Origin of the sequence: Desertihabitans aurantiacus (genome assembly GCF_003344635.1) — a bacterium.
GTDB classification, from domain to species: Bacteria; Actinomycetota; Actinomycetes; order Propionibacteriales; family Propionibacteriaceae; genus Desertihabitans; species Desertihabitans aurantiacus.
In genome coordinates this window covers 1-41260 of the sequence record NZ_QPKK01000006.1, presented here as the reverse complement: position 1 = coordinate 41260, position 41260 = coordinate 1, and the positions used below count along the sequence as shown (strand labels likewise).

Sequence of the window (41260 nt, the reverse complement as noted above, 5' to 3'; positions counted from 1 at the left end):
CGGTGGCGGGCTGCCCTGCGCGACCTCGCCGACGAGCCCTCCGACGGCGGGGCCGCGCCTCAGTAGTAGCGGACGGTCGCCCGGCCCTGGGCCCAGGTGATGGCGCCGTGCTCGAAGGCGCTGACCCGCGAGCCGTTCGGTCCGGCCTTCTCCGTCGACAGCGGCAGCCCCAGCCGGGACGCCTCGGCGCCCAGCTCGCGGTAGGTGTCGTTGATCCGGCCGTAGACCTCGCGGGTGCGCCCGTCCACCCAGTAGAAGGTGGACTTGGTCAGCCGCTGGACCGGGACGCGCTTCGTGCGGCTGGTCTGCTCCGGTCCGGTGGGTACACCGCGGCCGTACTGGGCCTCCTGGTCGAGTCGGCGGTAGTGGTTGGCGAAGCCGCCGGTGATGGCGGTGGTGCGCCCGGTCCAGAAGGTGCGGCCCTTCTCGAAGTCCTGCACCGGGATGCCCAGGCGGCGGTGCGGTGCCTCGTCGGTGGTGGGCGCACCGAGGGAGGCCCGCAGCCGGCTGTCGGTGCGGTAGGCGTCCCAGAACCCGCCGCGGACCACCCGGGCGCCGTGCTGCTTGGTCCACACGATCGCGCCGTCCTCGAACTCGCTCATCCGCGACCCGTTCGGACCGGCCTGCTCCGTCGACAGCGGCAGCCCGAGCACCGAGGCCTCGGCCCCCAGCTGGCGGTACTTGGTGTTGATGGCGCCGTAGACCTCGCGGGTGCGGCCGTCCACCCAGAACAGGGTGGCCTTGCTCAGCCGCTGGGTGGGCACCCGCTTGGTGCGGCTGGTCTGCTCCGGGCCCAGGGGGATGCCGCGCTCGGCCTGCTGGGCGGCGGACAGCCGGCGGTAGTGGTTGGCGAAGCCGCCGCCGAGAGCGGTCGTCCTGCCGTCCCAGAAGGCGATCCCGGTCTCGAAGTCCTGCACCGCGACGCCGAGCTGCGGGTGCCGACGTTCCGCCGCGCGCGGCGCCCCCAGCAGCTGGCGCATCGTGCTGTCCGCGCGGTAGCTGTTCCAGAAGGCGCCACGGATCTCGTGCGACCCACGGGGCTTGCTCCACACGATCGCACCGTGCTCGAAGGTGTTGGAGCGGGTGGCCGAGGTCGGCCAGGCGCGCTCGTCGGTGGTCGGGAACCCGAGCGCCGAGTGCGCGGTGCCCAGCGCCCGGTAGCGGGTGCGGATGCTGCCGCTGGTCCAGTGCACACCGGTGCGGGGAGAGGCGAAGAGGTCGTGGTTGCGGAACTCCCGCCAGGTGCCGCCGGCGATGGCCTGCTCGGGGGCGACCGGCCAGCCCAGCACGCCGTCCGGGCCGCCCATCGCCTGCCAGCGCTCACCGATCGGGGTGGTCGGTGCGGGCGTGGGGGTCGGCGTCGGGGTGGGCTCGTGCTCGACCGGCCCGTCGATGATGTCCTCGACCCGGTTGCGCAGCCAGCCCATCTTGGAGCGGACGTAGCGGCCCGGGCAGGCGGTCGACATCACGTCGCCGTGCCCGGCGATCCGGTTGATGTACTTGCCGACCAGGGTGACCTTGCCCTGGGGGTCGCGGCCGTGCAGGGAGAGCTTCCAGGCCAGTACCTGCGCGCCCGCCTCCAGCATCACGGCCGGCGCGGCGGCGGTCTCGTAGTTGCCCATGAAGGAGATGCCGACGGTGTCGGTGTTCCAGGAGGTGGCGTGGGCGCCCATGATCGGACGGTCGACGCCGCCGGCCCGGCCCTCGAAGACCTGGCCGTACTTGTCGATGAGGAAGTTGTAGCCGATGTCGCACCAGCCCAGCGTCCGCGTGTGGTAGGCGTAGATGCCGCGCACGACGCCTGCCGACTGCGCCCGGGTGTAGGAGTTCGAGCCCGCGGTGTGGTGCACGATCGCGGCCTGGATGGTGGAGTTCACCCGGTTCGCGCCGCAGCGCCAGCTCTCGTTCGCGCCCCAGCCGGCCCGGCTGATGTAGGCCGGACGCGGGACGGCGCTGCCGGCGGCGCGGGCGGTGCCCGGAGCGGCCTGGCGGGCGAGGACGGACGGGGCCTCGAAGCTGCCGGGGTCGATCAGGGCCACCTCCGGGTCCTCGACCTCGGCACCGCTGACCCGCACCTGGACGCCGTCGGACTCCCCGACGTAGACGGGGTCGGTGCCCGTGCGCTCCTGCCCCGAGACGGCGTCGGAGAGCGGCGCGGTCTGCCAGCTGGACCAGCTGCCGTCGCTGCGGGTGCGGAACTCGACCTCGGGCTCGCCCTCGACGTCCGAGCCGTCCCAGGTGACCCCGAGGGTGGAGAAGGACGGGGTGCTCTCGTCGGTGAGCTCGGCGACCACGGTGTCCTCGTCCACCTCCACGGACCGCTCGCGGGCCTGCCGCGACCGGGCCTGGGCGCTGGCGGTGGGGCTGGGCTCCGGCGACGCGCTGGCCTCGGGGGAGGCGCTGGCGTCGGGGGAGGCACCGGCGTCGGGGGAGGCACCGGCGTCGGGAGAGGCGCTGGCGTCGGGGGAGGCGCTGGGCTCGGGCGAGGCGCTGGCGTCGGGGGAGGCGCTGGGCTCGGGCGAGGCGCTGGCGTCCGGCTCGGTCACCTCCAGGGCCAGCTCGGTGATCTCGACCTCGGCCGCCTCCGGTTCGGCGACGGCGGGGGTGGCGGGCAGCACCGCGACGCAGAGCGCGGCGGCGGTGACCAGGCTCGCCAGCGCGGGCATCAGACGGACGGACAGGGTGCGACGGGGGAAGAGCACGACAGGCCTTTCGGGACGGGCGCGGCGGTGCGAGACGACAGCGACCACGGTGCCGGTCCGGGCGGACCGCGACGACATCCCCCGAGCGCGTGCCCGTCCACCGTGTCGCGGGCACCTGTCGGGCGGGACGGTAGTACGGTTCGCGCCGCACGTCTGCACCGGCGGCCCAGACCCTCAAGGACGGGTTGACCCGCGCGAGGGCGCGCGGTGCCGGCTCAGCCCTTGACGGCGCCGGTGGCCAGACCGGAGACGTAGAACCGCTGCAGCGCGATGTAGAGCACCACGCAGGGGATCATCGCCACCACCGCGCCGGCCACCAGGAAGCCGAAGTTGACCTCTCCGTAGGCGCCCTGCTGCACGTTCACCAGCGCCACCGGCAGGGTGTAGAGCTCCTGGCGGGTGAGGAAGGTGAGCGCACCCAGGAACTCCGTCCAGGAGGCCAGGAAGGCGTACAGCGCCGCGGTCGCGGCCCCGGGCACGATCAGCGGCCGCAGCACCGAGACGATGATCCTGACGGTGCCCGCGCCGTCGACGTGGGCGGAGTCCTCCAGCTCCCGGGGCACCGAGGCGAAGGCGTTGCGCATGACGAACACGCCGAAGGGCAGGTTGACCGTGGTGTAGAAGAGCACCAGCCCGAGCAGGCTGTCGGTCAGCCGCATCGCGTTCAGCTGCAGGTACAGCGGGGTGAGGATCGCCTGGAACGGCACCATCATCGTCACCACCACGAGCCCGAAGAGCACCAGCACCCCGCGGAAGCGGAACCGGGCGAACCCGTAGCCGGCCATCGTCGCCACCACCGCGGTCAGCACGGCGCTGGCGAGCGAGACCACCAGGCTGTTGCCGACGGCGCGCACCAGGTCGGCTGAGACCAGGCCGGCGAAGTTCTCCCCGGTGAGCTGCCAGAAGCTCCCCGCCTGCTCGCCGATGATGGCGGCGTTGGGCTGCACGGAGCGGAAGACCGACCACAGCAGCGGGGTGAGGAAGACCACCAGCGCGAGCAGGCCGCCCACCAGGTAGAGGGTCCGCTTCACCGCGCTCTCGGAGGAGGCGGTCGACAGCGGTGCGGTCAGTGCGGTCATGTCAGTCCCTCTCGCGCAGCAGCCAGAACTGGGCGGCGGTGACCAGTCCGACCACCACCACCAGGACGATGGACAGGGCGGTCGCCGAGCCGAGCTGCAGCTGGACGAAGGCGCGGTTGTAGATGTAGTGGACGACGGTGGTGGTCTCGCTGCCCGGCCCGCCCTTGGTCAGCACGTAGAACTGGGTGAAGGCGAGGAACGAGCCGATCACCGAGATGATCAGGCTCATCGCGATGGTGCGGCGCAGCATCGGCACGGTGATCAGCAGCTCCTGCGACCACCAGCCCGCCCCGTCGAGGGCGGCCGACTCGTAGACCTCCGAGGGGATCGACTGCATCCCCGACATCAGCAGCATCATGGTCAGCCCGGGCACGGCCCAGACCACCAGCACGCTGATCAGCACGGTCGCCAGGGTGCCGTCGACCAGCCAGGCCGTCTGCCCGTCGGTGATCCCGAGCGCCCCGAGCACGAGGTTGATCGCACCGCTGCCCGGCTGGGCCTCCAGCACCACCATGAAGCTGAGGGTGGACAGCCCGACCACGTAGGGCAGGAAGAGCACCGTGCGCAGCAGGGTGGTGCCGCGGCGGCGGCTGCGCACCAGCACCGCCATCAGGTAGCCCAGCACCAGGATCGGGCCGGTGACCAGGGCGGTGTAGAGCAGGGTGTAGCCGATGGCCCGGCCGTAGCCGGCGTCGCTGAGGAGGCGGACGTAGTTCTCCGCGCCGATCCAGCGCACCTCACCGATCAGCGGCCAGCTGGTGAACGAGATGACCAGGGCGAAGGCGAGCGGCACCAGCACGAACACGGTGACGAAGGCGACCGCGGGGGCGACGAGCACCAGACCCGTCCGCGGCGGGTGGGTGAGGGAGTCCGCCTCGCGCACCGCGCGCCGGCCGCGCCGGACGGCGGGCTCGGCGGTGGCGGCGGAGACGGCGCTGGCTCCGGCACTGCTCATCGGGGGTCCTCTCTCACACCTGGGCCTGGCTGAGGATGGCGTCCCAGCCCTGCTGGCCCTCGGCCAGCGCCCCCTCGAGGTCGCCGTCGAAGACGGCACGGCGGAACATCTTCAGCCAGGGCCCGTCGGGCTGGTTGTAGATCAGGTTGTAGGCGAGCGTGGTGGGGGCGTAGCCCGCGTCGAGGTTGTCCAGCGGGACGGTGGCCAGCGGGTAGGTCTCGCGGAAGCGGTCGTCGGCGACGTCGGAGCGCACCGGGGTGTAGCCACCGGCCGGCAGGTCGAACTGCTGGGGCAGGTCCAGCGCGTAGCGGATGAACTCCCAGGCACCGGACGGGTTGGCCGCCCCACGCGGGATGCACATGTTGTCGCCGCCGTCGAAGAAGGCGCCGCCGCCGTCCGGGCCGGGCAGCAGCCGGGAGGTGATCCGCTCGGGAAAGGCCGGGTCCTCCGCGGAGGTGACGCAGACGGAGTAGTTGGAGGGGAACATGCCCACCGTGCCGCCGCGGAAGTCGCTGCCCCAGCGGCTGGCGTCGTCGGAGAAGCAGGCTGACGGCGCCAGCTCCTCGGTCCAGATCGTGCGGTACAGCTCGAGCATCGCCCGCACCGCGGGATTGTCGGCGATGTCACCGCGCTGGGCGCCCACCTCGCCGGCGATGAAGTCGCGGTCGGCGGCCCACACCATCGGCTGGACGACGAAGCCCAGCGCCCCGGAGCTGTTGCCGGGGAAGCTCCAGGCCCAGGTGTCGGGGCCGAGCGCGCGCAGCGCCCGGGCGGCCTCGAGCAGCTGGTCGAAGCCGGAGACGGCGGTGTCGGGGTCGACGCCGGCGGCCTCGCACAGGTCGAGGTTGAACCACAGCAGGGAGTTGTCGGCCAGGTAGGGCACGCCGTAGGTGCGTCCCTCCCGGGTCGCCAGCGCCAGGTGGCCGGGGCTGAGCGCCTCGGCGAAGGGCAGTGCGGCGATGAGGTCGGTGAGGTCGACGAAGGCGTCGCGGTAGATGAACAGCATCGAGTTGATGTCGTCGATGTCGACCACGTCGGGCACCTGGCGACCGCGGATGGCGGTGGCCAGCTTGGTGACGTACTGGCCGTCCAGCACCGGGGTCAGCTCCACCGTGAGCCGGTCCTGGCTGGCGTTGAACCCCTCGACCAGGGCGGTCAGGCCCTCCTGCGTGGCGGCCCGGCACCACACCCGGACGGTCCCGGTGGCGTTCTCGCCGAAGCCGGGGGCGCTGGTGTCGGGTGCGGGCAGCACCGAGCTGCAGCCGGTCAGCCCGAGCAGCCCGGCGGCCCCGGCGCCCGCACCCGCCCCCAGCAGCCGGCGGCGGGAGAGCCGCTGGCTCACGACGGCGTCCCGCCGGGCGCGCCCAGCGGCACCCACACCCGCATGGCGTCGATCTCGCGGTTGGCCCAGGCGTAGTAGGGGATGGCCACCAGGTCGACCTCGTCGCCGGGCACCGGCGCGCCGCCGTCGACCGGCCACGGCCAGGGCCGGTACTCCTCCGGGGCCCGGGCGGGGCGTCCCCGCAGGGTGAGGGTGGTGACGCCCTCCAGCAGCCCGGGCTGGTGCTCGACCCGGGCGTCGGGGCCGGGGACGAGGGTGATGTCGTCCAGCTCGACGCCGGGCTCCTGGTCGGCCTGCTCGAAGGCGTAGACCAGCGGCCCGCGCTCGAGGGCGACGCAGCCGCGGACGGCGTCCACCCGCGGGTGGGCGGTGACCGTGCGCACCGTCAGCGGCAGGTCGAGCAGGACCACCTGCCCGGTCTGCCAGTCCCGCTCCAGCTCGACGTAGCCGCCCGGCGTCGCCGGCCCGGCCTCGGTGCCGTCGACGGTGACGGTGGCGCCCTCGGCCCAGGCGGGGACGCGGAGCCGAAGCGTGCTGCGCCCGGTCGACCGGGTCACCTCCAGCCGGACCTGGCCCGACCAGGGGTAGTCGGTGGTGAGCTCCAGCCCGAGCTCGTCGCCGTCCAGGGTGGCGGTGGCGTACTGGTGGACGCTCAGCACGCCGGGGGCGGTGCTGGCCAGCAGGCCGGCCAGCCCCGACATCGTCCGCATCACGTTCGGCGGGCAGCAGGCGCAGGCGAACCAGCCGCGCCGCCCGTGCGCGGGGCTGCGGTTCTCGTCGGGACGGGAGCCGCCGCGCAGCTGCAGCGGGTTGACGTAGAAGTACTCGGTGCCGCGCAGCGACACCCCGGCCAGGAAGCCGTTGAACAGCATCCGCTCGACGGCGTCGCCGTAGCGGGCCTCACCGGTGGCCAGCAGCATCCGCCAGGCCCACTGGATCCCGCCGATGGCGGCGCAGGTCTCGGCGTAGGCCCGGTCCGGCGGCAGCTCGTAGGGCTCGCCGAAGGCCTCCCAGTCCCAGCGCGAGCCGAGCCCTCCGGTGAGGTAGGTCTTGGTGGCCCACATGGTCGCGAACTGCGCGTCCAGCGTGGACAGCAGGGCGGTGTCGCCGGTCTCGGTGGCGAGGTCGGTGGCGCCGGCGGTCAGGTAGACGGCGCGGACGGCGTGGCCCTCCACCGTGGTGGCCTCGCGCACCGGCACCCGGTCGGAGAAGTAGGTCGGCTCCTTGCCGTAGGAGGCCATCAGCCCGTGCCCGCGGGCGTCGACGAAGTACCGGGCCAGCTCGAGGTAGGCCTGGGTGCCGGTCTCGCGGTAGAGCTCGACCAGGGCCATCTCGATCACCGGGTGGCCGTCGACGTCGTGGCGGCGGTCCTCACCGAACGTCTCGACCAGGTGGTCGGCCAGCCGCACCGCCACCTCCAGCAGCTCCCGGTCGCCGGTGCAGCGGACCTGGGCGACCGCGGCCTGGATGAGGTGCCCGGCGCAGTAGTGCTCGTGGCTCCAGGGCAGGTCGGCGTAGCGCCCGGCCTCGCCGCTGCGCAGCTGGACGACCGAGTTGAGGTAGCCGTCCGGCTGCTGGGCCGCCGCCACCAGGGCGGTGACCTCGCGCTGGCGCTCCAGCAGGTCCTCGGCGGGATCGCGGGCGTACTCCCAGGCCACCGCCTCCAACCACTTGTAGACGTCGGAGTCGGCGAACACGGGGCCGATCGCCTCGCCGCCGTCGTCCCCGCTGCCGGGGCGGCCGGCGGCCAGGCGGAGGTTGTGCAGGTTGCCGGCCCGCTCCAGCTGCTCGTGCCCCACCCGGACGGCCTCGGCCCCGGCGCGCTGCCGGTCGGCCCAGAAGCCGCCGGTGATCCGGGCCCGGTCCAGGCCGAGGGGGTGGGAGGTGACGGTCGCCGCGTCGGTGGGGCGGGCGGGGCTCTGGCCGGTGCGGACCACCGGGGGAGCGTCGCTGCTCATCTGCATCCTTCGTGAGTGGAGGAAACGTCGGAACACGTTTTCCTTGGTCAGGCTAGGAAGGCGCCCGGGTCGGCGTCAACCCCTCGGACGGGCGTATCTGACGTCGCGGACGGGCTGCGAGCCGACGGGAGGGCCCGTGTAGCATGAAGCACCCCGGAACGCCGGGAACGGTCCGTGCCGGGAGGAGGCCCCGTCATTCCCACCTCAGCCACCGGGGCGCGCGCTCCGCGGATCACCGACGTCGCCGCACTCGCCGGGGTCTCGCCCGGCACCGCGTCGAAGGCGCTGAACGGCACCGGGTCGCTGCGCGCGGAGACCCGGGACCGGGTCCGCGAGGCGGCCCGCCAGCTCGGGTTCACCCCGGACTCGCGGGGTCGATCGCTCTCCTCGGGACGCAGCTACGCCGTCGGGCTGATCACCACCGACAGCTCAGGGCGCTTCAGCATCCCGGTGATGACCGGGGCAGAGGACGCCCTGAGCGCCGGTGAGCTGATGCTGCTGCTCTGCGACACCCGCGACGACCCGCTGCGCGAGCGGCACTACCTGCGCACGCTGGCCGCCCGGCGGGTGGACGGGCTGATCGTCACCGGACGCCGGACCGAGCCGCGCGAGCCGGTGCAGGTGGGCGTCCCGGTGGTCTACGCCTTCAACCCCTCCACCGACCCCGAGGACATGTCGGTGGTGGTCGACGACCGCGACGGCGCGGTGCAGGCGGTGCAGCACCTGCTCGGCCTGGGCCGGCGACGGGTCGTCCACCTGACCGGGCCGCAGCGCCACCGCAGCGCCGGCGACCGCGCCGCCGGTGTGGTGGAGGCGGCCGGGTCGTCGCTGGCCGCGGAGCCCTGGTTCGGTGAGTGGAGCGAGCGGTGGGGGCGGCAGGGTCTGGACCTGGCGCTGCGCCGGGTGCCCGACCTCGACGCCGTCGTCTGCGGCAGCGACCAGATCGCCCGCGGGGTCTGCGACCGGCTGCGCGAGCTCGGACGGTCGGTGCCCGGCGAGGTGGCCGTGACCGGCTTCGACAACTGGCCGGTGATGGCCGAGGCGAGCCGGCCGCCGCTGACCACCGTCGACCTCGAGCTGACCGAGCTCGGCCGGAGGGCCGCGCAGCTGCTCATCGACGCCATCGACGGGCGGCCGCACCGGGGCCTGCTCCGGCTGCCGACCCGGCTGGTCGCCCGCGCCTCGACGCTGGGGGAGTGAACGGGGCCTGGTGGGGGTGCGAGCAGGTCCTACCGCGTGGTTGCTCGAGTCGAGCCGAGCTGCTTGGTGAGGTAGGCGAGGGTCCAGCTCCACTCCGGACGGGTCTCGCGACCCACCTCCCGGTAGCCGAGCGCTTGGTAGAAGGCCATGGCTGCCGGCTGGTGGGTGGACGTGTCGAGGAACGCCTCGGTGAACCCGAGCTCGAGCGCCCGTCGTTCCACCGCTCCCATCAGTCGGGCTCCGACGCGCTGTCGCCTCACGGCCGGGTGCACCCTCACCCGCAGCACCTGAGCCTGGCCACGCTCGTTGGCCCGGAACCCGGCCATCCCGACGAGGTCCCCGGCCAGCTCGGCGACGAGGAAGTCCCCACCAGCGGCGATGAAGGTGGCATGGATGTCGGCGAGGTCGGGGAAGGCGGGTGGAGGGCAGAACAGCGGCTGGAGGCGCAGCGGCACCGAGGGGTCCTCGGTGTCGCCCCGGTGCGGGATGTCGTTGAGGGCCCAGACCGTGGGGGCGTCTGCAGCGCGATACCTGCGGATCGTCAGCACCGGCTCAGCCTCGCAGCCGCCCGGCGCACAGGTCATCGCCTCGTGGGCACAGACGGTGCGCTGTCGCCCGGGTGGTCCTGACCGCTACAGCTGGGCGCCGCTGCCGCGGTCGTCGTGACCGCGGTGCAACCGGGTCATCAGCAGCCCGAAGCCGAGCACGAAGGCGGCCACCGCGGCGTAGCCCACCGGGGTCGGGAAGCGCAGCCCGAGCAGCACCAGCAGCAGCACCACCACGGTGAAGGTCATCAGCGCCGCACCGACCAGGGCCGGCAGCGACAGCGAGCCCCAGGGCACCGGGGTGAGCGGCGGCTTCTCGAAGTGGCCCTCGTCCTCCTCCTCGTCCGGCTCCGGTTCGGCCTCCTCGTGGCGGAACAGCGGGTGGTCCTCGGCCCAGGCCGACGGGTCCCGCCGGGGGAGGGACGGCTCCGGCTCGGGTGGGGTCTCGGGCTCGGGGGCGTCCGGCACCTCGACCGTCCAGCCGGCGGTCATCTCGGCGAAGACGCGGTCGAAGTCGGCCGGCTCGCGCTGGTCGCGCTCGGGCATCACACCGCCTCCTGCCGCTCCGGACGCCGGTGTGCGGCGATGAACTCCTCCGTGCGGGCGAACACCAGCGGGGCGTCGTGGTCGAGGGTGGCGACGTGGTAGCTGTGCTCGAGCACCACCTCCTCGACGTCGCTGGAGGCGACGCCGGCGAGGATGATCCGGGCCGAGCTCGGGTCGACCACCCGGTCGGTGCGGGAGCGGAGCAGCAGCAGCGGCTGGTGGACCCGGCCCAGCTGACCGCGCACGTCGGCCCACAGCTCCAGCACCGAGCCCAGCGCCCGCAGCGGCGTCCGGGGGTAGCCGCACTCGTCCACCCCGGGTTTGCTGATGTCGTTGCCGATCGCGCCGACGGTGCTGGTCACCCGGCGCAGCAGCGGCAGCGCGGCCAGCCGCCGGTCGGTGCTGTTCACCGCCGGGTTGACCAGCACCAGCCCGCTGACGTCGGCGCCGTAGCGGGCCGCGACCCGCAGCGCGAGCGCACCGCCCATGCTCAGCCCGACCAGGAACACCTGGGCGCAGGAGCGGCGCAGCACGTTGAACTCCTGCTCCACCGCGGCGTACCAGTCGGTCCAGGTGGTCTCGGCCAGGTCGCGCCAGTGGGTGCCGTGACCGGGCAGCCGGGGCAGCGCCACCGTGCGTCCCGCCCGGGCCAGGTGCTCGGCGAAGGGGCGCATCGAGGCCGGCGAGCCGGTGAAGCCGTGGCACAGCAGCACCCCGACCCGGTCGCCGTCGGCGTGGAACGGCGCGGCCTCGGGACGGACGGGGTGGGGCTCGACCACCGCCGGGGTGGCTCGGGGGAGCCGGCGCTGCCTGCTCGGACGCACACCGCGATGGTAGTCGTCGCCGCGGCCCGCCCTCGCCCGGCCGCCGACCACTAGGATCGCCGACCGGGAGGTCTCGTGCTCAGCTACACCCTGTTCAGGTCCCTGCTCTTCCGTCCGGTCGCCCGGTTGCTGTGGCGACCCTGGATGGAGGGGGTGGAGCACCTGCCGGCGTCGGGCCCGGTGATCGCGGTCAGCAACCACGTCTCCTGGGGCGACACCATCGTCACCCCGGTGATGCTGCCCCGGCAGATGACCTTCCCGGCGAAGTCGGAGATCTTCGAGACCAAGGGCAAGGGCCCGGTCGCGCGGGTGGTGGCCTGGTTCCTCCGCTTCGTCGGGATCCAGCCGATGGACCGCTCCGGCGGCCGGGCCAGCGTGGACAGCCTGCGCGCCGTCCAGGACCACCTGGCCGAGACCGGGCTGGTGCTGGGCATCTACCCCGAGGGCACCCGCTCCCCGGACGGCCGGCTCTACAAGGGCAAGACCGGCGCGGCCCGGCTGGTGCTCAGCGGCGACGCCGTCGTGCTGCCGATCGGGGTGGTGGGCTCGCAGATGCACCGCGGCCCGTTCGGCATCCCGATGATGCACCGTCCCGGGGTGCGCATCGGCGCCCCGCTCGACTTCTCCGAGCTGCGCTCCACCCCCCCGAGCCGGGAGGTGCTGCGCTGGGTCACCGACGAGATGATGGCCGCCATCCAGGAGCTCACCGGCCAGACCTACGTCGACGTCTACGCCAGCTCGGCCAAGAACGGCTCGCTGAGCGCGGCCGAGCTGGACGCCAAGGTGCTGCCCCGTCCCGGCGCCGGCACCCCGCGGCCCGAGCTGCCGGAGCCCTCCGGTGGCTGAGCCGCCTCCCGACCCCGGCGGGTCGGAGGAGGACCAGCCCTCCCGGGCCACCGGGCGGGGGCTGTACGCGCTGCTGCGTCACGTCCTGCTCGGCCCGGTCGTCACCCGGGTCTTCCGCCCGGTGGTGGAGGGTGAGCACCACGTGCCACGGCACGGGCCGGCGATCCTGGCCGCCAACCACCTGTCCTTCTCCGACTGGGTGTTCCTGCCGATGGCGATCGACCGGCGGATCACCTTCGTGGCCAAGTCGGACTACTTCACCGGCGGCGGCGTCAAGGGCTGGGCGCAGCGGCGGTTCTTCGCCGGCACCGGCCAGGTGCCGATCGACCGGTCCGGTGGAGCGGCCTCCCAGACCGCGCTGCTGGCCGGGCTGAAGGTGCTGCGCCGCGGCGAGCTGTTCGGCATCTTTCCCGAGGGCACCCGCTCCCCGGACGGCCGGCTCTACCGGGGCCGCACCGGTGTGGCCCGGCTGGCGCTGAGGGCCCGGGTGCCGGTGGTCCCGGTCGGCCTGGTCAACACCGACGTCATCGCCCCACCCGGGCGGGTGCTCAGCCGGGTGGTCTCGCCGGTGATCCGCTTCGGCGCCCCGCTGGACTTCAGCCGCTACCAGGGGATGGACGACGACCGGTTCGTGCTCCGCTCGATCACCGACGAGGTGATGTACGCGGTGATGGAGCTGACCGGCCAGGAGTACGTCGACGAGTACGTCACCCGCGGCGGGCAGGGCCCCCATGGCCGCTGAGGTCGTCGAGGTCCGCGAGGTGTTCCGGGGCTACGCCGCGGTCCGGCTGGCGGCGGTGCTCTACGTCGTGGTGGTGGACGCCGCCCGGCTGCCGAGCGCGGCCCACCCGCTGCTGCTGGGCATCGTGATGATGGTCGTCGTGGTGTGGACCGTGCTGGCGCTGTGGTGCTACGCCGTCCCGGCCCGGCGGCGTCCCTGGGTGTTCGCCACCGACCTCGGGCTCACCCTGGTCCTCGTGCTGTCCGGGCCGGCGGTGCTCGGCCCCGCGCACGCCGGCACCCACCTGTCGGTGGTGGCGCTCTGGCTGGCCAGCGCGGCGATGGCGCTGACGCTGTGGGTCAGCTGGGTGTGGGGCACGCTGGCGGCACTGCTGACGGCCGCGGTCGACGTGGTCGCCACGGCCAACACCGACGTCACCACCTGGGACGGCGAGATCGGGTTCGTGCTGCTCACCGGGGCGGTCGGCTTCCTGGTCACCACGCTGCGCCGCTCGGTCCGCGAGCGGGACACCGTGATCGCCGAGGCGGCGGCCGTCCAGGAGCGGGAACGGCTGGCGCGGGTGGTGCACGACGGCGTGCTGCAGGTGCTGGCCCTGGTCGAGCGGCAGGCCCCGGCCTTCGGGGTGCGCGGGGAGCGGCTGGCCGCCGCGGCCCAGGAGCAGGAGATCGCGCTGCGCCGGCTGCTGCTCGACAGCGACCGCCCGCCCGGCGGACAGATCGACACCACCCACACCGACCTCGCCGCGATGCTGGACCGGCACTCCTCGCCGACCGTGACGATCTCCACCCCCGGCGGGCAGGTGGTGGTGGACGCCGAGCGCGCGGCCGAGGTGGACCAGGCGGTCTCGGAGGTGCTGACCAACGTCCGCCGCCACGCCGGCCCCAGCGCCCGGGCCTGGGTGCTGCTGGAGCGCGACGGCGACGAGCTGGTGGTCAGCATCCGCGACAACGGTGTGGGCGGTGAGCGTGATGCCTTCGAGGACGCCGCCGAACGCGGCCGGTTCGGCGTCCGGCACTCGATCCTGGGCCGGCTGCGCGACCTGGGTGGCACGGCGATCCTGCGGACCGCGCCCGGCCGCGGGGTGGAGTGGGAGCTGCGGATCCCCGAGGAGGTGCGACGGTGACCCGGGTGATGCTGGTCGACGACCACCCGATGTGGCTGGAGGCGCTGGGCAGCGACCTGGAGGAGGCCGGGTTCGAGGTGGTCGCGACCGCCGCGAACGGGGCGGAGGTGCTGCGGCGGGCCCGGGCCACCCGGCCCGACGTGGTGGTGATGGACCTGCAGATCCCCGGTCCGGACGGCGCCTCCTGCACCGAGGAGCTGCTGCGGGTGCTGCCCGAGACCCGGGTGCTGGTGATCTCGGCCAGCGGGGAGCGTGAGGACGTCCTGCGCGCGGTCAAGGCCGGGGCCCGCGGCTACCTGGTGAAGTCGGCCTCGCCGGAGGAGCTGCTGGACGGCGTCCGGCGCACCGCCGAGGGCGATGCGGTGTTCACCCCGGGGCTCGCCGGGCTGGTGCTGGGGGAGTTCCGCCGGATGGTCAGCCGGGCGGAGGAGCACGACGACCAGGGCCCGGCGCTGACCGCCCGCGAGGTGGAGGTGCTGCGGCTGGTGGCCAAGGGGATGGCCTACCGCGAGATCGCCGACACGCTCTACGTCTCGCACCGCACGGTGCAGAACCACGTGCAGAACGTGCTGCGCAAGCTGCAGCTGCACAACCGGGTCGAGCTGGCGCTGTACGCCATCGAGCGCGGCATCTCCGCCCGGGACTGAGCGTGGCGGCACGGGTCCATCCCGTGGCCGCGGGTGGGCCGGGCTGGGGTTCGGTCGTATGTTGTGCTGCGTGTCCGATCGCATCCCGTCGCTTGAGGAGCTGCACGCGCTGAACCCGGCGCAGCAGCCGACGTACCCGGACCCGGCAGCGGTCAAGTCGGTGGTGGAGGAGCTGCGGCTGCGTCCGCCGCTGGTCTTCGCCGGTGAGTGCGACGACCTGCGTGGGCACCTGGCCTCGGTGGCGGCCGGGGAGGCCTTCGTGCTGCAGGGCGGGGACTGCGCCGAGACCTTCGACGGCGTCACCGCCGCCAACATCCAGGGCAAGCTGCGCACCCTGCTGAGCATGGCGGTGGTGATGACCTACGCCGCCCAGGTGCCGGTGGTGAAGATCGGCCGGATCGCCGGGCAGTACGCCAAGCCGCGCTCCAAGGACACCGAGACCCGCGGGGACGTCACCCTGCCGGCCTTCCGCGGCGACGCCGTCAACGGCTTCGACTTCACCCCCGAGGCCCGCACCCCCGACCCGCGCCGGCTGCTGGACGTCTACAACGCCTCCGCGGCCACGCTCAACCTGTCCCGGGCGCTGCTCGGCGGCGGGTTCGCCCACCTGCGCAGCGCGCACAGCTGGAACGCCGACTTCGTCCGCACGGCCGGGGTGAACGAGCGCTACGAGCACCTGGTGGCCGAGATCGAGCGGGCGCTGGCGTTCATGGTCGCCTGCGGCATCGACGACGACGTCTTCGGCACCGTCGACTTCTACGCCTCCCACGAGGCGCTGCTGCTGGAGTACGAGCAGGCACTGACCCGGATCGACTCCCGCACCGACCGGCCCTACGACGTGTCGGGCCACATGCTGTGGATCGGCGAGCGCACCCGGCAGCTGGATGGGGCCCACGTCGAGCTGCTGCGCCACGTCCGCAACCCGATCGGGGTGAAGCTCGGGCCGACCACCACCGGGGAGGACGCGCTGGCGCTGGCCGACGCCCTCGACCCGGACCGCGAGCCGGGCCGGCTGACCTTCATCACCCGCTTCGGTGCGCGGAAGATCCGCGAGGGGCTGCCGCCGGTGATCGAGGCCGTGCAGGCGTCTGGTCGCACCGTCACCTGGATCTGCGACCCGATGCACGGCAACACCTTCGAGGCGGCCGGCGGCTACAAGACCCGTGCCTTCTCCGACGTGGTCGAGGAGGTGGACGGCTTCTTCGACGTCCACGACCGGCTCGGCACCTGGCCGGGCGGGCTGCACGTCGAGCTGACCGGCGACGACGTCACCGAGTGCGTCGGTGGTGCCGAGCTGCTGGCCGAGGCCGACCTCGGCACCCGCTACGAGACCGCCTGCGACCCGCGGCTCAACCGCAACCAGTCGCTGGAGCTGGCCTTCAAGGTGTCGGAGCGGCTGACCGACGGCCGGATCAAGCGGGTGAACCCGGTGCAGGACTACACCCCGATCAACTTCTAGCAGGCGGGTCGCCGCGCCGATCGCGGCGGACATCCGCTGTCAGTCAGGCTCGATCCGTCCAACCCGACGACGGCGCCGCTCTCGGATGCGATCCAGATGGTGTCGTCCGACATCACCGGAGCCCCCGCCTCCTCCATTCTCCGACTCGCTGCAGAGCGGCGCGAACGTTGGCGGGTTGCGGACGGATCCTGAGCACCTCGTCGTGCCCGATGGCGCCAGGGACCTGATGTGGTTCGAGGGACGGTTGGTGGTCGCGGGAGCCGACACGCGGGCGGGGAGGGGAACGGCTGCGGCTGGACCTGTCGGCCATCGTTGCAACGAGGGCCGGAGGCTGTCGCTAGGTTGACGAGGTGAACCCTGGTCACAGGCACCCGAAGGAGCTCACGATGCTCCTCACCGAGGCGGGTCTGCCGGAGGCGGTCGCCCTCGATGCGGTCGACGATGACGGCGAGGGGCTGGACAACCAGCTTTGGAGGGTGACGCTGCAGGACGGATCGACGGTGCTCCTGCGACAGAGCAAGGTCCTGTCGCCATCACCCAGGACCCGTGTCGACTTCCTCCGTCACAACGGCGTACCGGTACCTGTTCTGCACGCTGCTGATGACACCGGCCATGCCCTGTGGGAGTACGTGCCAGGTGCCACCCTCGCCTCGTCGGTCGAACAGGGCGTCGCCACCGAGAGCATGTGGGCCCGCACCGGTCAGGCGTTCGCCGCCGTCCACGCCGCCGAGTTCCCAGCTCCGCTCCAAGGAGCGATCACCCTCGACGGAGTGGATCTGCGGCCACTCGACCCGGTCGAACAGCTTCTGACCCGCATCGAGGCCAGCCGATCCTGGGCAGCGGACCACCTCGAGCAGGCAGAAGCCCTCCTCGACCGCGTCACCGCCTTCGTCGACGCGAACAGCCACCGCATCCGTGCCGAGCGACCCGCGGTCACCCACGGCGACACCAATCTGCTCAACATCATCGTCGACGACCACTCGGTGTCGCTGATCGACTGGGACTACCCAGCCGTCCGCTACCCGCTCGACGAGCTGTCCGCCCTTGATGAGCATGCCCATCTCCACGGGCTTGACGGCTTGCCGTCGGCCTTCTTCACCGGCTACGGCAGACCCGTTGCACCCGACCTGCTGTTCGCCTACCGGGCCGTCGGGTGCCTCGGTTGGCTGCGCAGCGACGAGTGGCTGTCCTGGCAGTCCGATCCCGGTCTTCCCGAGCCGGCCCAGCACCGGCTGAGGCACTGGCACTCCCGGCTCCTCACCTGGGTGACCGAGGAGTTCCCTCGTGCGGCGCAGGACCTGCTTGCGTGACAGGCGGTTGGCTCAGCTGGGCGAACAGTCATCGTCTCGATGGACACCTGTCCCCGGTACGGGGTCGGATGGCGATCACGCAGCTGCGCGGCTGCCCACTCAGTGTTGTGGAGGCTGCCGAGGCGACAGCAGCCGTTCGCAGCTGGATCGAAGCACGGTTCCCACACCGCCTCACCGACGATCGTTTCCGAGCCGGGCGTGTGACGAGAGCTCGACGTCCTGAGACGGGGGTCGTGCACACGACGACCGGCCTTCAGGACGGGTGCGACAGCCAGGTGGTGTCGGAGAAGGAGTGACCCCTTCCCGAGCCATGGCAGCCGGACCCGGTGCAGATAGTGATCCTGCTATATAGTGTTGTATGCTCACAATAAGCCGGTGGGCTGGGAGGTGGGTGTGACGTGCGCAGCGAACTGGTGATCGCGCTCGCGGGTCTGGCGTTGCTGGACTCGCTCAACACCTCGACGCTGTTCATCGTCATGGTGGTGCTGCTGAGTGCGCGGGATCCGGTACGGGCCGGTGTCGCGTACGCGGTGGGTGCCGTGCTGGCCTTCCTCGGTCTGGCCGTCGCCCTGTACACCGGTGCCTCGGCGGCTGAGGCGGTGGTGTCGGACATGGCGCGGTGGCTACGCCGGGGCACCTTCGCGCTGCTGGCGCTGTGGCTGCTCTTCCTGGCCTACAAGCGGCTGCGGGACCGACCGCGCAAGCCGTTCCTGCTGCCGGGGTGGTTCAGCCCGCTCACGGCCGCGCCGATCGGGGTGGCGGCCACCGTGGCGGACCTGCCCAACGCCTTCCCGCTGTTCCTGGCCGTCGAGCGCCTGGTGGCGGCCGACCTCGACACCCATGTGGGGGTGCTGGCGCTGTGTGGTTACACCGTCCTCTACGCCCTGCCTGTGGCGGCGCTCCTCCTGCTGGGGGCCCGTCGCGGTGCCCGGGTGCGGGCCGGGATGCAGCGCATCACCGACCGCTTCCTGTCCGGGGTGGCTCGTCGCAGCATCCCCCTGGCGGTCGGCTTCACCCTCGCCGCCACCGCTTCGGCTGCCGTCGCCCTCGTCGTCTAGCCCACCTACCGCCGCAGGAAGGACCGCCCCGTGAGAAACGAGCAGCTGCTCGACACACTGCTGGCGCTCACCGACGCCCTCGCCACCGACATGACCGGCGTCCTCAGCCGACACGGCCTGACCACCCCACGAGCCCACCTCCTGTGGACCCTGCACCACGGCGGCCCGGCCAAGCAACGCGACCTGGCCGCCGCGCTCGGGCACAGCCCGCGCCACATCACCACCCTGGTCGACGAGCTCGTCGCCGCCGGTCACGTGCTGCGCCGGGACCACCCCACCGACCGCCGTGCGGTGCTGGTCGAGCTGACCCCGAAGGCCGTCGACCTGCTCCACGCCATGGCTGACTCCCACGTGCAGCTGGCCGGGCAGCTGTTCGGCCACCTCGACCCCGAGGAGCGCGACCAGCTCGGGAACCAGCTGGCCGAGGTCGTGGAACGGGTGACAGCCCTGATCGCGGCGGAGCAGCCGTGAGCACCACGACGACGACCGGGGTGCGGCCGGTTCCCAGCCCCGGCCCCCGTGGCCGGTACCTGCTCAAGCGCGCCACCGGGATGGAGGCTGCCGGCTGGGCCAGCATCGCCCGAGTCCTGGCCCGGCGGCCCTCGGTGCCGCCCGGCGCCACCGGGATCCGCTACGACGCATCGTTCCGGGGGACGCTGGTGGCGTTCCTGTGCGTGAGCGTGGTCGAGGTGGTCGCGGTCGACCTGATCACCCACGACTGGCCCTGGATCCGGTTCCCCCTGCTGGTCCTCGGGATCTGGGGAGTGCTGTTCATGCTGGGCATGCTGCTGGGCTACGTCACCCGACCGCACGCGGTCGGCCCTGCAGGCATCCGGCTCCGCAACGGCGGCGAGGTCGACCTCGACCTACCCTGGGAGGTGATCCGCTCGGTGACACCACGCCGGCGCCGGGTCCCCGACGCGCCCACCTTCTGCCTCAGCGGCGCACCCGAGCAGCAGACCCTGCACCACGTGGTCGAGGGACGTACCGACATCGAGATCGCCCTCGAGCGCCCCGTCACCCTCCAGCTGCCCCAGGGCCCGGTCACCGTCGTCCGGGTGCACCTGGCCGTGGACGATCCCCGCGTCTTCGCCGACGCCGTCCGCCGCCACATCCCCTGAGCCCCACCACCTAGCCCTGAGCCCCACCACCGAGGCAGCGCAGACAGACACCCGGGTCAAGCCGTCACATGGTCCTGGATCGGGTTGGCATGAACACGACGGCTATCCGGGGTGACCTCCGGACAGGTCGACATGCCATGGCGGTGACAGGGACGTCCGGACGGCTGGCTCATGAACAACCGCCACTGAGCAGACGAGATGCGGCCGCCGGGCGGCCGGAGAACGGCGCTCCCTGGGCGCCGAGCCCCAGAGCAGCAGTCCGGCGGCGGCCACGGCGAGGTCGGGGCGATCACGACGACCCCGATCCCTACGGCGGCGACCGCCGAGCTGGTCCGCATGGTGGGGGCGTCGATGTGGTCGATGAGCCGACCGCTGACAGTCGCCCCGTCCCGAACCTCTCGATCTTTTGATTGACCGATCAGACAAACGATGCCAGGCTCGGGTCGAGGAGGAGTTGGCCGCAGTCGGGGAGGAGTGATCGCTTGCGACCGTCTGGCCGAGCGCGGCTGATGAGCGCTGTCCGCCCGACCACGCTGGTCGAGAGAGCCTTGGGGCCTGATCTCGCCCGCGGTGTGATGCTGCTGTTCATCGCCCTCGGGAACGCGCACTACTTCCTGCGTGGTGGCGCCTACCTGGGGGGCTTTCCGCTGGGTGGGTCCGCGGTGGATCGAGCGGTGGCGTGGTTGGTCGCCACCGTGGTCGACGGCCGGTCGTACCCGATGTTCGCGCTGCTGTTCGGCTACGGGGTGGCGCACATCGTGCGGCGGAACGCCGCCTCGGGCCGCCCTGCGACTCGTCGACTGCTGTGGCGTCGCAGCGGCGTGCTGGTAGCCGTCGGGGTGCTCGACGGCTTCTTGTTCTTCTCGGGAGACATCTTGGCGGCGTACGGGGTGCTGCTGCTCGTCGGAGCGTGGGCGGTGTTCTGGCGGGACGCCTGGCTGCTCGCGATCGCCACCGCGTTCTTCGCCGTGGTGTCGCTCCCGGGCGGGTTCAGCACCGAGGGACCCGGAGGGTCGTTCCTGCCGACTGACGTGCCGTCGATGCTGATCGCCCGTGCCGGGGACGTGATGACGGTCGCCTTGGCGGGGCCCATCGGCTTCGTCTGCCCCTTCCTCGTGGGTGTGTGCGCCGGTCGACCTCGGCTGCTCGAACAGCCGGCGGCGCGCCGGCGCCTGCTGAGGCTGGTCGCGGTCGCAGGCATCGGGCTCGCGATCGTCGGTGCGCAGCCGGTCGCCCTGGCGGTCGCGGGTGTCACGGCTGTTCCCGAGGGGGCCGACCTCGCGATGGCCGGTGCGATGCACACCGCGACCGGTGTCCTGGGCGGGTTCGGGTACGCAGCGCTCCTCGCCCTCGTCGCCGACGGGATCTCCGCTCGCCGCGGCCCCGTGGTCCGCGCTCTTGCAGCCACTGGTCAACGATCGATGACGTGCTATCTCGTGCAGTCGCTGGTGTGGGCCGTGGTCTTCACCCCGTTCCTGCTCGACCTGTCCGATGCCCTCAACATCGCTTCGACCGCTCCCCTCGCCATCGTGGTGTGGCTGAGCACCGTGGTCCTCGCCGACCAGCTGGACCGCCGAGGGCACCGCGGACCGTTCGAGTCCTTGGTGCGTCGTCTGACCTACGGACGACCCTCTGTGGAGGTGGTGTGATGCTCAGGGTGCGTGGGGTCTCCTATCTCGTCGACAGCGCCCAAGTCGACGATGCCCGCCGCGATCTCACGGCGATCGTCGAAGGGCTCCACTGCAACGCCGTCATGCTGGTCGGCGCCGACATCGACCGCCTGGTCTCGTGCGCGCAGATCGCCGTGGGACTCGGTCTGGAGGTCTACCTGCGACCCGACGCCACGGACCTGCGCCCAGACGCGATGCTGCACCGGCTCGCCGACGTGGCCCGACGGGCCGGGACGATCCGGGGTCAGCACCCGGACTCGATCACGCTCCTGGTGGGGAGCGAGTTCTCCCACACGGTTGCCGGCGTCGTCCCGGGCCCCCGTTCGTTCATCCGCCTCCAGGTGGTGCTGCGGCTCCGACGCCTGCTGCGACGTCGAGTCCGCCGACGCCTCGAAGCACTGCTCGCCCGGGCAGCAGCCGTCGCCCGTGAGAACTTCGATGGCCCGCTCGGCTACGCCGCCGCCGCATGGGAGGACGTCGACTGGACGCTGTTCGACTTCGTCGGGGTGAGCCTCTACCGGTCGGCAGGCAACCGTGCCGGCTACCGCGAGCAGGTGCGTAGGCTCGCGACAGACCACGAACCGCCTCTGCTCATCACCGAGTTCGGATGCGGAGCCTTCGCCGGAGCAGATGACAGGGGCGCGGGCTCCTTCCAGGTCGTCGACTGGTTCTCCGATCCGCCGAGGATCCGTGGTGACGTCGCGCGCGACGAGTCCGTGCAGGCCACGTATCTGACTGAGCTCATCGACCTCTACGACGCCGAAGACGTCCACGGCTGCTTCGTCTTCACCTACGCCATGCCGGACTACCCACGTCGCACTGATCCCGCCCATGACCTCGACAAAGCGGGATTCGGACTCGTCTGCACCGACGGCAACGGTGGAGAACCCCAGCGCAAACAGGCGTTTGACGCCGTCGCCGGACGGTTCGCCGCGATCGCATCCCGAGAGGGGCGCTGATCATGGTCGGCCGATCAGACCCGGAGCGGATCGCGCGGAAGCGCGAGCAGATCGCCATCGAAGCCGGCCGACTGTTCGGCACTCAGGGATACGAGCGCACCAGCGTCGCGCAGATCGCAGCCGCGATCGGGACCAGCCCCGCGAGCATCTTCTACTACTTCACCGACAAGGCCACGCTGTTCCGAGCAGTGTTCGAACGGGACCTGCCGGCCACGCAGGCGCTCGTCGCGCGCCACGCCGACGCGACAGATCCACTCGCGGCGATCCTGGCCATCGTGGACGAGCTCGCGCAGCAGGCGGACGAACCGGGGGCCTCGGGCCTCGTCGTCGAGCTCCTGCGTCGGGTCGAGCACGACGCGGAGCTGATGGGGGTCGTCGCACGAACCGCCCAGACCGTGAACGAGGGCCTGGCGACCCTGATCGCCCGAGGAATCGACCACGGTGCCATCGACCCCACCCTGGACCCGACCCAGAGCGCATCCTGGCTGCAGTCGATCGTCGACGCGATCTTCCTCAACGCCGAGTCAGGACGGTCGCGACGCAGCGAGCTCCGACGCACCGTCCTGGGCTACCTCATCCCGCCCTCCACGACCTCACCGAGCTCGATATCGCTCAGCACTCCCGACTGATGGGCACGGAGGGGTCGTCGAGGACGGCATCTTCGGTGAAGAAGGCCAGGTACCGAGACCGGTCGTGAGCGTTGGAGGCCTCGCTCCACTGCTGGATGACGGCGGTCAGGTCTTCAGCGCTGGCCGTGCTGCCGGCTGTGGTGGTGGCGTCAGTACCCGCGGTGGAGCTGGCGCTCCCAGGGGTCCGCTCGGTGCTCGTCATGGGAACTCCTTGTCATGGGTGAGAGTCCCGGGCGGGGCTCTCAAGCGGTCGGCGCGAAGCCGACTAGGGTGTCGCAGACCGGGTAGGTCCGGGGTGCAGTGCTCCTGGTGGACTGGGGCCTGCCGGACATCTCGCTGGCAGCGAGGAAGGGTCCACGCCGTCGCCAGTGGTTTGGGTCGTGGAGATCAGCGGGTGAGCGCGGTGCTGGTGCGTACCTCGCTGAACAGCATCGTCACGGGTGCGCCGAGGCGGAAGACGTCGGTCACGAAGGCTTGGGCCGCGGGAGTGGTGACGGCCGCCGCGGCGGTGTCGTAGTCGGGGAAGTAGATCTCGACCGTGCGGTACTTCGGCGTGGGTGTGCCGTCCTCCTTCGGCCACACCTTCGACGTCTCGAGGTGCAGTGCTCCGGGCAGTGCGGCCGCCAGGCGTTCCTGGGCCTCGGCGTAGTGCGTCTCGAAGGCGTCCGGGTCGGTCGGGTTGTCGTAGGTGACGGTGATCTTGGTGGGCATGGGTCTCCAGCTCTCGGTGAGGGGTGAGTGGTGCTCGGTGGTACGCGGGGTGGTTGCTCAGGGGTCGCGCGGGCGGGTCTGGACCTGACGCGGGATGCGGTGAACGGGTGACGGCTAGGTGGTGACGCGTCAGCAGGCGCTGGGCCTGGGGCCCGAGTTCCCGCCCCAGCGGAGACGGCTGACGATCGCCCGTGGGTTGTGCGCGGGAGGTGTCAGGATCGGGCCACGGGGTCGCGGAGGATGGTGCGCAACGTGGTCTGGGGGGTGTCGCGGGCGAAGCCGTCGAGGTGCAGCTCGTGGTGTGGGCCGCTGCGCTCTACCCCTCGCTCCTCGGCGAACTGGCCGAGGCGCTCGAGCGTGTCGAACTCGTCGGAGAAGGGACCGTGGTGCATGACCTGGACCACGTCGTGCTCGGGGACGGAGAAGAGCTCGACGATGTCGGTGCTGCGCCCGGAGACGCTGGCGGCTTCCTCGTGCGCTGCGGTGAGCTGGTCGGGGCTGGTGCTCTCGGGCACCGTGGCCAGGATGCGGTACTGCAGCGAGGGGATGGGGTTCACGCTGTAGAAGTCCGCGATGCCTACCGGGACCGATCCCTCGGGGTACCAGTACTGGATCTCGATGACCGCAGGAGCGTCCTCGTGGGTCAGGAGGCGGGCGATGTGGCCGATGAGCTCCTTCTTGCGGTAGAACTCGTCCGTTCCCGGCGCACCGGTTCCGAGGACGGATGCGTAGGTGACGGCGGGGGCGCGGACGAGCTCTGGCTCGTCGGCAGCGTGCAGGTGTGGCGTGGAAGGCATGGGCCTGGACCTCTCAGGAGGGGATCGGCTCGTCGGTCACGGACGTGTCCGACGTGTGGTCACCTGGCTGGGGCCGGGGGCCGAGGTGATGCGGGCGTGACAGGTGCGGGAGGACCTGGCGGTCAGGCGCTGTAGCCGCCGTCGATGTCGAAGGATGCGCCGTTGATGTAGGCGCCCTGGTCGCTGGCGAGGTAGGAGACGAGCGAGGCCACCTCCTCGACGGTGCCGAACCGCCCGACGGAGATCGAAGCGCGCAGGAGCTCGCCCACCGGTCCGTCCGCGGGGTTGGCCGGGGTGTCGACCGGGCCGGGCTGCACGTTGTTGATGGTGACCCCGCGAGGACCGAGCTCTCGGGACATCCCGCGCACGAGGCTGGCCACTGCGCCCTTGGTCAGGCCGTAGAGAGAGGTGACGTCGTTGGGGAAGTGGTGGGCGCTGACGCTGCCGATGGTGATGACTCGCCCGCCGCGTCGCAGGTGCGGGAGGCTGAAGCGGACGGTGTCGAGCGTCCCTCGGATGTTCACGTCGATCATCCGGTCGACCTCGCCGTCGCTGAGTTCTGCGACGGGTCGCATCGTTCCTCCGCCGGCGTTGCTCACCACGACGTCCAGGTGACCGGCGCGGGCGACGACCTGGTCGATGACCTCTCGGATCTGTTCGCGGTCGCTGCTGTCGGCGGCGATGCCCCGGGCGGTACCGCCGTTGCTGGTGATGCGCCCGACGAGGGCGTCGGCCTCGGCGGCTGCTGAGGCGTAGGTGAAGGTGACGTCGGCGCCCTCCGCCGCGAGCCACTCCACGATGCCGGCGCCGATACCGCGGGCGCCGCCGGTGACCAGGGCGCTCTTGCCGCCGTGCCGGCCGGCGATGACGGGTGAGTAGTCACTGGGCTGAGGCAGTGAGGGAGGGGAGGTCGTTGCGGTGCTCATGAAGTTCCTTTCGAGGACGGGGTGCCTCGACTCGTGGTGGAAGGCGGGAGGATGTGGTCCGTGGACGATCGACGGGCGACGCCCGTTCAGGGAGCGGTGCGGGCGATGGTCGAGCTCAGGCCGTCGCGGATCGTCGACATGGTCCGGGCGAAGGACTCGGTGATGTCGATGTCGAGCCTGTCGGCGAGGACGAAGACCCACCAGAGCGACTCGGCGAGCTTGTGCTCCAGCTCGGCACGGGGGTCTCCCTCGATCGCCCAGGTGCCCTCGTCGGCGAGCAGGAGGCGCCCGATGTAACCGACGTCGTTGGAGAAGCCGAGCATCAGCTCGTGCACGGACCACGGCCTGCCGTTGAACCGCTGCTCGAGGACCTCGTAGAGAGCGCGGACCTCGAGGGCTTCGTCACGGGCGGCTGTGAGTGCAGTGCGATCAGTCATTTGCTGCCTTTCTGAGAGGGACTGTGCCGTGCCGCGTCGCCTCGGCGTCACGCGGCTCAGGTTTGGAGAACGTTGCGATGGCGCAATCGGCGACGGCGAGGAGCTCCTCCCGCGTCTCCCCGTCGGTGGCCCGGATCGCGAACCCGGTGGCGAGGGTGATGAGGAACCGGGCGAGGCGGTCAGGATCCTGTTCGGCGTCGAGGTCGCCCTCGGCGATGGCCTCGGCGAACCTGTCGCGCAGCCGCTCCTGGATGGTGCGGCGGTTCTCGGCCAGGAGGCTGAAGGCCTCGGCCTCATCGGTGACCATCGCCTGGACCGACAGGCAGCCGGCGGGTCTTCCGGGTGTGGTGACGGCCGCGACGTTGCCGGTGAGGAAGGCATGGGCGACCTCGCGGGCGGTGGGCCGGGCGAGGGCGTCGGAGACGTAGGTCATGTTCTGGTCGATGTAACGGGTCAGTGCGCTACGGAACAGCTGATCCTTGTCGCCGAAGGCCCGGTACAGCGCCGGCCGGCTGATGCCCATCGCCTCGGTGAGCTCTGCCAGTCCGGCCGCCTCGTAACCGTGCCGCCAGAACGTGTCGACCGCAGCGTCCAAGGCACCCTCGATGTCGAAGGTGCGGGGACGTCCACCGGATCCCATGATGTCTCCTCTCGGTACCGGATCGATCGGTACGGTACTGACTGTGCCACAGCATGAGGCGACTGCCAAACCCCCGCGGCTCGTGCTCCAAGCAGCAGGATGGGTCGTCGCGACCAGGGGACCGAGCCGGGGTCTCGATCAGCACGTCCACCGCCAGGTTCACGCAGCAGCTCGCAGGAAGAGCGTTCATCAGCCGCAGGGCCGCATCTCGTCTGCTCAGTGACGTTGGTTTTCGAGCGGGACAGCAGCTGATCGACACGCCTGACTCGAAAAGGCCGCGACGCAGGTCACCTTTGTTTCGACCAGGACGTTCGAGCAGAGGTGGGCACCAGTGGTTCGGTCACGCTGTCCGTCTCAGCGGGTTGTGACGACGAGCTTCCCTGCCACGGCGCCGTTCTCCATATCGGTGTGGGCCTGCACGATGTCGTCGAAGGCGTAGACGCGGCCGATGGGCACGGTCGTCGCGCCGGAGGCGACGGCGTCGAGGAAGTGCTGCAGCACCTCGGCGGGAAGGTCGCTGGCCTCGCCGGAGTAGGCGGTCAGTCGGACGCCGTTGGGCAGGAAGTCGATCGGGTAGAAGTCAGGGACGGTCCACTGGTTGCTGAGCATGCCGGTGAAGCAGACCGTGCCGTGCACGGCTGTCGCCCGCAGTGTGTCCCGCAGGGTGGGGGTGCCCACCAGCTCCACGGCACCGGAGACGCCGCCGGGCACGATCTCGCGAACCTTGACCGAGATGTCGCCGTCGTCGATGACGACATGGTCGACGCCGGCGGCCTCGAGCAGCGTAGTCCGACCGGGGTCGCGGGTGGTGGACAGCACGGTCAGGCCGCGTTGCTTGCTCAGGACGGCCAGGGCCAGGCCGATCGAAGAGGTGCCGCCGCGGATCAGGAGGGTGTCACCGGGCTGGGCGTCCACGCCGGTGGTGAGGGAGCCGTGGGCGGTCTGCAGCATCTCCGGCACCGCACCGAGCAAGGCCCAGTCCAGGTCGCTGGTGAAGGGCACAACGGAGGTGGCGGGGACGGCGACGTAGTCGGCGTAGCCGCCGTCGATGGTGCGTCCCATCCCGCCCATCAGCGCACCTACCTGCGTCCCGGGTGCGAACTCACCTCCCGGAGCGTCGACGACGACCCCGGTGGCCTCGATGCCGGGGACCCGGGGGAAGGAGCCGAAGGAGCCGAGGCCCTGGCGGAAGTGCAGCTCTGAGCGGTTGAGCCCGAACGCCTCCACGCGCACGAGCACCTGCCCCGGCTCCACGCGGGGTCGCGGGATCTCCCGGATCTGCAGGGCATCAGGTCCGCCCGGTCCGTCGAGCACGATGGCACGCATCATCTCGGTCACGGCTGGTCTCCTTCGGTCGAGGTCTGCGTCAGGGAACAATCTTCCACGGAATATGCTTCCCTGAGTACCAACCTGTTCCTCTCGCTAGGAGATCTGGTCTCATGACCACCACACCCACCGACTCCACGCGCACGGCCGTGCTCGTGATCGACATGCAGAACGACACGGTTCACCCCGACGGCGCCTACGCCTCCACCGGTGCCGCCGATCACGCCGCCTCACAGCAGGTGGTGGCCAACGTCGCCGCCGTGACAGCAGCGGCACGCGCAGCCGGTGTCCCTGTCGTCTACAGCCGCATCGTGGTGCACCCGCTGCCCGGCCTCAGTGGCGACAACGCCCCCATCTTCCGCATGCTCGCCCCCGACACCTTCAAGATCGGGACCTGGGGCGCGGAGATCGTCGACGAGCTCGCCCCCCAGCCCGGGGAGCTCGTCCTGGACCGCACCAGGATGAGCGTGTTCAACGGCACCGAGATCGACACCATGCTGCGCAACCTCGGGGTCCGCACCCTCGTGGTGGTGGGGGCCTGGACCAACATGGCGGTCGAGCACACCGTGCGCGATGCCGCCGACCACGGCTACCAGGTGACCCTCGTCCAGGACGCCACCTCCAGCCTCAGCGCCGAGTGGCAGCACGCCGCCACCAACTTCGCACTGACCAACATCGCCACCACCTCCGACACCGCGAGCGTCACCGCCGCCATGAAGGCCGACCGGTGAAGCTGTACGACGTCTTCTTCGACCTCACCCGCCTGGAGATGCAGCTGTGGGACCAGGTCGACACCGCCGTGCGTGCCGCGACCGGCGTGCCACTCGGTCGCTTCGAGGCTCTGCTCGTCCTGCACCGGCTCGGGCCCAGCCGCGTCCAGGACCTCTCCCGCGAGCTGTCCCTGACCGTCGGCGGCACCAGCAAGCTGGTCGACCGGCTCGAAGCCGCCGGACTGTGCACCCGCACCGCCAACCCCGCCGACCGGCGCTCATCGGTCATCACCCTCACCGCCGCGGCGCAGCCCCTGCTCGAGGACGGGGAAGCGGCCATCACCACCTCGCTCGAGACAGCCCTCAGAGCACACAGCAATCTCGACGACCTCAGCTCCTTCGCGCGGCAACTTCAGCAGCTCCGCCGCACCACAGGCGGTGGGGAAGCAGGGTACGCGTGACCTGGACGCTCGAGCTTGCCCACGCCCGACACCTCGCCCGGCTCGACGCTTCCCGTTCAGTGCGCCATGCCGACGACGACGACGGGAAAGACCGACGCGCTGATGCCCCCCAAGCGCCGTCCAGCCTTCAGCGACTACACCGAGCCCTGGCCGGTCGGCGCAGTAGTACAACGGCCGCGGCGCGCGGTAGCGAACCAATCAGCGGGATACGTCACGCATGACGTGTGCGACCAGTGCCGTTCCTTTTCGAGCAGTGCCCACCGCCATCCTGACGTGGCGGCAGTGAGCCATGTGGGTGCGGCGCCCACCGACTATGAGCCTGAGTAGGCGATTGGTCCTCGCCGGGCCGCCAGATGTCCCATGCCTCGTCGTCGAAGCCAGCCAGCATCGCGATCTCCGGACCTCGGAGTTGCTCCCAGGTCGGTGTTCAAGGGGCGCGGTGATCAGTGGGCGGCGGTTGCTCCCCGCCGGCCCTCACTCGCCCGGTGCCGGGGGAGGAAGAACGTGGTCGCGAGCGCGACGAGAGCGATGATGGCGCCGACGGTGAACGCCGCTCGTGCACCGTGTGCGATGGCGGCCGCGTCCGTGCCACCGGCGTAGGCGCTGAGGATGGCGATCAGGACAGCCAGTCCGGCCGCTCCACCGAGCTGCTGCACCGTGTTCAGCGCGGCGCTGCCGTGCGGGGCCAGAGCGCTCGGCAGCGCGCCGAGCGACATGGTGAAGATGGCGACCCAGGCGAAGGCCTGGCCGGCGCAGATGACGACGAACGTCGCCAGGACGACCCAGACCGAGGTCTGCTGGGTGAAGGTGCTCATGAACCACCAGCCGGCGCTGACGACGAGCACCCCGGGGATCACGAGCCCGCGGGCTCCGATGCGGTCGTAGTGGCGTCCGACGACCACCGACACGATGGCGATCGTTGCTCCTCCGGGCGCCATCAGCACCCCCGTCTCCAGCGAACCGAGACCCATCGACTCCTGCAGCACGAGCGGGAGCAGGGTCGAGAGGGCGAACGCACCCATCACCAGGAAGGTGAAGGCGATCACGGGTCGGGTGAACGCGGGGTAGCTGAAGATGCGCATGTCGAGGAGGGCCGCGTCACGTCGCTGGAGACGGAGCTGACGCAGCACGAACGCGGCGATCCCCAGGACGCCGACGGGCACGGCCACCAGGAAGGAGGCGGACGGGTGGCCGCCGGACGGCTCGCCGACGCTCGCGAGGCCGTAGACCAGGGCGCCGAAGCCGATGGCGGCGAGCAGCAGCGACGTCGCGTCGAACGCGGTCCGGCGCGTGGTGGTGAGGTTCGGCATCTGGAGGGCGCCGATGACGAGACCGAGCAGGGCGATCGGCAGGACGATGATGAACAGCCACCGCCAGCTGAGCTGGGAGAGGACCAGGCCGGAGAAGGCGGGCCCGACCGCAGGGGCCACCGCGGTGACGGCGGTCACGAGGGCCATCGTCTGGCCGCGACGCGAGGGGTCGACCAGTCCGATCGTGGTGGTCAGGAGGAGCGGCACCAGCACGGCCGTGCCGAGGGCCTGCACGATGCGACCGGTGAGCAGCAGCTCGAAGCCGGGCGCGGCCGCCGCGGTGGCCGTACCGAGGCTGAAGAGCCCGACGCTGGTGATGAAGATCGTGCGGAGCTGGAACCGCTGCATGATGTAGCCCGTGGTCGGGATGATCACGGCGAGCGTCAGTGCGTAGCCGGTGGTGAGCCACTGCCCGGTGGTCGCGGAGACGCCGAGGTCGGTCATGACGTGGGGCAGGGCCACCCCCAGCACCATCTCGGACAGGATGGCCACGAACGTCGAGAAGGCGAGCACGACGATCGTGAGCACCTCGCCCGGCGCGAGCCGCTTGATGGGCGTCGCTGCCGCGCTGTGGGCCTCGGCAGCACTGCTCGGCCGGTCGGGCCTCACCGCTGGGGGTGAGGCGTCTGCGGCCACGGGGTGGGTGTCACTGGTCATCAGGCAGCTCTCGTCTCTCGCAGTGGATCGGGCTCGGTCGGGAGATCGGGAGATCAGCGACCGGGCAGGAAACAGCGGCGTCGGTGAGCCTGCCTGCTCGAGTCTGCAGACTGACACCAGTGTGAAGGTCAAGGCGAGGCTGGACCACGTAGTCGTTGGACTGTGCCGGTGGAGCGAGCTCGCAGCCTCCCCCCGCTCGGTCGCCGTCCGGGTGACCCACGCAGCCACGGACCCTGACAGCGTCATCCGCCATCGGCCTTGCGGTGGGCCTCGCCACTGATTTGACCTTCACACTGCTGGAAAGGTTCAGGATGGGCTCCTGTACGCACACCACGAAGGGAGAACCCATGAAGATCGGCATCATCGGCGCGGGAGCTATCGGCTCGACGCTCGCCCGACGGCTCAGCCGCCGAGGTCACGACGTGAGGATCGCCAACTCGCGCGGACCGGAGACCATCCGTGACGAAGCACTCAGCACCGGAGCACGTGCGGTCGCCGTATCGGAGGTCGCCGACGCCGTCGAGGTCCTCATCGTGTCGGTTCCCATGAACCGCAACGCCGACATCGCCGAGTACGTCCGTGCGGCCCCCGCCAGCGCGGTCATCATCGACACGTCGAACTACTACCCGATGCGTGACGGCCGGATGGCGGCGTTGGACGAGGGGCAGGTGGAGACGGTCTGGCTCTCCGAGCTGTTCGGCCGTCCTGTCGTCAAGGCGTGGAACGCGATCACGGCGCAGTCCTTCGACGCCAAGTCCACCGAGGCCGGTGACCCCCACCGGGTCGCGATCCCCGTGGCAGCTGATCGGGACGCCGACCGCGAGGTCGCCATCTCCTTGGTCGAGGACACGGGGTTCGCGGGGTTCGACGCCGGGACCCTCGCCGGGTCCTGGCGCCAGCAGCCCGGTGCCCCGGTGTACTGCACCGACCGCAGCCCGACGGACATCGCGACGTGGCTTGCCGCGGCGGACAAGGACCGCGTCCCGCAGCGTCGCGACCTGGCGATGGATGTCATCGGCGACTACATCGACGCCGGCGGGATCGTGGACGGCAACTTCCTCGTGAGCATCAACCGCGCCTGCTACGCCTGACGAGCAGCCCGCGCTCCGCCCCCGGTCGGGCACCGCTCGACGCGGTGGCCGTCGGGCCGGGGCAGCGCCGTAGGAGATGCGGCCGGTGGACCCTTCGCGCAGCGCCATGGGCTGCTGCTCAGGAGCGGCTCGGCAGCGGCGGCGGCTTGATCGCGACCATGACCGCTGCCCCGACCAGGCTCGCCGAGCCCCCGGCCAGCAGGGCGGTCTGTACGCCGGCCCCGTCGACGAGCAGACCACCGATGAACGCTCCCAGCGCGATCGCCAGCTGGAACACTGCCGTCTGCAGACCGCCGACGCTCTCGAGCCTGGTCGGTTCGGCCCGGGCCAGCCAGGTCGAGATGGTCGTGGGCAGGGCACCGAAGCCCACACCCCACAGCCCCGCGACGACGAAGAGGACGCCGCTCGACACACCGCCGAGTGCGAACAGGATCATCGACGCCCCGAGGACGGCGGGGAACAGCAGCACCGCCAACCTCATCCGCTGGTCGGCCACGGGTCCCGCCCCAAGGTTGCCGGCGACGATGCCCACGCCGTAGATGAGGAGCAGGGCGGCGAGCTGGTCGGGTGCCAGCCCCCCGACCTCGGTGGCGGCTGGCCGGATGTAGGTGAAGCCCGCGAAGTGGCCGGCGCCCATCAGGGCCATGCTGAACAGCCCGATGCAGATCAGCCGCGACCGCAACGTGGTCAGCAGTGGCCGGAAGCCTGTCGTGCCAGTGGAACGGATGGACGGCAGGGCGACGACCTGCACGAGGATCGCGACGAGGGCGACCCCGGCGGTGAGGGCGAAGACCCACCTCCACCCCAACGACTCGCCGAGCAGGGTCCCGACCGGGATCGCAGCGACGGTCGCGAGCGACACGCCGATGTTGACGACGGTCATGCCCAGGCCGAGCCGCGCCGGCGGGACCATGCGGGCCGTCGCCGAGATCGCGAGCGACCAGAAGCCACCGATGGCGACACCGAGCAGGACGCGCGCGGTCAGGAGCACGGGGTAGCTCGGAGCGACGGCGACGAAGAGGTTCGAGAGGACCGCGAGCGCGGCCAGGGTGATCAGGAGCGCCCTGCGGTCGACACGGGGCAGCAGCACCGGGATGGTGAGACCCGCGATCGCCGCGACGATCGCCGTGATGGCGACGGACTGACCTGCGACGCCCACGGTCACGTCGAGGTCGGCAGCCATCCGGGTGAGCAGGCTGGCCGGGAGGAACTCCGAGATGACGAGCGCGAACACGGTGACGCTGAGCGAGGCGACCCCTCGCCACGAGGTCGTCCCGGCGTCGGCGGCCATCCCTGGCGCAGGATCAGGGCGGTCGGAGGCGTCGACGCCGTGGAGGTCTGGAGAAGTCACCTGGAGGGGTCCGTTCTGCGGTGGTGATCGGGTGGCGCGCGACGACAGCGGCTGCACCTTGCTCCAGCATCAACCTTTTCATTAATGTGAGGGTCAATTCGGACCACGGAGGGACCACATGCGCATCGGGGAGCTCTCGAAGCGGACCGGGGTGGCGACGCGGATGCTGCGCTACTACGAGGAGCAGGGCCTCATCAGCCCTCGCCGCTCGCACAACGGCTACCGGGACTACGACGACTACCTGGTGGACCGGGTGCAGAAGATCCGGGGGCTGATCGACTCCGGTATCCCGACGCGGATCATCGGCAACATCCTGCCGTGCCTCGGGAAGCCGCAGGTCATCGTCGTGGAGGACGCGGACCCGGAGCTCCGCGAGATCCTGGCCGAGGAACGCGACCGCATGACGGAGAAGATCCGGTTCCTCACCCACAACCGCGATGCGATCGACAGCTACCTCGACGCGTTGGACCAGGCGATGACGGGGTCAAGGGCGCAGGCGAGCTGAGCGCCGTCGGCTGGCGTCGTGGAGGACTTGACCTTTCCACCGGTGTGAAGGTTGGACACTGGCGCTGGCGCCGCCCGACCCGAGGTGCGCCTCTCCTCGAGTGAAGGACGAGCCATGGCAGAGGGGACGATGTTCCTCGGTCTGACGATCACCGACGGCTACGGGAGCAACAACGAGGCCTGGAGACGGTCCGACGTCGACCCGAGCTCCTACACGAACCTCGACGTCACCATCCGGCATGCCCAGGCGGCCGAGCGCGGGGGCTTCGCCTTCCTGTTCACCCCGGACTTCCCCGCCGTCCGGAGCGACGTGGCGCGCTCCACCCTGCAGAACACGATGGACCCGATGCTGACCCTCACCGCGATCGCGCGGGAGACCGAGCGCATCGGTCTCGTCGCCACGGGGTCGACGACCTTCCAGGAGCCCTTCAACCTCGCACGCCAGTTCAAGGCGCTCGACGTCATCAGCCACGGCCGGGCCGGGTGGAACGCCGTGACCACGAGCGACCCCTACGTCGCGGCGAACTACGGCCGGCCGGTCGCCGACCGGAGCGTGCGCTACCAGCGCGCGCACGAGACGGTGCAGCTCGTGCAGGCGCTGTGGGGCAGCTGGGGGAGAGCCGCCTGGGTCAAGGACCAGGAGTCGGGTCGGTTCATCGACCTGGACCACCTGCGCCCGATCGACCTGCAGGGTCGGCACGTCGCGTCTCGTGGCCCTCTCGCCATCCCGCCGTCGGAGCAGGGACAGCCCGTGGTCTTCTCCGCCGGGGGACCGAGCCCGGACATGCTCGCGCTCGCCGGCCGCTACTCGAGCGCGTTCATCACCGAGGTGTGGACGATCCCGGAGGCCCGGGCGCAACGTGCTGCCGTTCGTGACGCCGCGCAGCAGGCCGGGCGGGACCCTGACGAGATCAAGTTCGTCGTCGGCCTCATGACGACGGTCGCACCAACCGTGCGGGAAGGGCTCGACCGTCGGCTCTCCCTCGCAGGAGAGGTGATCGCCCAGCGTGTGCCGCAGCTGGGGCAGATGCTCGGGCTCCGGCTCGACCCCAGCCGGCTGGACGAACCCCTGACCGGGCAGGAGCTGGCCGCCGCACACACGTCGGGCGACCCGCGTTCGGAGACGGCACTCGAGGTCGCACGGCAGGGCTGGACGATTCGTGACGTCCTCGCGCACGGGGTCATCGACTACCACCCCGTGACCGTCGGCCCAGGCGAGGTCCATGCCGACCACCTGCAGGAGTGGTTCGAGGCCGGCGCGGCGGACGGGTTCTGGATCTCCCCGGACGTGTACGAGGACGGCGTCGACGCCTTCGTGAACGACGTGGTGCCGATCCTCCGGGCACGGGGGATCTACCCCGCCGGTTACGACGGACAGACTCTCCGCGACCACCTCGGGGTCCCCGACCAGTACGGCCTGGACCCCCGGGTCCTGGGCGACACCGGCACGTGAGGACCAAGCTCCCACGCCCGTACCCGACCCAGCAGCAGGCGGGACCTGATGATCAGACGCTGTTCGGCCGAGGTGATGCTCTCGGGCACGCTCGAGCCGGGCAGCCCTTCCGGCTCCCGCTCTGCGTTGCGTGCCATCGTCCGTTCATCCCGTCGGGCCCGGCGTCCACGGGGCAAGCTCGTGGACGTCGTCCCCTCCTGCGTGTCGGTGCCGAAGCCACCCCCCAACGCTCTCCCAACTCGTTCCTGTGCCTTCTTGAGCACGGGGAGGGCCAGGCGGTGCGACCCCGCTCAGTGACGATCCTTCTCGAGCAGGTCGCCCTGGGGTGCTGCGGCTGGATGGTCGGCGGTCACGGCGTCCGTGCCGCAACCCCGCTGCTGCGGACTCGCGGCGGAGATCGAGGGTGGCCGATCTACGCTGGCCGGCGTCCGCCGACTGCTGAAGGAGCACCGTGCCCGAGCCGCACCCGATCGACCTGCGCAGCGACACCGTCACCCGACCGACCCCGGCGATGCGGGAGGCGATGCTCGCCGCACCGGTCGGCGACGACGTCTACGACGAGGACCCGACGGTGCACGAGCTGGAGCGGCGCACCGCCGCGCTGCTCGGGCACGAGGCCGGGCTCTACTGCGCGACCGGCTCGCTGACCAACGTGCTCGGGGTGCGCTCGCTGGTCGAGCCCGGGCAGGAGGTGCTCTGCGACGCCGAGGCCCACATCGCCCGGGCCGAGATGGGGGCGCACGCCGCGGTGTCGGGGCTGACCATGCGCACCTGGCCGAGCGAGGGCGGGGTGACCACGGTGGCGGCGGTCGAGCGGCTGCTCTCACCCGCTGCCGGGCCCTATCTGGTCAGCACCGGCGCGATCGCGCTGGAGAACACCCACAACTTCGCCGGCGGCACCGTGCAGCCGCTGGTGCACCTGCAGGAGCTGAGCGCGCTGGCCGCCGCGGCCGGGGTGGGCCGGCACCTGGACGGCGCCCGGCTGTGGAATGCCCACGTGGCCACCGGCGTCCCGTTGGAGACCTACGGCCGGCTCTTCGACACCGTCAGCGTCTGCTTCTCCAAGGGCATGGGCGCCCCGGTCGGTTCGGTGCTGGTGGGCTCGGCCGAGACCGTCGCCCGGGCCCGGGTGTGGCGCAAGCGGCTCGGGGCGGGCTGGCGGCAGGCCGGGATGCTGGCCGCTGCCTGCCTGCACGCCCTGGACTCCCACCTCGACGACCTGGCTGCCGACCACGCCGCCGCTCGGGCCTTCGCCGACGCCGTCGCCGCGCACGCGCCCGACGCGGTGCAGCCCGAGCGGGTCGAGACCAACATCGTGCTGCTCCGCAGCACCGGTCCGGCCGCCGCCGTGGTCGCGGGAGCCCGCGAGCGGGGGGTGCTGCTCTCCGCGGTCGGGCCGAAGCTGGTCCGCGCGGTCACCCACCGCGACGTCTCCGGCGAGGACTGCTCCCGCGCGGGTGACCTGGTGGGCGAGCTGCTCGTCGCCCGCGCCGCCTGACCGTCAGGTGAGGCGGGCGATCAGCCGCTCGGCGTCGAAGGGGGCGTGGCCCTTGGCGTCGTTGTCGAAGTAGACGACGACGTCGGCCTGCTCGGCCCAGCCGCGCACCTTCTCCGCCCACCGGTCCAGCGCCTCGTCGGAGTAGCCGCTGGCGTACAGCTCGGTGTCGCCGTGCAGCCGGACGTAGGAGAGGTCGGTGGTGACCTCCTCCCACACCGGCCAGTGCCCGGCGCCGTCGCTGACCACCACGGCCACCTGGTGCTCGCGGGCCAGGTCGCAGAAGGCGGGACTGCGGAAGCTCTCGTGACGCACCTCCAGCGCGTGCCGCAGCGGCTGCTCGGGACGCTCGGCGACCAGCGCCACCCGGTCGGCGGCCAGCCGGTCGTCGTGCCCCGCCGCGAGCTCGGCCGCGGCGCCGGTGGTGCGGGGGAGCAGCCGGAGGAAGGCGTCCAGCTGCTCGGGCTCGAAGGGCTGTCGGGCCGGTAGCTGCCACAGCACCGGCCCGAGGGTCGGGCCCAGCTCGAGCAGTCCCTGGGCGAAGAAGTTCGCCAGCGGCGTCGTCACGTCCGTCAGCCGCTTGAGGTGGGTGATGAACCGGCTGCCCTTGACCGCGAAGACGAAGTCGTCGCCCACCTCGGCGCGCCACCTGCGGAAGCTGCTCGGTCGCTGCAGGGAGTAGAAGGTGCCGTTGACCTCGATCGTGCCGAGCCGGGACGCGGCGTGCTCGAGCTCGCGGCGCTGCGGCAGCCCCGCGGGGTAGAAGCTGCCGCGCCAGCCCGCGTAGCGCCAGCCGGAGATGCCGATGCGGATCACGGCCCCATCCTCCCGGGTGAGCCGGGCGGGGCTACGTTGACCCCATGCGGATCAGCCACCTCGGACACTCTGCCGTCCTCGTCGAGGGCGGCGGCCAGCGGCTCCTGATCGACCCCGGCGTCTTCTCCAGCTCCTGGCACGCGCTGCACGACCTGGATGCGGTCCTCATCACCCACCTGCATCCCGACCACGTCGACCCCCAGCACGTGCCGGCGCTGCTCGCGTCCAACCCCGACGCCCGGGTGGTGGTCGAACCCGGGGTGCCGGACGCGGTCGACCTCGGCGTGGACGAGGGACGGCTCACCCGGCTGGCGGCCGGTCAGGAGCTCTCCCTCGGCCCCTGGCAGCTGGAGGCGGTCGGCGGTGACCACGCGGTGATCCACCGCGACCTGCCGATGATCGGCAACGTCGGGCTGGTGCTGCGCGCCGAGGGCGAGCCCACCTTCTTCCACCCCGGTGACTCGCTGGCGGCGGTGCCGGCGGGGGTCGACCTGCTCGCGGTGCCCACCCACGCACCGTGGGCGGCGATGAAGGAGCACATCGACTTCATCCGGGCGGTCGGGGCGGGTCGGCTGTTCCCCATCCACGACGGCCTGCTCAACGACCGCGGCCGGGCCATGGTCGTCGGCCGGTTCGCCGAGATGACCAGCACCGAGGTGCTCGACCTCGCGCACCAGCGACCTCAGGAGCTCTGAGCCTGCTGTCCTCAGCCGAGCTCGGGGCGGGTGAAGGACGGCTCGGGGACGCCGAGGTTCTTCCACACCCAGCCGGGCACCCGGGCCAAGAAGCCGGTGATGACGTCCAGGGTGTGCCCGATCCACTCGGTGTCGTGGCTGGAGTTGACGCGCAGCACGGTGCCGGAGATGGTGAAGGTCGGCGGCCGGCTCTGCATCAGGTACTCCATCTGGCGCGGGTGGAGCACGTCGTAGGCCAGCTTGGGTGAGTCGCTGCGGACGTCGAACAGCTCGTTGAACCGGGCCGACTCCAGCTCGACCTTCTCCCCGCCGGCGAACCAGCCGGCGTCGCCCACCAGCAGGAAGGGCCACGCCGCGGGCAGGGTGATCTCGAGCAGGTCCTCGGAGTGGTGGTTGGTCTGGGTGCGCGTCGTGGTGCCGCCGCGGCCGTCGCTGGTGGTGACGGTGGTCTGGGTCTTCCAGTGGTGGCGCAGCGCGATGAAGGGCAGCTGACCGCTGTCGCCGGTGAGGACGTGCTCGGCGCGGTGGCCGAAACCGCCGGTGGAGTGCCGCACCGTGGCCAGCAGGTCGTCGCGACGGCCGTGGTAGACCCAGTCCGGACGCCGGTAGAAGCCGAACGCCGCCCGGGTCGGCTCGGGCACCCGGTGCCGCTCCAGGGTGGCCAGCCCGTGCACCACCCCGGCCAGCGCCTGCAGGAACGGGTCGAGGTGCTCGGCCTCACGCGGTGCCGACAGCGCGACGAGGTTGGAGCCGTCGATGCCGAGGTCGACCTTGTGGCCGGTGGCGGCCAGCGCCTCCAGCGCCGGGCCGCAGGCGCCCAGCACGGCGTCCGCGGCGGCGTGGTCGGTGGTGAGCACGGTCCAGCGCGGGTGCGGGTGCACCTCACCGGCGCAGCCGACCCGGGCGGTGCTGCCGTCGCAGACGTAGAGCTCGGGCAGCGCGAAGGGCAGCTTGAGCACCGCCAGCTCGTCGTCGAAGGAGCGCGCGTGGTACTCCACCATCTGGAACGGCACCGGCGGCGAGCCGATCTGGCCCAGCACCTGGTCGTCCACCTTGCGGACGAAGCCCTGGCCGAAGGGCGGGCAGCTGAGATCGGCGGTGATCGCGAGGTGCGGGCTGTCGACGAACTCCCAGCCCTTCTCCTGCATGCCCTTGATCCAGCGGTGCCGGCGGACCGCCAGCACGACGCCGAGGACGATCCCGCCCACCACCAGCACCCCGATCAGGATGGCCACCACATCGCCCGTGCTCATGCGGGCAAGCCTGCCCGATCACGGGGTCCGGCCCGACGTCGACGCAGCAGCGGACCCAGCTCGACCAGGTACATCGCGGCCAGGATCGACAGCCCGCCGACGGTGATCCGCCAGGTGAACGACTCCCCGCCGAGCGCCACGGCGAACAGCGCACCGAAGACCGGCTCCAGGCTCATCACCACCGCCGCCCGGGTGGCCGGCACCTGCGACTGGGCCCAGGTCTGCAGCAGCATGGTGAACGAGCCGGCGACCAGGGCCAGGTACAGCACCGCGCCCCAGTCGAAGCCGGTGGCGGGCAGGGTCAGCCCGTCGGCCAGCGCCGGCGGCAGGCAGACCACGGTGACCACGGCCAGCTGGACGACGGTCAGCGACAGTGCGGTGCCGGGTTCGCTCCACCGTCCCAGCCCGACGATGTGCAGGGCGTAGCAGGCGGCGCTGGCCAGGGTGAGCAGGGCTCCGGGGGAGACCTGCAGACCCTGCAGCGACAGCACCCCGAGCCCGACGGTGGCCAGCGCGACGGCGACCCAGGTGAGCAGCCCCACCCGGTGCCGCAGCAGCACCCAGGTGAGCAGCGGGGTGATGACCACGTAGAGCCCGGTGACGAAGCCGGAGATCGAGGCCGAGGTGAGCTCCAGCCCGTAGGTCTGCAGCACCTGCGCCGCGCCGAACACCAGCCCGAGCAGGCCACCGCGGACCAGCACCGGCCGCGACAGCACCAGCTGGCGGCGCGGGGCCAGCACCACGACGAGCGCCACCGTGGCGATCGCGAACCGCACGACCAGCATGTCGGTCACCGGGACGCGGCTGACGACGTCCTTGATGAGGAAGAAGGTGGAGCCCCAGATGGCGGCCATCGTGACGAGGGCGGCCATGGCCAGGGCGCCGAGGCGGGGGCGTGGCACCGGGACACTCTACGGGCCGGGCGCGGGTGCCCCGGTGCGCTCGAGAGCTAGATGAGGAACAGGGTGATGGTCGAGCCCCTGGGGGCCTCGGTCCCGAAGCCGGGGTCGGCGCTGGCGACGTAGCCGAGGCCGAGGTCGTTGGTCGCGGCCCGCGCGGTCTCCACCTCGAAGCCGGCCTGCTCCAGGGTCCGGGTGGCGGCCTCGACCCCCATCGCCCGGACGTTCGGCACGGTGACCAGCTCGGGACCGTCGGAGACGGTCAGCGTGACGGTGTCGCCGCGGTGGCCGGTGCCCGAGGCGGGGGACTGCCGGACGACGTCGCCCTCCTCGACCGTGTCGGAGTGCACCCGGGTGGTCTCCACCTCGAAGCCGGCGTCCTCGAGGTCGGCGCCCACGTCGGCGGCGTCGCGGCCGGCGCCGTCCTCGATCTCGATCGGTTCCCGGCCCCGGGAGACGGTGAGCCCGACCTCGGTGGCCGGCTTGACCTGCCTGCCGGCCTCGACGTCGGCGTCCAGCACGGTGCCGGCGGCGGCCTCCTCGTGCCAGACCTGCTCGATCTCGCCGACCGCCAGGGTCGCCTCGACCAGCGCCTGCTCCGCCGCGGCGACGTCCTTCCCGACGACCTCGGGGACGGCGTGGCGCTCGGGCCCGCGGGAGAGCACCACCTCGACATCGCTCTCCAGCAGCACCCGGGAGTCGGCACCCGGCGAGGAGGAGATCACCTGCCCGGCGGGGACGGACTCGCTGTAGGCCTCGGTGAAGGTGACGTCGAGATCGGCGGCGGTGCCGGCCGAGACCACCTCGCCCCGCTCCAGCCCGGTCAGCGGCGGCACCGCGGTCCAGCGGCCCGAGGCCATCCACCAGGTGCCGGCCGCCACCGCGGCGGTGAGCAGCAGCACCAGCAGCAGCACCAGCAGCCCGCGGCCGCGGGCCCGGCGGGTGCGGCGGCGGGCGTGCTCCAGCAGCGGCTGGGAGACCTCGTCGCCGGGCGGCGCCACCGCCGGCGCGGG

Annotated in this window: 41 protein-coding genes; 20 read left to right on the top strand and 21 right to left on the bottom strand. The window is 71.7% G+C overall.

The window, feature by feature from the left end; translation table 11 throughout:
* Positions 1-59: 59 nt before the first annotated feature.
* The 5 genes from DVA66_RS01565 to DVA66_RS01545 all read right to left on the bottom strand — a co-directional run bounded on the left by DVA66_RS01565 (position 60) and on the right by DVA66_RS01545 (position 8036).
* On the bottom strand, positions 60-2702 hold the full coding sequence (locus DVA66_RS01565) for an N-acetylmuramoyl-L-alanine amidase (RefSeq protein ID WP_114558452.1): 2643 nt from the start codon (positions 2700-2702) through the stop codon (positions 60-62).
* A gap of 215 nt (positions 2703-2917) precedes the next feature.
* The gene (locus DVA66_RS01560) at positions 2918-3781 is read right to left on the bottom strand and encodes a carbohydrate ABC transporter permease (RefSeq protein WP_114558451.1); all 864 of its coding nucleotides are present in this window, start codon (positions 3779-3781) and stop codon (positions 2918-2920) included.
* 1 nt (position 3782) lies between these two features.
* Positions 3783-4736, bottom strand: a complete 954-nt coding sequence (locus DVA66_RS01555) for a carbohydrate ABC transporter permease (RefSeq protein WP_114558450.1) — start codon at positions 4734-4736, stop codon at positions 3783-3785.
* Between the two features lie 13 nt (positions 4737-4749).
* Positions 4750-6078 (bottom strand): extracellular solute-binding protein, encoded by a 1329-nt coding sequence (locus DVA66_RS01550; protein WP_114558457.1) that lies wholly within the window; start codon positions 6076-6078, stop codon positions 4750-4752.
* Positions 6075-8036, bottom strand: coding sequence for a glycoside hydrolase family 127 protein (locus DVA66_RS01545; protein ID WP_114558449.1), 1962 nt, complete (start codon positions 8034-8036; stop codon positions 6075-6077). The genes DVA66_RS01550 and DVA66_RS01545 overlap by 4 nt, the downstream gene beginning before the upstream one ends.
* A 174-nt stretch (positions 8037-8210) precedes the next feature.
* On the opposite strand from DVA66_RS01545, the gene DVA66_RS01540 reads away from it, so the two are divergent.
* On the top strand, positions 8211-9236 hold the full coding sequence (locus DVA66_RS01540) for a LacI family DNA-binding transcriptional regulator (RefSeq protein ID WP_232821680.1): 1026 nt from the start codon (positions 8211-8213) through the stop codon (positions 9234-9236).
* Positions 9237-9265: 29 nt separating this feature from the next.
* Here the strand turns inward: DVA66_RS01540 and DVA66_RS01535 are convergent, their stop codons facing one another.
* The 3 genes from DVA66_RS01535 to DVA66_RS01525 all read right to left on the bottom strand — a co-directional run bounded on the left by DVA66_RS01535 (position 9266) and on the right by DVA66_RS01525 (position 11151).
* On the bottom strand, positions 9266-9784 hold the full coding sequence (locus DVA66_RS01535; RefSeq protein WP_232821679.1) for a GNAT family N-acetyltransferase: 519 nt from the start codon (positions 9782-9784) through the stop codon (positions 9266-9268).
* Between the two features lie 84 nt (positions 9785-9868).
* Positions 9869-10327, bottom strand: a complete 459-nt coding sequence (locus tag DVA66_RS01530) for a hypothetical protein (RefSeq protein ID WP_157973767.1) — start codon at positions 10325-10327, stop codon at positions 9869-9871.
* The gene (locus tag DVA66_RS01525) at positions 10327-11151 is read right to left on the bottom strand and encodes an alpha/beta hydrolase (RefSeq protein ID WP_232821678.1); all 825 of its coding nucleotides are present in this window, start codon (positions 11149-11151) and stop codon (positions 10327-10329) included. The genes DVA66_RS01530 and DVA66_RS01525 overlap by 1 nt, the downstream gene beginning before the upstream one ends.
* 75 nt (positions 11152-11226) lie before the next feature.
* Here DVA66_RS01525 and DVA66_RS01520 point away from each other — a divergent pair, with 75 nt between their 5' ends.
* The 12 genes from DVA66_RS01520 (at position 11227) to DVA66_RS01460 (ending at position 22715) form a co-directional block, all read left to right on the top strand.
* On the top strand, positions 11227-11997 hold the full coding sequence (locus DVA66_RS01520; protein ID WP_232821677.1) for a lysophospholipid acyltransferase family protein: 771 nt from the start codon (positions 11227-11229) through the stop codon (positions 11995-11997).
* Complete coding sequence (locus tag DVA66_RS01515; RefSeq protein WP_114558445.1) at positions 11990-12739, top strand: lysophospholipid acyltransferase family protein; 750 nt, start codon at positions 11990-11992, stop codon at positions 12737-12739. The genes DVA66_RS01520 and DVA66_RS01515 overlap by 8 nt, the downstream gene beginning before the upstream one ends.
* Complete coding sequence (gene macS / locus DVA66_RS01510; protein ID WP_114558444.1) at positions 12729-13862, top strand: MacS family sensor histidine kinase; 1134 nt, start codon at positions 12729-12731, stop codon at positions 13860-13862. The genes DVA66_RS01515 and macS overlap by 11 nt, the downstream gene beginning before the upstream one ends.
* Positions 13859-14509 carry a response regulator transcription factor gene (locus tag DVA66_RS01505; protein WP_232821676.1) on the top strand — a complete coding sequence of 217 codons (651 nt, stop codon included), beginning with the start codon at positions 13859-13861 and terminating at the stop codon, positions 14507-14509. The genes macS and DVA66_RS01505 overlap by 4 nt, the downstream gene beginning before the upstream one ends.
* A 58-nt stretch (positions 14510-14567) precedes the next feature.
* Positions 14568-15968, top strand: coding sequence for a class II 3-deoxy-7-phosphoheptulonate synthase (locus DVA66_RS01500; protein ID WP_114558443.1), 1401 nt, complete (start codon positions 14568-14570; stop codon positions 15966-15968).
* A gap of 386 nt (positions 15969-16354) precedes the next feature.
* Entirely contained in the window at positions 16355-17278 is a 924-nt protein-coding gene (locus tag DVA66_RS01490; protein WP_114558442.1) for a phosphotransferase family protein, read from the top strand.
* Between the two features lie 398 nt (positions 17279-17676).
* Positions 17677-18336 carry a GAP family protein gene (locus DVA66_RS01485; protein WP_157973766.1) on the top strand — a complete coding sequence of 220 codons (660 nt, stop codon included), beginning with the start codon at positions 17677-17679 and terminating at the stop codon, positions 18334-18336.
* Positions 18337-18366: 30 nt separating this feature from the next.
* Positions 18367-18807 (top strand): MarR family winged helix-turn-helix transcriptional regulator, encoded by a 441-nt coding sequence (locus DVA66_RS01480; protein WP_114558440.1) that lies wholly within the window; start codon positions 18367-18369, stop codon positions 18805-18807.
* Positions 18804-19457: a hypothetical protein gene (locus tag DVA66_RS01475; protein ID WP_114558439.1), complete on the top strand. Its 654-nt coding sequence runs from the start codon at positions 18804-18806 to the stop codon at positions 19455-19457. Before DVA66_RS01480 ends, DVA66_RS01475 begins: the two co-directional genes overlap by 4 nt.
* Before the next feature lie 575 nt (positions 19458-20032).
* Positions 20033-21106, top strand: coding sequence for a DUF418 domain-containing protein (locus tag DVA66_RS01470; protein ID WP_198671386.1), 1074 nt, complete (start codon positions 20033-20035; stop codon positions 21104-21106).
* Positions 21106-22086 (top strand): hypothetical protein, encoded by a 981-nt coding sequence (locus tag DVA66_RS01465; RefSeq protein ID WP_114558437.1) that lies wholly within the window; start codon positions 21106-21108, stop codon positions 22084-22086. The genes DVA66_RS01470 and DVA66_RS01465 overlap by 1 nt, the downstream gene beginning before the upstream one ends.
* A gap of 2 nt (positions 22087-22088) precedes the next feature.
* The gene (locus DVA66_RS01460; RefSeq protein WP_198671385.1) at positions 22089-22715 is read left to right on the top strand and encodes a TetR/AcrR family transcriptional regulator; all 627 of its coding nucleotides are present in this window, start codon (positions 22089-22091) and stop codon (positions 22713-22715) included.
* Here the strand turns inward: DVA66_RS01460 and DVA66_RS01455 are convergent.
* From DVA66_RS01455 to DVA66_RS01425, 7 genes are all read right to left on the bottom strand, one after another.
* The gene (locus DVA66_RS01455) at positions 22699-22917 is read right to left on the bottom strand and encodes a Cif family virulence factor (protein WP_114558435.1); all 219 of its coding nucleotides are present in this window, start codon (positions 22915-22917) and stop codon (positions 22699-22701) included. The genes DVA66_RS01460 and DVA66_RS01455 overlap by 17 nt on opposite strands.
* 185 nt (positions 22918-23102) lie before the next feature.
* Positions 23103-23426, bottom strand: a complete 324-nt coding sequence (locus DVA66_RS01450) for an EthD family reductase (RefSeq protein ID WP_114558434.1) — start codon at positions 23424-23426, stop codon at positions 23103-23105.
* Positions 23427-23638: 212 nt separating this feature from the next.
* Positions 23639-24223 (bottom strand): GyrI-like domain-containing protein, encoded by a 585-nt coding sequence (locus DVA66_RS01445; protein WP_114558433.1) that lies wholly within the window; start codon positions 24221-24223, stop codon positions 23639-23641.
* A 122-nt stretch (positions 24224-24345) separates the two neighbouring features.
* Complete coding sequence (locus DVA66_RS01440; protein WP_114558432.1) at positions 24346-25149, bottom strand: SDR family NAD(P)-dependent oxidoreductase; 804 nt, start codon at positions 25147-25149, stop codon at positions 24346-24348.
* Positions 25150-25235: 86 nt separating this feature from the next.
* Positions 25236-25586 (bottom strand): nucleoside triphosphate pyrophosphohydrolase family protein, encoded by a 351-nt coding sequence (locus tag DVA66_RS01435; RefSeq protein WP_114558431.1) that lies wholly within the window; start codon positions 25584-25586, stop codon positions 25236-25238.
* On the bottom strand, positions 25579-26226 hold the full coding sequence (locus DVA66_RS01430; RefSeq protein WP_114558430.1) for a TetR/AcrR family transcriptional regulator: 648 nt from the start codon (positions 26224-26226) through the stop codon (positions 25579-25581). Before DVA66_RS01430 ends, DVA66_RS01435 begins: the two co-directional genes overlap by 8 nt.
* 354 nt (positions 26227-26580) lie before the next feature.
* Positions 26581-27555 carry a zinc-binding alcohol dehydrogenase family protein gene (locus DVA66_RS01425; protein WP_232821681.1) on the bottom strand — a complete coding sequence of 325 codons (975 nt, stop codon included), beginning with the start codon at positions 27553-27555 and terminating at the stop codon, positions 26581-26583.
* A gap of 110 nt (positions 27556-27665) precedes the next feature.
* Here DVA66_RS01425 and DVA66_RS01420 point away from each other — a divergent pair, with 110 nt between their 5' ends.
* Both DVA66_RS01420 and DVA66_RS01415 read left to right on the top strand, forming a co-directional pair.
* Positions 27666-28283 (top strand): isochorismatase family cysteine hydrolase, encoded by a 618-nt coding sequence (locus tag DVA66_RS01420; protein WP_114558428.1) that lies wholly within the window; start codon positions 27666-27668, stop codon positions 28281-28283.
* The gene (locus DVA66_RS01415) at positions 28280-28723 is read left to right on the top strand and encodes a MarR family winged helix-turn-helix transcriptional regulator (protein ID WP_114558427.1); all 444 of its coding nucleotides are present in this window, start codon (positions 28280-28282) and stop codon (positions 28721-28723) included. Before DVA66_RS01420 ends, DVA66_RS01415 begins: the two co-directional genes overlap by 4 nt.
* 443 nt (positions 28724-29166) lie before the next feature.
* Here the strand turns inward: DVA66_RS01415 and DVA66_RS01410 are convergent, their stop codons facing one another.
* Positions 29167-30690 carry a DHA2 family efflux MFS transporter permease subunit gene (locus tag DVA66_RS01410; RefSeq protein ID WP_114558426.1) on the bottom strand — a complete coding sequence of 508 codons (1524 nt, stop codon included), beginning with the start codon at positions 30688-30690 and terminating at the stop codon, positions 29167-29169.
* A gap of 263 nt (positions 30691-30953) precedes the next feature.
* On the opposite strand from DVA66_RS01410, the gene DVA66_RS01405 reads away from it, so the two are divergent.
* Complete coding sequence (locus tag DVA66_RS01405; protein WP_198671384.1) at positions 30954-31781, top strand: NADPH-dependent F420 reductase; 828 nt, start codon at positions 30954-30956, stop codon at positions 31779-31781.
* Positions 31782-31899: 118 nt separating this feature from the next.
* Here DVA66_RS01405 and DVA66_RS01400 read toward each other — a convergent pair whose 3' ends face one another.
* Entirely contained in the window at positions 31900-33072 is a 1173-nt protein-coding gene (locus tag DVA66_RS01400; RefSeq protein WP_114558424.1) for an MFS transporter, read from the bottom strand.
* A gap of 178 nt (positions 33073-33250) precedes the next feature.
* Here DVA66_RS01400 and DVA66_RS01395 point away from each other — a divergent pair, with 178 nt between their 5' ends.
* From DVA66_RS01395 to DVA66_RS01385, 3 genes are all read left to right on the top strand, one after another.
* A complete protein-coding gene (locus tag DVA66_RS01395) occupies positions 33251-33637 on the top strand; it encodes a MerR family transcriptional regulator (protein WP_114558423.1) in 387 nt (128 codons plus the stop codon).
* 114 nt (positions 33638-33751) lie between these two features.
* Complete coding sequence (locus DVA66_RS01390; RefSeq protein WP_114558422.1) at positions 33752-35089, top strand: NtaA/DmoA family FMN-dependent monooxygenase; 1338 nt, start codon at positions 33752-33754, stop codon at positions 35087-35089.
* A 451-nt stretch (positions 35090-35540) separates the two neighbouring features.
* Positions 35541-36587 (top strand): threonine aldolase family protein, encoded by a 1047-nt coding sequence (locus DVA66_RS01385; RefSeq protein WP_232821674.1) that lies wholly within the window; start codon positions 35541-35543, stop codon positions 36585-36587.
* Positions 36588-36590: 3 nt separating this feature from the next.
* Here the strand turns inward: DVA66_RS01385 and DVA66_RS01380 are convergent, their stop codons facing one another.
* The gene (locus DVA66_RS01380) at positions 36591-37400 is read right to left on the bottom strand and encodes a DUF72 domain-containing protein (protein WP_114558421.1); all 810 of its coding nucleotides are present in this window, start codon (positions 37398-37400) and stop codon (positions 36591-36593) included.
* Positions 37401-37444: 44 nt separating this feature from the next.
* Here DVA66_RS01380 and DVA66_RS01375 point away from each other — a divergent pair, with 44 nt between their 5' ends.
* On the top strand, positions 37445-38095 hold the full coding sequence (locus DVA66_RS01375; protein WP_114558420.1) for an MBL fold metallo-hydrolase: 651 nt from the start codon (positions 37445-37447) through the stop codon (positions 38093-38095).
* 11 nt (positions 38096-38106) lie between these two features.
* Here the strand turns inward: DVA66_RS01375 and DVA66_RS01370 are convergent, their stop codons facing one another.
* From DVA66_RS01370 to DVA66_RS01360, 3 genes are all read right to left on the bottom strand, one after another.
* Positions 38107-39348, bottom strand: a complete 1242-nt coding sequence (locus DVA66_RS01370) for a DUF3137 domain-containing protein (protein ID WP_157973765.1) — start codon at positions 39346-39348, stop codon at positions 38107-38109.
* Positions 39345-40250: a DMT family transporter gene (locus tag DVA66_RS01365; protein ID WP_232821673.1), complete on the bottom strand. Its 906-nt coding sequence runs from the start codon at positions 40248-40250 to the stop codon at positions 39345-39347. The genes DVA66_RS01370 and DVA66_RS01365 overlap by 4 nt, the downstream gene beginning before the upstream one ends.
* A 47-nt stretch (positions 40251-40297) precedes the next feature.
* Positions 40298-41260, bottom strand: a 963-nt coding sequence (locus tag DVA66_RS01360; protein WP_114558417.1) for a PASTA domain-containing protein, incomplete at its 5' end; no start/stop codon positions are given.

What these genes read in the sequence shown, in the direction of transcription:
- DVA66_RS01560 (WP_114558451.1), bottom strand. Translation starts at nt 3,781, where the DNA reads ATGACCGCACTGACCGCACCGCTGTCGACCGCCTCCTCCGAGAGCGCG.
- DVA66_RS01555 (WP_114558450.1), bottom strand. Translation starts at nt 4,736, where the DNA reads ATGAGCAGTGCCGGAGCCAGCGCCGTCTCCGCCGCCACCGCCGAGCCC.
- DVA66_RS01545 (WP_114558449.1), bottom strand. Translation starts at nt 8,036, where the DNA reads ATGAGCAGCGACGCTCCCCCGGTGGTCCGCACCGGCCAGAGCCCCGCC.
- DVA66_RS01530 (WP_157973767.1), bottom strand. Translation starts at nt 10,327, where the DNA reads ATGCCCGAGCGCGACCAGCGCGAGCCGGCCGACTTCGACCGCGTCTTC.
- macS (WP_114558444.1), top strand. Translation starts at nt 12,729, where the DNA reads ATGGCCGCTGAGGTCGTCGAGGTCCGCGAGGTGTTCCGGGGCTACGCC.
- DVA66_RS01500 (WP_114558443.1), top strand. Translation starts at nt 14,568, where the DNA reads ATGTTGTGCTGCGTGTCCGATCGCATCCCGTCGCTTGAGGAGCTGCAC.
- DVA66_RS01490 (WP_114558442.1), top strand. Translation starts at nt 16,355, where the DNA reads ATGCTCCTCACCGAGGCGGGTCTGCCGGAGGCGGTCGCCCTCGATGCG.
- DVA66_RS01470 (WP_198671386.1), top strand. Translation starts at nt 20,033, where the DNA reads ATGCTGCTGTTCATCGCCCTCGGGAACGCGCACTACTTCCTGCGTGGT.
- DVA66_RS01465 (WP_114558437.1), top strand. Translation starts at nt 21,106, where the DNA reads ATGCTCAGGGTGCGTGGGGTCTCCTATCTCGTCGACAGCGCCCAAGTC.
- DVA66_RS01460 (WP_198671385.1), top strand. Translation starts at nt 22,089, where the DNA reads ATGGTCGGCCGATCAGACCCGGAGCGGATCGCGCGGAAGCGCGAGCAG.
- DVA66_RS01455 (WP_114558435.1), bottom strand. Translation starts at nt 22,917, where the DNA reads ATGACGAGCACCGAGCGGACCCCTGGGAGCGCCAGCTCCACCGCGGGT.
- DVA66_RS01450 (WP_114558434.1), bottom strand. Translation starts at nt 23,426, where the DNA reads ATGCCCACCAAGATCACCGTCACCTACGACAACCCGACCGACCCGGAC.
- DVA66_RS01445 (WP_114558433.1), bottom strand. Translation starts at nt 24,223, where the DNA reads ATGCCTTCCACGCCACACCTGCACGCTGCCGACGAGCCAGAGCTCGTC.
- DVA66_RS01440 (WP_114558432.1), bottom strand. Translation starts at nt 25,149, where the DNA reads ATGAGCACCGCAACGACCTCCCCTCCCTCACTGCCTCAGCCCAGTGAC.
- DVA66_RS01435 (WP_114558431.1), bottom strand. Translation starts at nt 25,586, where the DNA reads ATGACTGATCGCACTGCACTCACAGCCGCCCGTGACGAAGCCCTCGAG.
- DVA66_RS01430 (WP_114558430.1), bottom strand. Translation starts at nt 26,226, where the DNA reads ATGGGATCCGGTGGACGTCCCCGCACCTTCGACATCGAGGGTGCCTTG.
- DVA66_RS01425 (WP_232821681.1), bottom strand. Translation starts at nt 27,555, where the DNA reads ATGATGCGTGCCATCGTGCTCGACGGACCGGGCGGACCTGATGCCCTG.
- DVA66_RS01420 (WP_114558428.1), top strand. Translation starts at nt 27,666, where the DNA reads ATGACCACCACACCCACCGACTCCACGCGCACGGCCGTGCTCGTGATC.
- DVA66_RS01410 (WP_114558426.1), bottom strand. Translation starts at nt 30,690, where the DNA reads ATGACCAGTGACACCCACCCCGTGGCCGCAGACGCCTCACCCCCAGCG.
- DVA66_RS01400 (WP_114558424.1), bottom strand. Translation starts at nt 33,072, where the DNA reads ATGGCCGCCGACGCCGGGACGACCTCGTGGCGAGGGGTCGCCTCGCTC.
- DVA66_RS01395 (WP_114558423.1), top strand. Translation starts at nt 33,251, where the DNA reads ATGCGCATCGGGGAGCTCTCGAAGCGGACCGGGGTGGCGACGCGGATG.
- DVA66_RS01390 (WP_114558422.1), top strand. Translation starts at nt 33,752, where the DNA reads ATGGCAGAGGGGACGATGTTCCTCGGTCTGACGATCACCGACGGCTAC.
- DVA66_RS01375 (WP_114558420.1), top strand. Translation starts at nt 37,445, where the DNA reads ATGCGGATCAGCCACCTCGGACACTCTGCCGTCCTCGTCGAGGGCGGC.
- DVA66_RS01370 (WP_157973765.1), bottom strand. Translation starts at nt 39,348, where the DNA reads ATGAGCACGGGCGATGTGGTGGCCATCCTGATCGGGGTGCTGGTGGTG.